At 60.9% G+C, this 55,353-nt stretch carries 59 protein-coding genes and 2 pseudogenes (2 of these 61 only partly in view); 35 read left to right on the top strand and 26 right to left on the bottom strand.

The annotated features are described in order from the left end of the window. Positions 1-35, bottom strand: partial view of an LLM class flavin-dependent oxidoreductase gene (locus tag CO657_RS34820; protein WP_054185137.1) — the start only. 958 nt of this gene lie to the left of the window's left edge; 35 of the gene's 993 nt are visible here — the first part of the coding sequence; it begins with the start codon at positions 33-35; its stop codon lies beyond the left edge, outside the window. Positions 36-151: 116 nt separating this feature from the next. Here CO657_RS34820 and CO657_RS38165 point away from each other — a divergent pair, with 116 nt between their 5' ends. Next, entirely contained in the window at positions 152-427 is a 276-nt protein-coding gene (locus CO657_RS38165; protein WP_063856455.1) for a hypothetical protein, read from the top strand. Continuing rightward, positions 427-704, top strand: a pseudogene (locus CO657_RS34810) (type II toxin-antitoxin system RelE/ParE family toxin). The gene CO657_RS38165 and the pseudogene CO657_RS34810 overlap by 1 nt, the downstream one beginning before the upstream one ends. A 42-nt stretch (positions 705-746) precedes the next feature. On the opposite strand, the gene repC reads toward CO657_RS34810, so the two are convergent. From repC to CO657_RS34780, 6 genes are all read right to left on the bottom strand, one after another. Continuing rightward, complete coding sequence (gene repC, locus CO657_RS34805) at positions 747-2,051, bottom strand: plasmid replication protein RepC (RefSeq protein WP_054185135.1); 1,305 nt, start codon at positions 2,049-2,051, stop codon at positions 747-749. Between the two features lie 198 nt (positions 2,052-2,249). After that, positions 2,250-3,239, bottom strand: coding sequence for a plasmid partitioning protein RepB (repB, locus tag CO657_RS34800; protein ID WP_054185134.1), 990 nt, complete (start codon positions 3,237-3,239; stop codon positions 2,250-2,252). Further along, positions 3,236-4,453 carry a plasmid partitioning protein RepA gene (repA, locus tag CO657_RS34795; protein WP_054185133.1) on the bottom strand — a complete coding sequence of 406 codons (1,218 nt, stop codon included), beginning with the start codon at positions 4,451-4,453 and terminating at the stop codon, positions 3,236-3,238. The genes repB and repA overlap by 4 nt, the downstream gene beginning before the upstream one ends. Positions 4,454-4,745: 292 nt before the next feature. Then, positions 4,746-4,922 (bottom strand): hypothetical protein, encoded by a 177-nt coding sequence (locus CO657_RS37000; protein WP_164918704.1) that lies wholly within the window; start codon positions 4,920-4,922, stop codon positions 4,746-4,748. A 541-nt stretch (positions 4,923-5,463) separates the two neighbouring features. Beyond that, positions 5,464-7,137 carry an IS66 family transposase gene (locus CO657_RS34785; protein ID WP_128715652.1) on the bottom strand — a complete coding sequence of 558 codons (1,674 nt, stop codon included), beginning with the start codon at positions 7,135-7,137 and terminating at the stop codon, positions 5,464-5,466. 110 nt (positions 7,138-7,247) lie between these two features. Then, positions 7,248-8,333 (bottom strand): ROK family protein, encoded by a 1,086-nt coding sequence (locus CO657_RS34780; RefSeq protein ID WP_054183674.1) that lies wholly within the window; start codon positions 8,331-8,333, stop codon positions 7,248-7,250. 123 nt (positions 8,334-8,456) lie between these two features. Here CO657_RS34780 and otsB point away from each other — a divergent pair, with 123 nt between their 5' ends. From otsB to CO657_RS34745, 7 genes are all read left to right on the top strand, one after another. Continuing rightward, positions 8,457-9,236, top strand: a complete 780-nt coding sequence (otsB, locus tag CO657_RS34775; RefSeq protein WP_183779926.1) for a trehalose-phosphatase — start codon at positions 8,457-8,459, stop codon at positions 9,234-9,236. Positions 9,237-9,438: 202 nt separating this feature from the next. Beyond that, on the top strand, positions 9,439-10,323 hold the full coding sequence (locus CO657_RS34770) for a helix-turn-helix domain-containing protein (protein WP_054183673.1): 885 nt from the start codon (positions 9,439-9,441) through the stop codon (positions 10,321-10,323). A gap of 250 nt (positions 10,324-10,573) precedes the next feature. Then, complete coding sequence (locus CO657_RS34765; RefSeq protein WP_197283895.1) at positions 10,574-11,647, top strand: ABC transporter substrate-binding protein; 1,074 nt, start codon at positions 10,574-10,576, stop codon at positions 11,645-11,647. A 68-nt stretch (positions 11,648-11,715) separates the two neighbouring features. Beyond that, positions 11,716-12,537 carry an ATP-binding cassette domain-containing protein gene (locus tag CO657_RS34760; protein ID WP_054183672.1) on the top strand — a complete coding sequence of 274 codons (822 nt, stop codon included), beginning with the start codon at positions 11,716-11,718 and terminating at the stop codon, positions 12,535-12,537. Continuing rightward, positions 12,534-13,793, top strand: coding sequence for a sugar ABC transporter permease (locus CO657_RS34755; protein ID WP_054183671.1), 1,260 nt, complete (start codon positions 12,534-12,536; stop codon positions 13,791-13,793). The genes CO657_RS34760 and CO657_RS34755 overlap by 4 nt, the downstream gene beginning before the upstream one ends. Positions 13,794-13,819: 26 nt before the next feature. Then, positions 13,820-14,548: an SDR family oxidoreductase gene (locus tag CO657_RS34750; protein ID WP_054183670.1), complete on the top strand. Its 729-nt coding sequence runs from the start codon at positions 13,820-13,822 to the stop codon at positions 14,546-14,548. Positions 14,549-14,588: 40 nt separating this feature from the next. Continuing rightward, positions 14,589-15,353 (top strand): SDR family NAD(P)-dependent oxidoreductase, encoded by a 765-nt coding sequence (locus CO657_RS34745; protein WP_054183669.1) that lies wholly within the window; start codon positions 14,589-14,591, stop codon positions 15,351-15,353. Positions 15,354-15,395: 42 nt separating this feature from the next. Here the strand turns inward: CO657_RS34745 and CO657_RS34740 are convergent, their stop codons facing one another. Both CO657_RS34740 and CO657_RS34735 read right to left on the bottom strand, forming a co-directional pair. Continuing rightward, a complete protein-coding gene (locus CO657_RS34740) occupies positions 15,396-15,791 on the bottom strand; it encodes a VOC family protein (RefSeq protein WP_054183668.1) in 396 nt (131 codons plus the stop codon). A 77-nt stretch (positions 15,792-15,868) separates the two neighbouring features. Continuing rightward, complete coding sequence (locus tag CO657_RS34735; protein WP_054183667.1) at positions 15,869-16,297, bottom strand: tautomerase family protein; 429 nt, start codon at positions 16,295-16,297, stop codon at positions 15,869-15,871. Between the two features lie 119 nt (positions 16,298-16,416). On the opposite strand from CO657_RS34735, the gene CO657_RS34730 reads away from it, so the two are divergent. After that, positions 16,417-17,016, top strand: coding sequence for a TetR/AcrR family transcriptional regulator (locus CO657_RS34730; protein WP_054183666.1), 600 nt, complete (start codon positions 16,417-16,419; stop codon positions 17,014-17,016). An 80-nt stretch (positions 17,017-17,096) separates the two neighbouring features. Here the strand turns inward: CO657_RS34730 and CO657_RS38345 are convergent. The 5 genes and pseudogenes from CO657_RS38345 to rapA2 all read right to left on the bottom strand — a co-directional run bounded on the left by CO657_RS38345 (position 17,097) and on the right by rapA2 (position 21,453). Then, positions 17,097-17,714 (bottom strand): annotated as a pseudogene (locus tag CO657_RS38345) (ATP-binding protein). Then, on the bottom strand, positions 17,714-18,418 hold the full coding sequence (locus CO657_RS34715) for a response regulator (RefSeq protein WP_054183663.1): 705 nt from the start codon (positions 18,416-18,418) through the stop codon (positions 17,714-17,716). The pseudogene CO657_RS38345 and the gene CO657_RS34715 overlap by 1 nt, the downstream one beginning before the upstream one ends. After that, positions 18,418-19,962 (bottom strand): DUF4153 domain-containing protein, encoded by a 1,545-nt coding sequence (locus tag CO657_RS34710; RefSeq protein WP_054183662.1) that lies wholly within the window; start codon positions 19,960-19,962, stop codon positions 18,418-18,420. The genes CO657_RS34715 and CO657_RS34710 overlap by 1 nt, the downstream gene beginning before the upstream one ends. 445 nt (positions 19,963-20,407) lie before the next feature. Then, on the bottom strand, positions 20,408-20,596 hold the full coding sequence (locus tag CO657_RS34700; protein ID WP_003572146.1) for a hypothetical protein: 189 nt from the start codon (positions 20,594-20,596) through the stop codon (positions 20,408-20,410). A gap of 149 nt (positions 20,597-20,745) precedes the next feature. Next, positions 20,746-21,453: a calcium-binding lectin RapA2 gene (gene rapA2, locus CO657_RS34695; RefSeq protein ID WP_054183661.1), complete on the bottom strand. Its 708-nt coding sequence runs from the start codon at positions 21,451-21,453 to the stop codon at positions 20,746-20,748. 447 nt (positions 21,454-21,900) lie between these two features. On the opposite strand from rapA2, the gene CO657_RS36995 reads away from it, so the two are divergent. The 4 genes from CO657_RS36995 (at position 21,901) to CO657_RS34680 (ending at position 23,213) form a co-directional block, all read left to right on the top strand. Continuing rightward, on the top strand, positions 21,901-22,053 hold the full coding sequence (locus CO657_RS36995; RefSeq protein WP_164918703.1) for a hypothetical protein: 153 nt from the start codon (positions 21,901-21,903) through the stop codon (positions 22,051-22,053). Between the two features lie 41 nt (positions 22,054-22,094). Further along, the gene (gene rpsU / locus CO657_RS34690) at positions 22,095-22,328 is read left to right on the top strand and encodes a 30S ribosomal protein S21 (RefSeq protein WP_054183660.1); all 234 of its coding nucleotides are present in this window, start codon (positions 22,095-22,097) and stop codon (positions 22,326-22,328) included. A gap of 119 nt (positions 22,329-22,447) precedes the next feature. Continuing rightward, entirely contained in the window at positions 22,448-22,642 is a 195-nt protein-coding gene (locus tag CO657_RS34685; RefSeq protein WP_054183659.1) for a hypothetical protein, read from the top strand. Between the two features lie 91 nt (positions 22,643-22,733). Next, a complete protein-coding gene (locus CO657_RS34680) occupies positions 22,734-23,213 on the top strand; it encodes a pyridoxamine 5'-phosphate oxidase family protein (protein WP_054183658.1) in 480 nt (159 codons plus the stop codon). A 15-nt stretch (positions 23,214-23,228) separates the two neighbouring features. Here the strand turns inward: CO657_RS34680 and CO657_RS34675 are convergent, their stop codons facing one another. Beyond that, entirely contained in the window at positions 23,229-24,140 is a 912-nt protein-coding gene (locus tag CO657_RS34675; protein ID WP_054183657.1) for a LysR family transcriptional regulator, read from the bottom strand. A 96-nt stretch (positions 24,141-24,236) separates the two neighbouring features. Between CO657_RS34675 and CO657_RS34670 the strand changes: the two genes are divergently transcribed. After that, positions 24,237-25,112 carry an aldo/keto reductase family oxidoreductase gene (locus tag CO657_RS34670; protein ID WP_054183656.1) on the top strand — a complete coding sequence of 292 codons (876 nt, stop codon included), beginning with the start codon at positions 24,237-24,239 and terminating at the stop codon, positions 25,110-25,112. A gap of 112 nt (positions 25,113-25,224) precedes the next feature. On the opposite strand, the gene ppk2 is transcribed toward CO657_RS34670, so the two are convergent. From ppk2 to CO657_RS34635, 7 genes are all read right to left on the bottom strand, one after another. Further along, positions 25,225-26,139, bottom strand: a complete 915-nt coding sequence (gene ppk2 / locus CO657_RS34665) for a polyphosphate kinase 2 (RefSeq protein WP_054183655.1) — start codon at positions 26,137-26,139, stop codon at positions 25,225-25,227. A 109-nt stretch (positions 26,140-26,248) separates the two neighbouring features. Then, positions 26,249-27,901, bottom strand: coding sequence for a GMC oxidoreductase (locus tag CO657_RS34660; protein WP_054183654.1), 1,653 nt, complete (start codon positions 27,899-27,901; stop codon positions 26,249-26,251). A gap of 84 nt (positions 27,902-27,985) precedes the next feature. Further along, positions 27,986-29,068: an ABC transporter ATP-binding protein gene (locus CO657_RS34655; protein ID WP_054183653.1), complete on the bottom strand. Its 1,083-nt coding sequence runs from the start codon at positions 29,066-29,068 to the stop codon at positions 27,986-27,988. A gap of 7 nt (positions 29,069-29,075) precedes the next feature. Next, positions 29,076-29,960, bottom strand: coding sequence for a carbohydrate ABC transporter permease (locus tag CO657_RS34650; protein WP_054183652.1), 885 nt, complete (start codon positions 29,958-29,960; stop codon positions 29,076-29,078). After that, positions 29,960-30,847, bottom strand: coding sequence for a carbohydrate ABC transporter permease (locus CO657_RS34645; protein WP_054183651.1), 888 nt, complete (start codon positions 30,845-30,847; stop codon positions 29,960-29,962). Before CO657_RS34645 ends, CO657_RS34650 begins: the two co-directional genes overlap by 1 nt. A 92-nt stretch (positions 30,848-30,939) precedes the next feature. Next, positions 30,940-32,172, bottom strand: coding sequence for an ABC transporter substrate-binding protein (locus tag CO657_RS34640; protein WP_054183650.1), 1,233 nt, complete (start codon positions 32,170-32,172; stop codon positions 30,940-30,942). A gap of 57 nt (positions 32,173-32,229) precedes the next feature. Beyond that, positions 32,230-33,183: a sugar phosphate isomerase/epimerase family protein gene (locus CO657_RS34635; protein WP_054183649.1), complete on the bottom strand. Its 954-nt coding sequence runs from the start codon at positions 33,181-33,183 to the stop codon at positions 32,230-32,232. 222 nt (positions 33,184-33,405) lie between these two features. Between CO657_RS34635 and CO657_RS34630 the strand changes: the two genes are divergently transcribed. Next, the gene (locus CO657_RS34630; RefSeq protein ID WP_054183648.1) at positions 33,406-34,476 is read left to right on the top strand and encodes a LacI family DNA-binding transcriptional regulator; all 1,071 of its coding nucleotides are present in this window, start codon (positions 33,406-33,408) and stop codon (positions 34,474-34,476) included. A gap of 20 nt (positions 34,477-34,496) precedes the next feature. Here CO657_RS34630 and CO657_RS34625 read toward each other — a convergent pair whose 3' ends face one another. Next, the gene (locus CO657_RS34625; protein WP_054183647.1) at positions 34,497-34,919 is read right to left on the bottom strand and encodes a type II toxin-antitoxin system VapC family toxin; all 423 of its coding nucleotides are present in this window, start codon (positions 34,917-34,919) and stop codon (positions 34,497-34,499) included. Then, positions 34,916-35,170, bottom strand: coding sequence for a type II toxin-antitoxin system Phd/YefM family antitoxin (locus CO657_RS34620; protein WP_054183646.1), 255 nt, complete (start codon positions 35,168-35,170; stop codon positions 34,916-34,918). The genes CO657_RS34625 and CO657_RS34620 overlap by 4 nt, the downstream gene beginning before the upstream one ends. A 274-nt stretch (positions 35,171-35,444) precedes the next feature. On the opposite strand from CO657_RS34620, the gene CO657_RS34615 reads away from it, so the two are divergent. The 10 genes from CO657_RS34615 (at position 35,445) to CO657_RS34570 (ending at position 46,046) form a co-directional block, all read left to right on the top strand. After that, complete coding sequence (locus CO657_RS34615; RefSeq protein WP_054183645.1) at positions 35,445-37,319, top strand: adenylate/guanylate cyclase domain-containing protein; 1,875 nt, start codon at positions 35,445-35,447, stop codon at positions 37,317-37,319. Positions 37,320-37,435: 116 nt separating this feature from the next. Further along, on the top strand, positions 37,436-38,767 hold the full coding sequence (locus CO657_RS34610) for a gluzincin family metallopeptidase (RefSeq protein WP_054183644.1): 1,332 nt from the start codon (positions 37,436-37,438) through the stop codon (positions 38,765-38,767). A 9-nt stretch (positions 38,768-38,776) separates the two neighbouring features. Then, positions 38,777-39,367, top strand: coding sequence for a hypothetical protein (locus tag CO657_RS34605; RefSeq protein ID WP_082366294.1), 591 nt, complete (start codon positions 38,777-38,779; stop codon positions 39,365-39,367). A 681-nt stretch (positions 39,368-40,048) separates the two neighbouring features. Continuing rightward, entirely contained in the window at positions 40,049-40,480 is a 432-nt protein-coding gene (locus tag CO657_RS34600) for an acetyl-CoA carboxylase biotin carboxyl carrier protein (RefSeq protein ID WP_054183642.1), read from the top strand. Then, on the top strand, positions 40,480-41,874 hold the full coding sequence (gene accC, locus CO657_RS34595) for an acetyl-CoA carboxylase biotin carboxylase subunit (RefSeq protein ID WP_054183641.1): 1,395 nt from the start codon (positions 40,480-40,482) through the stop codon (positions 41,872-41,874). The genes CO657_RS34600 and accC overlap by 1 nt, the downstream gene beginning before the upstream one ends. Next, complete coding sequence (locus CO657_RS34590; protein WP_054183640.1) at positions 41,871-42,296, top strand: acetyl-CoA carboxylase biotin carboxyl carrier protein; 426 nt, start codon at positions 41,871-41,873, stop codon at positions 42,294-42,296. Before accC ends, CO657_RS34590 begins: the two co-directional genes overlap by 4 nt. Continuing rightward, positions 42,293-43,000, top strand: coding sequence for a 5-oxoprolinase subunit PxpB (gene pxpB / locus CO657_RS34585; RefSeq protein ID WP_054183639.1), 708 nt, complete (start codon positions 42,293-42,295; stop codon positions 42,998-43,000). The genes CO657_RS34590 and pxpB overlap by 4 nt, the downstream gene beginning before the upstream one ends. Next, positions 42,997-43,992: a 5-oxoprolinase subunit C family protein gene (locus CO657_RS34580; RefSeq protein ID WP_054183638.1), complete on the top strand. Its 996-nt coding sequence runs from the start codon at positions 42,997-42,999 to the stop codon at positions 43,990-43,992. The genes pxpB and CO657_RS34580 overlap by 4 nt, the downstream gene beginning before the upstream one ends. A 21-nt stretch (positions 43,993-44,013) precedes the next feature. Then, a complete protein-coding gene (locus tag CO657_RS34575) occupies positions 44,014-44,781 on the top strand; it encodes a 5-oxoprolinase subunit PxpA (RefSeq protein ID WP_054183637.1) in 768 nt (255 codons plus the stop codon). A 62-nt stretch (positions 44,782-44,843) separates the two neighbouring features. Further along, positions 44,844-46,046 (top strand): pyridoxal phosphate-dependent aminotransferase, encoded by a 1,203-nt coding sequence (locus CO657_RS34570; protein WP_054183682.1) that lies wholly within the window; start codon positions 44,844-44,846, stop codon positions 46,044-46,046. A gap of 6 nt (positions 46,047-46,052) precedes the next feature. Here CO657_RS34570 and nac read toward each other — a convergent pair whose 3' ends face one another. Beyond that, a complete protein-coding gene (gene nac / locus CO657_RS34565) occupies positions 46,053-46,958 on the bottom strand; it encodes a nitrogen assimilation transcriptional regulator NAC (RefSeq protein ID WP_054183681.1) in 906 nt (301 codons plus the stop codon). A 232-nt stretch (positions 46,959-47,190) separates the two neighbouring features. Here nac and CO657_RS34560 point away from each other — a divergent pair, with 232 nt between their 5' ends. The 6 genes from CO657_RS34560 (at position 47,191) to CO657_RS34535 (ending at position 51,812) form a co-directional block, all read left to right on the top strand. Further along, positions 47,191-47,964, top strand: coding sequence for an SDR family oxidoreductase (locus CO657_RS34560; protein ID WP_054183636.1), 774 nt, complete (start codon positions 47,191-47,193; stop codon positions 47,962-47,964). Further along, positions 47,961-48,668, top strand: a complete 708-nt coding sequence (locus tag CO657_RS34555) for an amino acid ABC transporter permease (RefSeq protein ID WP_054183635.1) — start codon at positions 47,961-47,963, stop codon at positions 48,666-48,668. Before CO657_RS34560 ends, CO657_RS34555 begins: the two co-directional genes overlap by 4 nt. Continuing rightward, a complete protein-coding gene (locus tag CO657_RS34550) occupies positions 48,665-49,420 on the top strand; it encodes an amino acid ABC transporter permease (protein WP_054183634.1) in 756 nt (251 codons plus the stop codon). The genes CO657_RS34555 and CO657_RS34550 overlap by 4 nt, the downstream gene beginning before the upstream one ends. Beyond that, positions 49,417-50,181, top strand: a complete 765-nt coding sequence (locus tag CO657_RS34545) for an amino acid ABC transporter ATP-binding protein (protein ID WP_054183633.1) — start codon at positions 49,417-49,419, stop codon at positions 50,179-50,181. Before CO657_RS34550 ends, CO657_RS34545 begins: the two co-directional genes overlap by 4 nt. A 31-nt stretch (positions 50,182-50,212) precedes the next feature. After that, the gene (locus CO657_RS34540) at positions 50,213-51,049 is read left to right on the top strand and encodes an ABC transporter substrate-binding protein (RefSeq protein ID WP_054183632.1); all 837 of its coding nucleotides are present in this window, start codon (positions 50,213-50,215) and stop codon (positions 51,047-51,049) included. An 88-nt stretch (positions 51,050-51,137) separates the two neighbouring features. After that, entirely contained in the window at positions 51,138-51,812 is a 675-nt protein-coding gene (locus CO657_RS34535) for a 4-carboxy-4-hydroxy-2-oxoadipate aldolase/oxaloacetate decarboxylase (RefSeq protein WP_054183631.1), read from the top strand. Positions 51,813-51,887: 75 nt separating this feature from the next. Here the strand turns inward: CO657_RS34535 and CO657_RS34530 are convergent, their stop codons facing one another. After that, on the bottom strand, positions 51,888-52,922 hold the full coding sequence (locus CO657_RS34530) for a LacI family DNA-binding transcriptional regulator (RefSeq protein WP_054183630.1): 1,035 nt from the start codon (positions 52,920-52,922) through the stop codon (positions 51,888-51,890). A gap of 159 nt (positions 52,923-53,081) precedes the next feature. Here CO657_RS34530 and CO657_RS34525 point away from each other — a divergent pair, with 159 nt between their 5' ends. From CO657_RS34525 to CO657_RS34515, 3 genes are all read left to right on the top strand, one after another. Beyond that, complete coding sequence (locus tag CO657_RS34525) at positions 53,082-54,056, top strand: sugar ABC transporter substrate-binding protein (protein ID WP_054183629.1); 975 nt, start codon at positions 53,082-53,084, stop codon at positions 54,054-54,056. A gap of 106 nt (positions 54,057-54,162) precedes the next feature. After that, positions 54,163-55,209 (top strand): ABC transporter permease, encoded by a 1,047-nt coding sequence (locus tag CO657_RS34520; protein ID WP_082366293.1) that lies wholly within the window; start codon positions 54,163-54,165, stop codon positions 55,207-55,209. 10 nt (positions 55,210-55,219) lie between these two features. Beyond that, positions 55,220-55,353, top strand: the start of a protein-coding gene (locus CO657_RS34515) for an ABC transporter permease (protein WP_054183628.1). Its footprint extends 865 nt past the window's final position; the window shows 134 of its 999 coding nt (coding positions 1-134); its start codon is at positions 55,220-55,222; its stop codon lies off the right edge, out of view.

Here is a 55,353-nt window from a genome sequence, read left to right as displayed (position 1 = left end):
GGGCTTTTGTCGAGAAGGCTGAGGAGATAGGTCATGAGATCACGATCCGATCGCTGGTTGCAAATCTTAGTCTATAAAATCAGTAGACAAACTTCATTATAAGAAATGGCATTCTCTTTCGTGAGAGTTGCGTGAAAAAAAGCGACCGCGCATGAAAGGGAAATTGGAGGCTCGAGTTGCACCCGGCGGTGTTCGAAAAGCTTCTTCAATCGACCATTTGCTGATCTATATTCTGGTTGAAAGGGAGCAACCGCATGACGCTGTCAGAACAGGTGAAGCCATCAGCTATCTCAAGGCGCATCAGGAGACCCTGGCGCTTTTGAAAGTGCTGGCGCTGACCAACCGGCAAGTCGAGGAGGGCAAGCTGCGCCCTGCTGCTCAATGCTTCGCACGCATCCGCAAACGTCTGGCCGACAGCCAATTCTGATGCCGTACCCTGTTCTTTCGCCGAGAATGCGGAACACGACATCGAGGATCTCTATCGTTTCATCGCTCGTCGCGACCGCGCCGAAACAGCTGAATTCCCCGCCCGGGGACATATCCCGAAAGAGCTCACGAGTATCGGCATGACCGAATATCGGGAGTTGCACCACAAGCCCTGGCGCATGATCTATCGCATCATTGGCACCAAGGTCGTCGTTTATTGCGTCGTCGATGGACGCCGCGACATGCAGGCCTTCCTGGAGCGAAGGCTGATCCGCTGATCATTCGACATATCGACCTTCAGCGTCTCCCAGCCCTGCCCCTTATCCAGCTTTTTGGCCGGCCGGCGCGTTTACCCGCAGGAGCGCCATGAGCATCGGGCCGATCGCGAACTCTCCCTTTTCGCTTCGCCTCGTCAGGTCGCGGAGATAACCACCGGCCGAATTGATATGGCCGCCGCGTTCCAGGATGCATGCCATCACCGTCGCGGCATTTTCGGGCCCCATTGCATTTGCAGCCTCCTCGTAGGCTGACGGACTGACGCCGAGCATCGATCGAACGGTCACGGCCGCGGCCATCAGGTCGCGCCAGTTGCGAATTTCGCCATTCGCCCCGTAGGCGAGAATTTCAGGGCAGGCCTGCAGAACCAGGCCGAGCGGGAAGGATTTCAGCCCGCCGGCATGATCGCGCGCCCCGGACCGTCGACCTTGCCTCTCCTCCTGCCTAGTCGGATGGGCCATTTCACCCCTCCCCTCTTCCAGCGTCACGGCCCCTCGCCCATTGTCTTGCTCCGGCGTCGCGCCCTGCTTCGTGTCGAAGCTTGGTTCAAGTTCAGAGATGGATTCGGGGTTTGAATTCTGTATGTGACGCTCGATATAATCGGCATTGCCGCGCTGTTTTGTGGATTTCATTCGCATTTCCAGCTGCTTAAGGATCTCTGTCCGAAGCGCGGTCAACTCGTCCAGCAAAAGTTCGAGCTGTGCGGTCGTCGGCGACCGGGGCACTCCCTCGACCAGATCCCGAAATTCCAGGTACAGGCCCTGCCAATCCCCTTGAACGTCTTCTTCGACGGCGGCCTCGATCAGCTTGGCGATATCGCGGCGGCAAAGCGTGATGCGTTCGCGCAGCCGCTGGACATGCAGGCGCTCGGCCATCACTTCGGCCGCCAGCTGTTCGATCTCCTCGGCGCGGGCAAGCAGCGGCGCCAGCGAGAAGCCGAAGGCCTCATTGACTTCCCCTGCCCTGTCCCTGCGGACATACCGCTTGCCGTTGGGGCTGTCCTTGCGCAGCAGAAGCCCTGCATCAACGAGTGCCGCAAGGTGGCGCCGGACAGTCTGTTCGGCCATGCCATGCGTCCTCAGCGAAAGCTGGATATTCGACGGGAAGACGATCAAGCCGTTTTCCTGCGCCAGCTCGTTCTTCGGATAAAAGCTCAAGAGCGCGTTGAGCACGGCAAGCGCCCGATCGCTGATGCCAAGCAGCGGCTTTGCTTCGCACAGCGCACGAAACAGTTTCCATTTGTCGACCGACTGATCAGGCTTGATCTCACCTGCCATAACCTGGCTTGCGAGCATGCCAAGCGTCATCGACCGCCGCCCGAAGGGCGTCGTTATACTTCCGGTTTCCATCTCTTCCACCTCAACGAGGCAAAAAAATCCGCTCACCAAAACGGCGCCAAAAACTCTTGACAGCGATTCTCGGAAGTGCGATTCTCGGAGGTGTTCAAGACTACGAGGAAAGCTTCCGTGACGGTGACGTTCGGGGGCTTTTTTCTTTTGCGCGTTATCTCCTATCCGAATTGTCAGCTGACAATCGGTCTAACTGCCTCATTTTCCCACATTTTCCTCTTCGAACTCGGCGGCGAGGCCAACCAACCGCTGAGCCAGGAATTCTGAAAACGCCGCCGATTTGACGGTGATGCGAAAGGTCTTCCCGGAGCGGGTCACCGAAGCAAGCTGTGCGCCGCCTTGGGTCCGAAGCGTCTGCTCGTCCCGCTGGGGCGCGCTCTTTTCGTCAAGCGCCTTCCAGATGGCATCGAAGCGGCCATTGCTCTCCAACGCTTGGAAAGCTGCGGCGGCGATTGCGGCCCGCGCCTTCTTCTGCCCGCCGGCCTCCCTGAATTTCTCGGCAAAGGCCAACCAGCGCGGCCGCCCGACTTTGGGCGCCGGTCCGATGGCAAGAATGATCTCGGGATCGATCGTCTGCGCCACCTGCAGCAGTCTTGACGTTTCCGGCTTATCCGTCGCCAGGGCCTGGGCAATCATGTCGCGGTTGAAGCCATGTTCATCCATGCGTCGGGCAAACAGTGCCCGTTCGATGAAGCTCAAATCGACCCGCGGACCGTTTTCCTGACCCTGTGCGAGGATCAGTTCTTCATCCGTAAGCTTGCGCACCACAGCCTTGATCGGAACTCCAATCTCCGCTGCCGCGCGCAGCCGCCTGTGGCCGTAGGCGGCCTGGTAATGCCCGGCCTTTTCAGGATCCGGCCGCACCAGGATCGGAACCTGCTGCCCGCTTTCCTGGATCGACTGCTTCAGCCGCTCGAACTCGGGATCCTGGTCGACGGGGATACGGTCGCGGATAAAGGACATTTCGACGGCAGCCGGATCGATCTCCAGCACCTTGTCACCGGAGGCGAGCGATTCGCGCAGCGCCTTGGCGGCCGCCGCTTCCTCACCCAGTCGCCCGAGCGACAGATTCATCGCCTTAACCGCGCCCGAGGGCCGATGCGGCGGCGGCGCGCTCTGCGCATCCGGCCGTGCCGGCTCCACGGCGCCGACCATGCTTTTCAGGATATCGCGACCTTTTGGGCTCATGTCCTGCTCCATGCACTGCGAATGAGTTGCTCGACTTCGGCATTGACGTTGTCGACGGATTCGACGCCGCGATCATAGGTCTGGCGATGCATCGTCTCGCGCCCCGCCTCGTAGATCGTCTGCTTGGACAGGCCCGCATCCGAAACCGCCGTCGACTTGACCATCATCGAGGTCAGCACGCGCTCTCCGAACAGGCTGCGCAGAAAGGCGACGATCTGCGCCTGGGGACCATCATTGGCCTCATAACGGGTGACGAGATAGCGCATCCAGTCGTAAGCTAGATTGCCGCCAGCCTCCTTGACCACGGACAGAAGGTCGGAGGTCATCGTCAGGAACTGGTTCATCGAGGCAACGTCGAGCATCTGCGGATGAACGGTAATGAGCACGGCGGTGGCGGCGCAGAGAGCAGACAGCGTCAGGAAGCCGAGGGTAGGCGGGCAATCGATGATGACGACGTCGTAACTCTCTTCCAGCGAATGCAGCGCATTGCCGACCCGCATGAAGAACATGTCCTTGTCGTCGCGGTTGGTGTCGGCCAGCGCCTTTGGGGTATCGTGCTCGAACTCGTGCAGTTCGAGATTGCCGGGGATGAGATCAAGGCCAGGGAAATAGGTCTGGCGGACGATGTCGGCGACGTCGCGGCGCGTCTCGTCATATTTGATGGCACCATAGAGCGTCTCGTTTTCACCGACGTCGAATTCCGGCTGGTAGCCGAGCATCGCCGACATCGATGCCTGCGGGTCGAGATCGACGGCAAGCACGCGATAGCCGCGAAGCGCCAGGAACTGCGCCAGATGGATGGATGTCGTCGTCTTGCCGGAGCCGCCTTTGAAATTGGTGACGGCGATCACCTGGAGATGGTCGCCCGGCCGGCGCATCGGCAGATAAGAGGGTTTGGTGCGCCCGAGATGCTGGCGCATCGCATGGATTTCCTCAAGCGAGAACACCCGCCGTCCGGACGCCGTCTTTTCGGGATTGATGGTTTCCACCTGGGCGGCGAGGTGGCGGACATAGCTGTCGGTGACGCCGAGCAGTTTGGCGGCCTCGGTGCTGCTAAAGCGCCGCAGCGATTTGCGAGCGTCGGGCGAAAACAATCGCTCGAACAACACCTGGAGCTGGCTGCTGAGCATTGTCGAGTCCTGGGCAATCGTCTCGTCGATCGAGACCTGACTCGCTCTCTTAGCTTTCTCAACAATCGCGGCCTTGGTCGGCATTCACGCAAATCCTGATAAATCGGGTAATTTTGCGCAAATGATCGTGAGTCTGGCAGTGGCGTCAAGCGATTTCTTGGTTAGCGAATGGATAACAAACCGGATTCGACAAAAAAATCATGTGCAATTCCGGAATCTTAGCGCTGTTGTCAGCTGACAACAGCGGCCGTCTCACATCCGCCGGAAGCCAGGCTTTAAAATATCGCGACATACTCGATGCGACTCAGCCTCGGCGCCGACTCACCGAAGACCGATTTCGCCGGGGAGCGCAAACCGGATCGGCAGCCTATCTCTCTTATTTATAGGCGGACGCATGGTACAGGTTTTCGGCTTCCGGCCCGCGCACCGGTCCGTTGCCGGAAGACTTGTCGTTTACGTCCTGGGTTTCAGGATCGCGGCGTGACGGGGCAAGGCCGAGCATTTGTTCGAGACGACCGGCATTGAGCGGAGCGCTTATTCCCTTGAAGTTCATAATCCATCTTTCGTCTGCGCATGGCTTGTGTAACGCTGCAGAGATAAGCGCAATTTGAACCCGCCGAGAACAACCCGTCAGCGTTATCACCATCTTTTCCGAAGCGAAGGAGGAGGGGAGGTGGGCTTCATCTCTCTGATGCGGCCCGCGTGCAGCCTCCGAGGGTGACGCCGGCGGTCGGCGATCAGTGTCATCCCTACATGCCGGCAGTTGAGCGTGAGGCGATACGCGGCAGCGTCATGATCACATCAACTGCAAGATCACAACGGCGCATGCTAGGCGAATCAGGTCTCGGTGGGTATGCTCGGCAGCGTTGGCAGGATTGCGGTGTCGCAGAGTTGCGGCTGGCCCCATTTAACCTAATTCCCAGCTTCAGTCGGCACCTTCCTAACGGAACTTATTAGGGAATTCGCTTCCGCCTGGGGAATTCCCTCTTGTTTACCTGCTATTTACCATAAATGGTCCGCAACGGCGGAAGAGCCGCATTCGTAAGCGGGGCAAATCCGGTGGCAATGCCAGCACAATGAGCAGGGACAAGCCTTCAGGCGCGTGCCGCAACCATGGAAGGGAGTGGCGGAACACGATGATCGTCGTCGCCGATGCCCAACCGGTCGCCAAGGTAGTGCCAGAACGACAGGCCAAGCTTCTGGCAGGTCTTCATCAGACCGAGCATGCTGTCACGCGCCTGCCGGCCGTTGCGACTGACCGTGCCGCCGGAAATCTTTCGCTTGATGACAAAGCCGCGCAGATCTCTTTCCGAGGCGTTCGTATGCAGCGGCGTCTCAGGCCGCTCCAGAACCCGCAGCAGCTCGGCCTTGCGGCGCTTCAACCGAGACAAGAGTTTGTCGAGGTCGCCATAGCCGGTGCGGATGGAGAATATCCGATCGAACCGGACCTGAAGGCCTTGGGCCGCTCGCCTACTAGGTCTTCGCTGGTAGTCTTTCAGAAGTTTGTAAAAAAGCCAGATCAGCTCGCGCAGCGTCTCGACATGCTTCACTTGGCCGGGTGTTGCCGGCATCAGCTTGTGCAGCAAACGTTCGGCGTGAACCCAACACAGCGCATGGGTGCCGACACGGAATTGTCCGGCATCGTCGGAGACAATCACCGCATTGCCGACCAGGCCATGATGGCGGATGGAGCCCCAGATGCCGGCCTCGGCAAACGGGCGAAGAGCGTCACTGTCAAAGATATCGACGCCATGTTCGGCCAGGTACGCGAGAAACGGAACCTGATTGGCAAACCGCCGCGGTTCACATGTATTCAAATGCGCCAGAAGGGCGGGGTCGACCTGACGATCTTCCAGAAAGGTGAAGGCGGCATCGTTGAGAACATAGTCCTGATAGTTGCCGCGCAGCAGGGCCAGAAAGTTCAGCCGCGACTTCGACGGCGCCGTGCGGAAGGCGGTGAAATACTCGCCTCCGATCTGTGTCGTATGGAAATTGCGGTTGGCATGACGGGCGCCAGTGTCGTCAACTGTGACAAAGGGAGCCGAGACCAGGCCCGCATGCAGCACGGCAGCATCCTCGGCATGAAAGCCATCCAGCCGCTCTGTCAAAAACCGGATGACCTGGCGTTTGGAAATCTCGACGCCGACATCGTTCAGCAAGGTCGTCAATCGCTGCGTCGTCACCTGCCCATGGCTATGAAGCATCAGGCAGAAGCGACGCAGCCTGGCGCCGTAGCCGCCCTTTATCCCCGCAGGCAGCGGCGCGACGATCGTGCGTCCATCCGGAGTCACCCAGCATTCGCGGCGATAGCGCACCACTTCGGCCCGCACGACCAGATCCCGCACCACGCAATCCTTGTAGCCCTTGAAGCGCGATCCGGGTGGTGCGTTGGCAGGCAGCACCTCTTCGCGCGTGACGCTGCCCTTGTCGCCTTTCGGCCCGCGACGCCGCGCAGGCTTTCGGCTGCCGGCAACCGTTTTGTCACTCGTTGCCTGTTCCATGCCCGATGGCCTGAAGGGTGGGCGCGGCGGCAGGTTTTTGAGCCGCGCAATCTCGTCGCGCAGAAGCTGGTTGTCGACCTTCAGCCGCGTGTTCTCTACCCTGAGCAGGTCGTTTTCTTCACGAAGCTTTCGGTTGTCAGCCTCAAGCTTCTCGATCCGGATTTCTGCCCGATCAGCCCGCTCCACCAGACCAGTCACCAACTCCCGCAGCGCCTTCAGCGACAGCGTGTCGGCATGCTCGACCATGGGGAGGCGGCGCTTCGTCATAAAGGAAGTGAATCATGATTCACAAAAAACAGGAATCCCTTCTGCCACCAGATCTGCTCCAGTTACCCGCATTCGGTGTTCGTGGGCGTAGCGTGGGGCGGGGCTTGAGCCTATCGCACCTTCGTTGTCTCGCGATTGGTAAAATGCGCATTGCCCAAACCCGTACCGATCGTCAGCACGGCCCATCGCGATACGTCGGTCATAAAAGGGATCTGCGACAATCCCTGCACGACGGCATCGTTGTGCATCATCACGAATGTACTGTCGTCGCCGATCTCGGGAATGGCCTTCATCAGCGCGGCGGGAAGGTTGAAGCTGTCGCTCTCCCAGTTTCCCCCCGGCAGGTTCTGCCCGCCGCGTTCGATGGAGCCATCGGCTTTGATGATGCCGGGACAAGCGATCCCAATGATCGGCGCGGGCTTGAGATTGGCCTTTTCGGCCTTGCCGATCAACTCGAGCAACATCGCGGCCAACCGCTCGATGGTTGCGGTGCGACTTGGTTCGTCGTCGGCATGACGCCAGATCGTTGATTCCCAGACGCTCGCATCCGCGAAGTTCGGCACGTCGTCCTTTCCGAATTTAACGACGCCGGCGCGAACATTGGTGCCGCCGATATCGACGGCCAGGATCGCCTCGTGGCCTTTGAACATCCAGCGCGGCATCAGGTGGACCGCACCGATCAGTCCGGCCTCGTCAGGGTGATGAACGATCGGCACGATCTCGACGTCGATGCCGGCCGCCTTGAGGATAACCATGGTCCTGGCGATCGTCAGCTCGCCAAAACGGCTCTGCCGAAAGCCCCCGCCGACGACGATACGTTCCGTCTTGAACCAGCGCTTGTCCTTCAGGAACTTTCCAATCACGTCGGCAAAATCCTGAGCGAAGTCCTCCACCGCCCCCATGACCAATGCTGCGGCCTCCATATCGTCGCCCTTCAGAAAGGCATCGATCTTTTTCTTGGAAAGCTTCGCCGTCGCGGTCTTGCCAATCGGGTCGTCCCCGACCTTGCGGACACGTTTTCTCCAGTCGTCGAGCTTCATTTGAAACGTCTTCTTGTTGGCGTTGTCGCCCACGAAACCATCCTTGTCACGCAGTTCGTTGTTGTAATCGTCGATCGTCACCAATGGCAGGGTTAACGCGCCATGTGCCAACGGGGCATTGACCTCATCACGGGGCTCGGAACTGCTTTTGGCCATCAAAATACCTTCTGCGGGGCGAGGGCTCGAACGGGCCGCGAGATACAACGCGGACTAGCCCCGGATGTTCCGGTGTCCGAAACCTCACCTTGTCCTCGTCGACCCGTGACCTAGCTTCAATCATTGCAGAGTTTGGAGAATGCCGTGCAGGACGACGCCGCTACCCAGGAAATGCTTTCACTGGTCTTGGAAGAACCGGAACGCTGGGCGATGTTTCTCGACATCGACGGAACGCTGCTCAATCTCGCGCCCACGCCGGATGCGATCGAAGTCCCGGAGGCTCTTCCCGCACAGCTTCACCGCCTGTCGAACAAGCTCGGCGGTGCCTTGGCGCTGGTCACCGGGCGATCGCTTGCCTATGCGGACGCGCTGTTCAAACCCTTTGCATTTCCGACGGCAGGCCTTCACGGCGCGGAAATCAGAAGTGCCGCCGGCATGCACACGCTCGAGGCCAGTCCCGAATTTCAGGCGCTGAAGCACGCCCTGACCGAGGAAGCCGAACACTATCCAGGTGTGCTGATCGAGGATAAGGGCGCGGCCGTTGCCGCTCATTACCGGCTCGCGCCCGAATATGAAAAGGTGCTCGAAGAGCGCATGCACCACTATGCCAAGGTCGCCGGGCCGAACTGGGCGCTGCAACTCGGCAAGATGGTCTTCGAGTTGCGGCCGGCGCGCTCAAGCAAGGGCGATGCGCTGGAGCGGTTTTTTCAGTCAGACCCATTCAAGGACCGCTGCCCGATCACCATCGGCGATGACCTGACCGACGAGTCGATGTTTGCGATCGCCAATGCGCGCGGCGGCGTTTCCGTGCGTGTCGGGGCGATCGGCGCCCCGAGCTGCGCCACCAGCCGGTTGTCTTCGGCGGCGTTGGTCAGAAATGTCATTGCCGCTCTGGCTGCCTGATATCCGCCTTGCACGATACCCGACGCGGGTGGCGGTTGTCTTTTGCATCGACTGCGCAGCATCAATCATCAAAAAAGTATCAGTTTTGACCGGGAATCGTGGTGGCGGGCTTGAAACGAGCCCACTACACTCCCCTTCAACGATAAAGCCAAAAAGGGAATTTGGCGTGCGGGCTTGGAACCCGTCCTCGGAGGAGGAAACAATGGAACCTGACTTGGAAGTCGTTCAGATCAGGCCGGGCGAATCCTTCGCAACGAAGGCGCATGGCTATCCCTATCACACGGTTCGCTGGCATTTTCATCCGGAATACGAACTGCATCTCGTCGTGGCGACAACCGGACGCTATTTCGTCGGCGACTTCATCGGCGAGTTCGAACCGGGCAATCTTGTGCTTGCCGGTCCCAATCTTCCCCACAACTGGATCAGCGACGTCCCGAAGGGGTCGAGCATTCCGCTGCGATGCCAGCTCATCCAGTTCAGCGAGAATTTTATCAGCGACACGATGAAGGTGCTGGCCGAGCTCGGCCCCTTCGAGCCGGTGCTCGAAGCGTCCCGCCGCGGCGTGCTTTTCGGCACTGACACCAGCCGGCAGGTCGCGCCGCTGATGACCGAGGTGCAGCAGGCGCAGGGCGTGCGCCGCATCGAGCTCTTCATGATGATCGTCGGTCTGCTCAGCCGGGCGCAGGATGCCCAGCTTCTCGCCAGCCCAAGCTATCTGCCCGATCCGTCCGGCTACATGTCGGCCGGCATCAACAAGGCGCTCGCCTATATCCGGGAGAACCTGACGAAATCCTTCGACGAAGCCGATCTCGCCGGCATTGCCGAGCAGTCCACAGGCGCCTTTTCGCGCGCCTTCCGCCGGCATACCGGCATGTCGCTCGTGCAATATGTGAAACGCCTGCGCATCAATCTCGCCTGTCAGATCCTGATGAGCGACGATCACGCATCGATCACCGATATCTGCTTCGAGGTCGGCTTCAACAATCTGTCCAACTTCAACCGCCAATTTCTCGCGGAAAAGGGTATGACGCCTTCCCGTTTCCGGCGGTTGCTGGGTGACAATATCAACGTGGCGAAGGCGGCTTGAGGAAGCCGCACAAGCACGGTTCCAGGAAGTACGAAGCAAAGGTCCGCCGAAGACGGCGATAGGGAGGACGAGGAGGAGGAACCAAAACCGACGTTGATTTGAACGCGAGCGCGCACCGAGAGCGGTTCGCGAGTGGAGACGCTTGTCCTCAGAAAACGGCAACCGCCGGGACAGGCGGCGGTTCGTTCAGCCGAACGGCCGCAACAGACACTGCAACGACGAAGCTACACAATTTTTCCAATGGGAGGAGATGGAAATGATGAAATTCTCGACAAAAGCGGCAGGCGCCGCGGCACTTGCCCTTTCCCTGCTTGGCGGGACGTCAGCCTTTGCGCAAAACGCCGTTGCCGATGCGACGGTCGCATTCCTCATGCCCGACCAGGGCTCGACCCGATACGAAGAGCACGACCATCCGGGATTCGTCGCGGAAATGAAGAAGCTCTGCGCATCCTGCAAGGTCCTCTATCAGAATGCCGATGCCGATATCGCCAAGCAGCAGCAGCAGTTCAACTCGGCCATCACCCAGGGCGCCAAGGTCATCGTGCTCGATCCGGTGGATTCGGCAGCGGCCGCCTCTCTCGTTCAGCTCGCCCAGAGCCAGGGGGTCAAGGTCATCGCCTATGACCGCCCGATCCCGAAGGGGAAGGCCGATTTCTACGTCTCCTTCGACAACAAGGCGATCGGCAAGGCGATCGCGGAATCGCTCGTCCAGCATCTGAAGGCGAAGAACGTGCCGGCCGATGACGGCGGCATTCTGCAGATCAACGGTTCACCCACCGATGCGGCCGCCGGGCTGATCAAGGACGGTATTCACGAGGGGCTCGCCAGCGGCGGATACAAGACGCTTGCCGAATTCGACACGCCGAACTGGCAGCCGGCGAATGCCCAGCAATGGGCGGCCGGCCAGATCACCCGCTTCGGCAAACAGATCGTCGGCGTCGTCGCCGCCAATGACGGCACCGGCGGCGGCGCCATCGCCGCCTTCAAGGCAGCCGGCGTCGATCCCGTGCCGCCGGTGACCGGCAATGATGCGACGATCGCCGCGCTGCAGCTGATCATATCGGGGGATCAGTACAATACGATCTCCAAGCCGAGCGAAATCGTCGCCGCGGCTGCCGCCGACGTCGCCGTCAAACTTCTGGCCGGAGAAACGATCAAGGCCGAAATGACGCTTTACGACACGCCGGCGCAGCTCTTCGTCCCTGCCGTCGTCACCGCCGAAAACCTCAAGGCCGAGATCATCGACAAGAAGATCAACACCGCCGAGGAACTCTGCACCGGCCGTTATGCCGACGGCTGCAAGAAGCTCGGCATCACCAAGTAATCGTACCAAGGCAAGCGCGGCCGGATCGCCGGCCGCGCTTCCGGTTTTCACTTCGGAAAGGCCAGGCGATGTCTGAAACCTCTCATATTCTTGACGGCTCCCGTCAGCCTGTCCTCAGCCTGCGCGGAATATCGAAGCACTTCGGGGCCGTGTCGGCGCTCACCGATATCGAACTCGACGTACATGCCGGCGAGGTCGTGGCGCTCGTCGGCGACAATGGCGCCGGCAAATCGACGCTGGTCAAGATCCTGGCCGGCGTTCACCAGCCGAGCTCGGGCACGATCCTGTTCGAGGGAAAGCAGGCAGATCTGTCGAGCCCGAGTGCTGCCCTCGACCTCGGCATTGCGACCGTCTTCCAGGATTTGGCACTGTGCGAAAATCTCGACGTCGTCGCCAATATTTTTCTCGGCAAGGAGCTCAATCCCTTCCAGCTCGACGAGGTCGCCATGGAGATCCGCGCCTGGAAGCTGCTGAACGAGCTTTCGGCCCGAATCCCTAGCGTGCGCGAGCCCGTCGCCTCGCTCTCCGGCGGACAGCGCCAGACGGTAGCGATCGCCAGGTCGCTGCTGCTCGAGCCGAAACTGATCATGCTCGACGAACCAACGGCAGCTCTTGGTGTCGCCCAGACCGCCGAGGTGCTTGATCTGATCGAGCGCGTGCGTGAACGCGGCCTCGCCGTCATCATGATCAGCCACAATATGGAAGATGTGCGTGCGGTCGCCGACCGCATCGTCGTGCTTCGGCTCGGGCGCAACAACGGCACCTTCATGCCCGACGCCTCCAATGAAGAGCTCGTCAGCGCGATCACCGGCGCATCCAACAATTCCGTCTCCCGCCGCGCCACGCGCCGCAAGGCGCAAGGCCGAGAGAATGAGGAGGGCAGGGCATGATGAAGACCTTGCAGAATGAACCGGCGGCACCCGCGCTCCTCGACCGACGCGACGAAAGAGTGCGCCATGACGATAGCCTTGCCGGCTCGATCCGCGCCTTTTGGGATCGCATCCGCTCCGGCGACCTCGGCTCGCTGCCGGTCATTGTCGGCCTGGCGATCATCTGGACGGTGTTCCAGGCGCTTAATCCTGTGTTTCTCTCCAGCGCCAATCTCGTCAACATGCTATTCGACTGCTCGACGGTCGGCGTCATCTCGCTCGGCATCGTCTGCATCTTGATGGTGGGCGAGATCGATCTTTCCGTCGGCTCGGTCAGCGGCTTCGCCTCGGCGCTGGTCGGCGTCTTCTGGGTCAACCAGGGCTGGCCGGTGGTGCTCGCGGTTCTCGCCGCAATGATCGTCGGCGCCCTGATCGGCTCGCTCTACGCCTTCCTGTTCAACCGCTTCGGCATGCCGAGCTTCGTCTCCACCCTGTCGGGCCTGCTCGCGGTTCTCGGCCTGCAGCTCTATATTCTGGGAGCCACCGGCTCGATCAATCTCCCCTATGGCTCCTGGCTGGTGAAATTCGGGCAGATCATGGTCATGCCGGATCCGGTCGCCTATCTGCTGGTGGCGCTTGCCGGCATTGCCTTCTTCTTCGCGAGCTACCGCACGTCGGCGCGCCGGCGGGCAGCCGGACTGTCGGCGAAATCGACGGGCGGATTGCTGTTGCGCGCCGTCGTCATCACGGTCGCCCTGGAAGCGGTTGCTTTCTACCTCAACCAGTCGCGCGGCATTCCCTGGATGTTCGGCCTCTTCGTTGGGCTCGTCGCCGCCATGAACTATGCGCTGACGCGCACCAAATGGGGACGCTCCATGCAAGCCGTCGGCGGCAACAGAGAGGCCGCCCGCCGCTCGGGCATCAATGTGTCGCGCATCTATGCGAGCGCCTTCGTCACCTGCGCCCTGCTCGCGGCGACCGGCGGCGTGCTTTCGGCTGCGCGGCTGGCAACCGCAAGCCAGCAGGCCGGCACCGGCGACGTCAATCTCAACGCCATCGCCGCAGCCGTCATCGGCGGCACCAGCCTGTTCGGCGGGCGGGGCAGCGCCTATTCGGCTCTTCTCGGCATCATCGTCATCCAGTCGATCGCCAGCGGGCTGACGCTTCTCGATCTGTCGTCGTCGCTTCGATACATGATCACCGGCGCCGTCCTTGCTGTCGCGGTCATCGTCGACTCGCTGGCACGCCGATCGCGGATCTCGCACGGCCGCGCCTAAACCACTTGAGAAAACAGAGGAAGAAAATGGGACAGGATCTGTCTGGAAAAGTCGCGGCCGTCACCGGAGCGGCATCGGGTATCGGTCTGGAATGCGCCAAGGCCCTGCTTGCTGCCGGCGCCCGGGTGGTGCTGGTCGATCGCAATGAGGAAGCCTTGAAGGAAATCTGCTCAACGCTTGGCGCCAATGCCATTCCGCTGGTCATCAATCTCACGGATCCGGAAAGCGTGGCGCGGATGATGCCTGAGATCCTGGCGAAGGCAGGCCAGCTGGATATTTTCCACGCCAATGCCGGCTCCTATATCGGCGGTGAGGTGCTTGGCGGCGACCCCGACGCCTGGGACCGGATGCTCAATCTGAACGTCAACGCCGCATTCCGTTCGGTGCATGCCGTCTTGCCGCATATGGTCGAGCGCAAGACCGGGGATATCATCCTGACGAGCTCCGTCGCCGGTCTGGTTCCCGTGGTATGGGAGCCGATCTATACGGCCTCCAAACATGCGGTGCAGGCCTTCGTCCATACGCTGCGGCGACAGGTGGCAAAGCATGGCCTCCGCGTCGGTGCGGTCGCGCCAGGCCCCGTGGTCACCGCTCTTCTGAGTGATTGGCCGCAGGAGAAGCTGGATGAGGCACTTGCCGCCGGCGGCTTGATGGAACCGAAGGAAGTGGCCGAAGCGGTGCTCTTCATGCTGACACGCCCGCGCAGCGTCACGATCCGCGATCTCGTCATCCTGCCGCAAAGTACCGACATCTGATGAGCGCTGGCCGCTTTCGCAAAACCAGAAAGGAACCGCCATGATCTTCGATAGATTTCGCCTGGACGGGCAGGTGGCGCTGGTAACCGGCGGCACGCGCGGCATCGGGCTTGCGATCGCCGAAGCGCTCGGCGAGGCCGGCGCCAAAGTTGTCATCACGGGAAGGACCCGCAATGCGGCGGCGGAAGACCGGCTCGCCAAGGCCGGTGTCGATTGCGATTTCATCGCCGCCGACCTGACGAAAGACGATGCCGCCGACGCGCTCGTCAAAGAGACGCTGTCACGGGCGGGCCGGCTCAATATCCTGGTTAACAATGCCGGCATCGCCATTCATGGCGACAGCGGCGAATTCTCCGATGCGATCTGGCGCGAGATCATGACCGTCAATGTCGACGCCGTCTTCCGCGCCTGCCGCGCGGCACTCGCTCCCATGCGGCGCGAGGGCAGGGGCGTGATCCTCAATATCGGCTCGATTTCGGGCATCGTCTCCAACATTCCGCAGAACCAGGTCGCCTACAACTCCTCCAAGGCGGCGGTTCATATGATGACCAAGAGCCTGGCGAGCGAAGTCGCCGCCGAGAATATCCGCGTCAACGCCATCGCCCCCGGCTATATCGAGACCGATCTGTCGCGCGGCGGCATCGATAATCCCGACTGGTTCCCGATCTGGCGCGGCATGACCCCGATGGGACGCGTCGGGCAGCCGGAGGAGGTGGCCAGTGCTGCCCTGTTTCTCTGCTCGGCGGCGGCAAGCTACGTGACCGGTGAAGTGCTTGTCACCGATGGCGGCTATACCACGCGGTGATGAGCGGACACTGAGCGCGAGGGCGCCCGCCGCTGCCTATGCTCACGCGAGACAATCGAGCATCCACTGGACGCCAAAACGATCGGTGAGCTTGCCGTAATAGCTCCCCCATGGCTGGACCGCCAGCGGCGTCGTTATCCTCCCGCCTTCAGCCAGTCGGGCGAAAAGCCCCTCGGTCCTGTCGCGGTCATCCATGATCAGCATATGGGCGGAGCCTCGCATCGGCTCGGCATCGTGATTGTCGGAGGCGAAGAACAGAATGCCGGGTCCTTCGAAACGCGCATGCATCACCTTGCCCCGCATGGCTTTACTGGCAACGGGCATTCCATCTGCGCCATGGCGCTTCAATAGCGTGACGCGGCCAAGCCCGCATTCGGCATAAAAGGCGAGCGCCTCCTCGCAGCCGTTGGAAAAGAACAGATAGTTGGCAAGCTGCATGGGCTGGCTCCGTCGCGCCGCCGGATGGCGGCGCATTGCTGTGTCAGGTCTGAGGTTTCGCAGATACGCCGCAATCGTTACGACGCGGCGGCCGCGCCCTGGATGGCGCCGACGAAGTCGGCATTGCTGTAGCTGTCGCCGGCTATTCCCCAGGCACCCTCGGGGGCATAGACGATGTTCGACCATATATGCTCGCGCTTGAGCCGGCCTTCGGCAGCCTGCTCGACGACATCGGCCGCTTTTTCGATGAAGGCCTGCTTCGCTTCAGCGCTCGCCAGCGCGACCTCCGGCAATTTAAGTTCGACGAACGCCGCTGCGATCGGCTTTCCGGCCGCCAGCACGTGCTCGCGCGGCAGCACGTTGATGGTGCCGATGACATTGGCGGTCATGAAAGCGTTGCCGGTCAACCCGGCGACATCAAGCAAGGCGTCCGTCAATCCGGCAAAGGCTCGCGCCTGGGCCTCCGGCGAGAGCAGGCCTTCCGGCACGGTGAGTGTGATAGGCATCGAATATCTCCCTCTTTGAATCGTGACCGCTTCTGATATACCGATCACTCTTTATGGATACACACCGGTCACTCTCTTAGCAAGCAATAAAGAGCGATCACTCTCTAAATGAGGTTTTCATGCGTTACAGCGCCGAACACAAACTGGAAACCCGGGCTCGCGTCATTACGGCCGCGGGCCAGATCTTCCGCAAGGACGGTTATGGCGGCGCCGGAATCGACGCGCTGACGAAGGCCGCCGGCGTGACGAACGGCGCCTTCTACGGACATTTCAAATCGAAGGCCGAAGCCTTTCGTACAGCCGTGCTGGAGGGGCTCGAAGAACTGCGGCAAGGAATCGCCGCGCTGAAGACCAATCAGCCGAAAGACTGGCTGCCGACGTTCGTCGGCTACTATCTCGGCTATAAAAGAACCTGCGATTTAGGCGAGAGCTGTGCACTGCCGAGCCTTTCGCCCGACGTGATGCGCGCGGATGATGAAACGCGAAGCGCCTACACGGCTGAGATCAAACGCCTCGTCGAAGAAGTCGCCGCCGGCCTGCCGGAGCACAAGATGGAGGGCCGATCCGAAGCAAGCCGGGAAGATCAGGCGATCCTGCTTCTCGCCATGCTGAGCGGCGGCGTCACCCTTGCGCGCGCCGTGTCCGACCCGGCGCTGTCCGCACGCATTGCAGATATCATCGCGCAGGCGGCGTTGACGGCAATAAAACCGCACGACTGATCCGCTTGCTTACGAGCCTGCGTCAGCATCAGACCCGGAAGGTCTCTAACTCGACGTGGGATTCCCCAATCATAAGAGAATTACACGGGTATGGTGATTTCGAACTCGGCGCCTGCGCCGGCCGTCTGCAGCAGGCGGATCGTAGCGCCATGGGCGCTCAGCATGGCGCGAACGATGCCGAGACCCATGCCGGTGCCGCCTTGTTCGCGGCGGGTTGAAAAGAACGGCTGAAAGATACGTTGCCGATTTGCCTCGGGGTTTTCCGGCGAGATCAAGGAAGCTTTGCGACAACACGGCGATCTCGCGCGTTCCATAGCTTTCAAGCGGCCGGATTGCTCCCTTGCCGCCGCGGGCGATCTCTTCCGTGCGGGCGATCAAGGCGTCGATCGGGCCGGTGATGGTACGCGTCAGCACATAGGCAATAGCGAGCGTCAGCATGGCGACAACCGCGAGAGCGACGATTTCCGCCGGCGCCATCCGGTTCGAATTCACTTCCACGGCGCGAAACCAGATGACGATCAGGATCGGCAGCGCCATGACGGCGAGAAGTAGGTCGATCGCACAGAATATGTCGGCTCATTCGCCGCCCATGTCTCCCACGAACTGAAATCGCCGCTGACGGCCATTCGGGGTGCAACGACATAGACGATCAGCGCCAGCGTCGGGCGCCATTTCGTCCTGACTTTCGGTGCCGGCATCAGGCCTTCCTCCCGCTTTCACTGCCGAGTTTGAAGCCGATGCCGTGAACCGTCGCGATGATCCCCTGGCCGCCGGCCGCCAGGAACTTGGCCCTGATGTTGCGGATATGGCTGTCGATCGTGCGGTCGGCGACATAGGTTCCGGCGCCATAGTCCGCCTCCATCAGCCGTTCGCGGCTGAAGACCATGTCGGGGCGTGACAACAGCGCGTCCAGGATGGCGAACTCGAGCACCGTCATCGAAATGGCGCTGTCGCCGAACATGACCGTCCTGCCTTGGCGATCCAGGCTGAGTTCGCCGGCGACAAAGATGGCGCGGCGCCTCTCAGGCTCCGCTTCGTTGCCGCTGCGCTTCAGGATCGCCTTGACCCTGGCGACGAGTTCGCGCGGGCTGAACGGCTTGGTGACATAATCATCCCCGCCGATTTCCAAACCCAGCACCTTGTCGATCTCCTCATCGCGCGCGGAAAGAAACAGGATCGGCAATCCCGATGTCTTGCGGATCTGGCGGCAGACATCGAGACCATCCATATCAGGCATGCCGATATCGAGAATGATCAGATCGATGTTGCCGCGGCGGAAGGCCGCCATCGCCTCGGTGCCATTGCGAACGGCCGTCGATATCAGACCGGCACGCTCAAGAGCGAAACAGATCACGTCGCGGATGTGAGGTTCGTCATCGACGACAAGAATGCGGGGCGCCATCAGCGGTCCTGTGTTAGTTGGTCCTGCTTGTTGTCATCGTTCTCGTTCTCTCTTGCAATGGCTGCAGGAGACAGAAGATAGGTCTCCAGCCGTGCAGACCGAAAGGTCCAGCTCCGCCAGTCGCGCGGCTGCATCTCAAAATCCCTGACGAGGTAAAAGCGAGCTGTCACCGCTTTGCTCCTTTGGTCGATCAGGTCGCTCGGCAGCATCTGGAGATAGAGATCGAACGCCGGAATGACGGAGGGACCGAGCGAGGAGAGATAAGAAAGGTCGAGCGGCGGACCTTCCTGGCTGATCTCCTGACTGTGGGCGACATTGAAACGAGCGATGAAAGCCGGGAAATCGACGAAGGAACTGATGTAGAGAACCGTAAGGAGGGAGACGAGGTTCGCAGCGACCAGCCACTCATTGGATCGGTTGAGCAGAATGCGCAGCAGGATCAAGACAAGGCCGATGGCGACGATACCCATCCAGAGACCGGCGGCGACACGCAGTTCGGTCAGCGAATAGACCTCCACATAAAGCCCAAGCCGCAGCATCGAGGAAAGGCAGAGCAGGACATTCTGGCCGATCCAGGCATGAACGAGGCCGCGGATCAGCGCGCTATGATCACCAGGCCCGCCGCGCCGCATGGCGACGAGGACGAAAGCTGCGGCAAGAAGCGCTGTGACAATCAGCGGATAGGCGCCGCGATGGGCATATTCGGCATGGCTCATGTGCTCGGGCAGATCTGCGCCGCCCCAGAGATAGACGAGATCGAGAAGCGTCTGCACGGCAAAGATCGCGTTGAACAGGATGAGCGACCGCAGCAGCGAGGCATGACCGAACGGCGCATTCCTGGTGGGCACGATCATGAACGGCCGGCCGGTCGGCGGCCTCTTGGCGCGACGCTTCAGGCGCGGTCGCAACATCGCCCAGACGACAACGGCTGTTATCATCCAGAAGCCGATCCGCCAAAGATCGAGAAACTGCAGCAGAACGGCAAAATCAATACTGCGCAGCGCGATTTCGATAAGCGGGTTTGCCGTTGCAAAAAGGGATACGAAGACCGCCGCAAGGATGAGCGGCATGATCCAGAGGCCGACGCCCTGTCGGACCATAGTGAAAGAGAAACGTTTCCCCGGCGTCGCAAGAGACTTCCTGATATCTTCGGCAAGCCGCAGGGGAATGACGAGGGCGAAACGGAAGAATACGAGGGGCAGGGCGGACAGGCGGCGGGGGAAGAGCCTGGCGCTGATGAGCGCAACCGACATTAGCGCGCCGAGGCAAAGGCCAACGCCCGTCAGCGAAGGCGATTCGACCAGGGGCGCCGACGCCAGAATCGAAAGGCTGAGCAGGAACGCCGCCCTCGAAAGCCGAGGTCTCCTCCTCGCCGAAAGCAGAATGCCCGCGAAGACGGCGAGCGCAAAAAGGAAGAGGTTTATCCCGAGTTCCTGGCCAAAAACCAGAAAATCAGCAAATCCCACCAGCGCAAGCAGCGCGATAGTTCGGCCGCTGCCGCGTCTGATTGGCATCGGTTCTGTCAAAGTATTGGCTGTATCCATTGCTGCTCCTCTTGCGAATGCTGCGTTTCGATCACGATGAGCCTGGTTCTCAACCTCGCCGCGGCAGGCGAGTCTTGAGGCTCCTGTACAAGCCACCACCCGTCATTGCGCAGGCGTTCCGGCAAAGTTGGGGATGGGTCGCGGGGCTGGATGTCGTTCGTGCTCATGGCGGAAACATGCCGCGCCGGATTGCAGATTTTGTGCAGAGGGTGAGCAGCAATTCAGGAATCTTCGGCGACGTGAAGATACGGAAAGGCTCACGGCCGATCATGAAGACGGCTTGTCAATCACGCTTCTCGCGGCAGGCGCTACCCATTCGCGTGGAATGGCGCCGCGCTTTTTTCAGCAGCCGGAGTGGCCGGGCGTCACCCAGTCACGCGATGTCTGGCAGCCTCGTTCGCCGACGAGTTGGCTGTGCCAGAAGATCAAAGGGAATAGACAAGGCTCATCTGAATCGTGGTGCGCGCTTGGCATTGTGAAGCAGTTCGCAGGCTGTCGCGAATGGCCCGAAAAGTTTGAGCAACAGCGCCTGTTCCTCGGCGTCTATCCGATGGCGCGCGCAGTACTCGGTTACCGACCAGACTTTCGTCAGATCATCGGTCTCAATTTGCTTGGGTTCGATGTGTTCGGTCAAGGGCGTGTCCTCCGAACTTCGAGACTACGCTTCCCCGGCATATATAAGAACTAGCTAAAAAGAATTATGTTCGGCCGAATAAGCCAGGAATACGAAAACGCCCGCCGATTGCGCGGCGGGCGTCATGTCTCACAGATCTATCGCACTTATCAGGCGATATGAGCGTCGGTGCCGGTGATGTTGAGCGTCACCTTGGCAGTGTCCGTGTGGCCTTCGCCGTCGGAGATCTTGTAGTAACGGAGAACTTCCGTGTAGGTCTGACCGTCATTCAGATCCGTGTTCAAGTCGTAGGTGAACGTGCCGTCCGACTTGACATGGAACGTGCCGTAGGTGCCGGCAACGTCGGTTACAGCGTCGGCAGTGCCGTCTACCTTGGTGGTCAGGAACTGGCGGAGGAACATCTTGCCGTTGTCGCCGGCAATGTCGTTGTCCAGAACGTTGCCGCCGATGGCATGGCCTTCGGTGAAGTTGTAGACATCATCAACCGCGATCGGCTTGACCTGGGTTACGCCCTGAATGTTCAGGGTGAACAGGCCGACGTCGGTATGACCGCTGCCGTCGGAGATCTTGTAGGAGACCTTTTCCTGGTACGATTCGCCGTTGGCGAAGCCGATCTTGGCGGCATCGCTCAGGACATAGGTGTAGCTGCCGTCCGGCTTGACGAAGAACGTGCCGTAGTCGCCGTGGATCTCGGTGATCTGGCTGTTGCCGCTCTTGGCGCCAACGGTCTCGCCGTCAAAGGCGCGCAGGAACAGGTGGCCATTATCGGATGTATCGTTGGAAAGCAGGTTTCCGGAAATAACGTCAGTTTCTAGAAATGTTGCACTATCATCAGTTGCGTGTATCGGCGAAGCCATTGCTCTCTCTCCAAATTGTTATAAGCGGGTCAGTTTCCGACCTCAGCGAGCGGCTCCTTTAACAACCTATTAATACTGCAAGTCAATGGCTTATTTAATGAAAGGTTAATGTCGTCTCCGATTTCCCCGTTGCTTCATTCCCGGCGGAATAATGTCATTTTCAAGCAAAATTGAAGAAAACTTGCCGAAAACTATACCCGGCTAACTTGAAGATCGACGCCTAATATATCTGAAGGTGATTGGTGACGCCGGTGGCGTGCCATCCGAGCCATCGTTGCAATCACGTCCCGAGACGACTATTTTAGGGCTATAACCGATCCAAGCAGGGCCGTGACCGGCTTATCAACGAGACGCTTTTATCGGCTGAACCGCTGCGCGCCCTTGAGGCTGCGACAGGCAATCCCACAAACAATCAATGACGCCGGCGATTGCCGGTAGAGGATTTTTTTGAACGATACCATCACAGCCACCGCCATTGGGGCGGCGAACCCGCGTGAGCGTGACGAGGCCGCCCGCCGTGCTGCCAGAACCTGGAAGCCGTGCCCCTGCCTTCTCACCCGCCGCGAATTGCAGGCCCTGATCGCCGAGCAGCTCGGCTGAACCGCGATCGGCGCATCATCCAGACAAGGAGAACTTAAAAAATGCAGGTACTCGTCAGAGACAACAACGTCGATCAAGCGCTGAGGGTTTTGAAAAAGAAAATGCAGCGCGAGGGCCTCTTCCGCGAAATGAAGGAACGGCGCGCCTACGAGAAGCCCTCCGAACGGCGCGTCAGGGAAAAGGCACAGGCGATCAGCCGGCAGCGCAAGGCGGCACGCAAAAAGATGCAGCGTGAAGGCCTGATCGCCAGACCGAAGCGGACGGCGGCCGGTTAGAGAATACCAGCAGTGCTTAGCGGTTTTGTGTCCGGAAGTGCGTGAAGCCAAAAGAAGGGCTCTGGCGGCCATCTTGCCCGGCCTTGCCGAGCTTCGACGGTTACAGGAAAGGACAGACAATGGACGAATTGAATAGCCTCACCGTTTCAGAAGAACGCCCCGAGGATTGCCGCGATGTCGTGGAGCCGGATCTGCAGGATCTGATTCAACGCGCATTGATTTCGGGCTTTTCCCGCGAGGAAATCCTAATCGCCGTCAGCGAACTGGTCGCTGAAGACTTCGCAATGGTCATGGAAACCCCAAGCGTGCACTGAGGAACAAGCGCAGGGACGGTGTCAGTGGTCGCGGGAACATTGGCCACGGCAAATGGTTACCTCGTCTCCTCTTGCACAAACGGAGATGACGATGGCCGAGCATAATGATGCGACACGGGTATGGGAACTGATCGACAGAATAGGGTTTTGCATGCTGACGACCCGCAGCGGCGACGATCTGCGCGCCCGCCCGATGTCCGCCTATACCGCGCAGCTTGAGAACGCGGTCTATTTTCTGACCGATGTGGCCAGCCACAAAGATGACGAGATTGCCCGCTGGCCGAATGTGGGCCTCGCCTTTGCCGATACCAAGGGGCAGAAATACGTTTCCGTGTCGGGCACGGCCGAGGTGCAGAACGACCGCGAGAAGATTAGGGAGTTATGGGCAACGCCGGCCAAAGCGTGGTGGGACAATCCCGACGATCCCTCCATCCGCATCCTGAAAATTACCCCATCCTCAGCTGAATATTGGGACAGCCCGGGCACGATCATCAGCTATATCAAGATGGCCGCCGCAGCGGTCTCGAACAGCAAGCCCGATATGGGCGACAATGCCGAGGTCAAGCTTTGACGCATCAAGCGCTGTTCAAGCCTGCCTGGTCGAGGCCTTGACGAAATCGATAAATGCCCTGAGCGGCGCCGGCACCAGCCGGCGTCCAGGGTAGTAGAGGAACGGCCCAGAAAAGCGCTGCCACCATGGTTCGAGGATAGGCTCGAGAGCGCCGCTCTCGAAATGCGGGCGCAGCCAGTCCTCGAAAACGCAGATGATCCCCGTGCCCGAGATCGCTGCGTCGACGGTCAGATCGGTCGCCCCGCCCACCCTGACGATCAATGGTCCTGACGGTTCGACCCGCACCACCTCGCCGTCTCGCTCGAACTCCCATGGCGTCGTCAGCGCGCCGCTGGCAAAGCGGCCCAGCAGACAAGCATGGCCGAGCAGCTCGCTCGGATGCTGCGGCCGGCCATGGCGGTCAAGATAGACAGGGGAGGCGGCGGTGGCGAAGCGCTGCACACGCGGCCCGATCGGCACGGCAATCATATCCTGCTCCAGCCGCTCGTCGTAGCGGATGCCTGCATCGCACCCGGCAGCAAGCACGTCGACGAAACTCTCCTCGGTGATCACCTCGAGGCGAATGTCGGGATAGGCTTCGAGGAACGGCGGAACGATGACGGGCAGTACCAGCCGCGCCGCGCTGACCGGCACATTGAGCCGCAACGAGCCGGCCGGCCTGTCGCGAAATCCGTTGACCACATCAAGCGCAGACTCCACCTCGGTCAGCGCAGGGCCGAGCCGCTCCAGCAAGCCTTTGCCCGCTTCCGTCGGAACGACGCTGCGTGTCGTGCGGTTGAAGAGCCTGACGCCGAGCTCAGCCTCCAGGCGGCGAACCGCCTCGCTGAGAAAGGAGGCGCTGCTGCCGCTTGCGCGCGCGCCCTCGCGAAAGCCACCGGCCCGCGCCACCGCAAGGAAGGCATTCAGATCACCCAAATCGACTTTCACTGTTCGCCACTCCGCACAGCCTGTGCGGATTGTAGCGAATTATCAGGCACGCCGACAACGCCTATCTTGGCGTCATCTCTTGAAAGGAGTGAGGTCATGTCCATCATCGATCAATCCGGAACCTTCAAACCCGGCGACCGCAACGTGAAGCGGCTTGGCTACGGCGCCATGCAGCTTGCCGGGCCCGGCGTCTTTGGCCCGCCCAAAGATCATGGCGCGGCCTTGGCCGTATTGCGCGAGGCGGTTGCGAGCGGCGTAAATCACATCGACACCAGCGATTTCTATGGTCCGCACGTCACCAACCGGATCATCCGTGAAGCGCTCCATCCCTATCGTGACGATCTCGTCATCGTCACCAAGCTCGGCGCACGGCGCGGTGCGGACGGATCATGGAACCCTGCCTTCTCGCCGGAAGAACTGACGGCGGCGGTCCATGACAATCTTCGTAATTTAGGGCTTGAGGTGCTCGACGTCGTCAACCTCAGGATCATGTTCGACGTTCATGGCCCTGCCGAAGGCTCGATAGAAGCACCCCTGACGGTGCTTGCCGATCTCCAGCGGCAGGGATTGGTCCGTCACGTGGGCTTAAGCAACGCCACATCGAAGCAGATCGCCGAAGGGCGCGAGATCACCGAGATCGTCTGCGTGCAGAACCAGTATAATCTTGCGCATCGGGCCGACGATCGCCTGATCGACGAACTCGCCCGCGATGGCACCGCTTATGTGCCATTCTTCCCGCTCGGCGGCTTTACCCCGCTGCAATCGTCCACCCTGTCCGATGTCGCCGCGCGCCTTGATGCCACGCCCATGCAGGTGGCCCTTGCCTGGCTGCTACGCCGCGCGCCGAACATCCTGCTGATCCCCGGCACCTCATCCGTCGGCCATCTGAGGGAGAACCTCGCCGCTGCCGCACTCGTCCTGCCGGATGAGGCTATCGACGAACTCGACCAAATCGGCAATATCGCCGCCTGATCGCATTCAAAGGCCGCGGCCATCGCTACACGTGGTGTAGCGATGGCCGAAGCATCGGTGAAGCTGAAGCCCGCTCGTCATCTGCGACCGTGATGGCCGGTAGAGCTATGACTCAATATCGCTCCGGCACGTGCATTTCAGGCGGAACCGGCGCCCTGTTGTAGTCGGCGTGGCGGATACGGTCCGGCAGCTCGATATCCGGTTTCGGAACATCCTCGTAAGGGATCTGCTCGAGAAGATGGGCGATGCAGTTCAGCCGCGCCCGTTTCTTGTCCACCGCCTGCACGACCCACCAGGGTGCATCCTTGGTGTGCGTCCGCGCCAGCATTTCTTCCTTGGCCTTGGTATATTCCTCCCAATGGACACGGCTTTCCATATCCATCGGTGAAAGCTTCCACTGCTTCAGCGGATCATGGATGCGCATCTTGAAGCGGAATTCCTGCTCCTCATCGGTGATCGAAAACCAATATTTGATCAGCACGATTCCGGAACGGACCAGCATCCGCTCGAATTCAGGCACCGAGCGGAAAAACTCCTCGAGTTCATCAGGAGTGCAGAACCCCATCACCCGCTCGACGCCGGCGCGATTGTACCAGCTTCGGTCGAAGAGCACGATTTCGCCGGCTGTGGGAAGGTGCGGGACATAGCGCTGGAAATACCATTGATGGCGCTCCCGCTCGGTCGGGGCGGGCAGAGCGACGGTCCGGCAGACGCGCGGGTTGAGCCTCTGAGTGACGCGCTTGATCGCGCCGCCCTTGCCGGCCGAATCCCGGCCCTCGAAAAGCACGACGACCTTGAGCTTCTTGTGCTGGACCCAATCCTGCAGCCGCACCAGTTCGTGCTGCAGCCGGAAGAGCTCGCGGAAATAGATCTTTCGCTCGAGCGTCTGCTCTGCCGGTTCCGACATTCCCTCGGCGACCAGATCGTCCAGCCGGTCCTCCTCCATCTGCATTTCCAGCTCCTCATCGAAGCTGTCGGCGATTTCGGCCTTAATCCGGCTGAGCTGGTCCTGATGTGATTGCGACATGGGTTTTTCCTTCCTGCTTTTGTTGACAGGAGCATGCCAGTGCGAAGGTTATATGACGACCACTGATCGAAGCTGAAACGGTTACCCCCGTCTGTCGTTCCAAGCGCGCCTACAGCTGCCCCGCCCGATACCGATCGACAAGGTTTCGGCAGGCGCGGATCGTCAGGGCCATGACAGTCAGCGTCGTGCCGGCGATGCCGCTGCCGGGGAAGGCGCCGGCGTCGGTGACGATGAGGTTCGGGGCATCCCAGACCTGGTTGAAGGGGTTGAGCACCGACGCCTCCGGGCTTTCGCCCATGCGCGCACCGCCGGTTTCATGGATTGCCGCACCCATGCACATGGTCTTGCGGAACCATGTGCGGAACATGAAGCGGCTGAAGGCATCGGCGTCGGGAAAGGCGCCTTTGCCCATCTCCTTGAGGCCGGTGGGCGAGCCGATGAATTCGAGTTCGCCGCCGACCTCCCTGATCATGGCGATCAGTGTTTCCTCCTGCCGGCGAAGCAGCGCCTGCTCCTCCGCCTGCATAACGCAGCGGATATGCGGCACGGGAATGTTCCAGGCGTCCTTGCGCCTGCCATCGAGGGTGATGCGATTGTCGGCATAGGGCAGCATTCGGCCGAAGCCGAAGAAAGCGAGACGCGCATCGGCATTATCGGAGACCGGTGCGCGGCCGACGCTGCCCTGGTAGTCGAAATCGCCGCGGGCGGCATCGCTTTCGCCGAAGCGGGGGATGAAGATCCCGCCCGACGGATTGTAGAACGGGTCGATCGGAGCGGATTCATCGTGCGCCCAGCCCTTCGCCTTCGAAAAGGAACCGAAGGCGAGGCAGGGAAGCTGGTCCATGAAGTAGCGGCCGAGGACGCCCGAGCTGTTGCCGAGGCCGTCAGGATGTCTAGCCGAAGCAGAATTCAGCAGCAGCCGGACGCTCTCGATCGGCGAGGCGGAAAGAACCACCGTCGCGGCACGGGCCGTCGATATTTCTCCCGTATTGCGGTCGATGAATTCGGCGCCGGTGGCGCGGCCGGTTTTCCCATCGGTGGTGATGCGGCGAACCACGGCGTCGTAGCGGACCGTCAGCCGGCCGGTGGCCTTGGCGTCCCGGAGCGGCCGCGGCATGCGTTCGGCGTGCGGGGCGATGTAGCGCCAGGAGACGACGTGCCTCTGCGGCCAACGGCTTTCGACCGCCTGCTTGAAGACCTGCTCGGCGGGCGTCAGGCCAGCCGGTCTGGCATAGATGCCATCCGGCAGGCTCGGCACATCATCCTTGTTGCCGTAAAGCCCGAGATAGGTTTCCACTTCGTCGTAAAAAGGCGTCAGCTCGTCATAGGAGACCGGCCAGTCCACGCCCTTTCCCATGCGCGACCGGATCTTGAAATCGTCGTCGGTCCAGCGCAGCAGCACACGGCCGAAACTGTGCAGGCGCCCGCCGCCCTGGCGGCCACGGATCCACAGGAAGGGCTCGCCCTTCGGCGTCGTATAGGGGTTCTTGCGGTCGTTGACGAAGAAGTGGCTGAAGCGCTCGGTAAAAAAAGCCGCCCGCGCCTGGATCGGCTGGCCCTTGATGGTGGCGCGCGCGCGCTCCCAGATATTGATGCTGCTGGCGGGCGCCTTCTTGCGCGCGGGGTCGAAATCTTGAGGTCCGACGGTAGGACCGGCCTCCAGAAGCAGCACCGACAGTCCTTGCGCCGTCAGTTCTTTGACCGCGAAGGAACCCGCCGCGCCGGAGCCGATCACCAGCGCATCATAAACGATCTCAGACATGTCTTTCCAAATCCTGTCCTGGAGCAATTGCTCAAAACGGCGCGCAGCTCGGCGGCAATTGCGAGAAAACAAAGGGGCGGCGCATCAGAGCCGCGATCCGTCGGCGCCGAAGAGCGACGCCTTGGCGATATCGAGCCCGGGCGCCACGGCGTCGCCCGGCTGCAGGTCCACGTCGCCCATCAGCCTGAGCGAGAGGCTTTGATCGGCCCAGTCGAACCAGACGACGGCGTCCGAACCCATCGGCTCGACGACCGAAACGCGGCCGGGAATGGTGGGCAGGCGGCTTACCGCCCCGTCGAGCACGAGGTGCTCGGGACGAAAGCCGAGCGTTGCCGGTCCTTCCGCCGCTCCCGCACTAAAGGCATAGGCGGAGAGCTCGACGGCGAGCCCCTTGCTCCGGAAGACTGGCGAGGCGCCGCTGCGCTCGATCCGACCCTCGACGAAATTCATCGCCGGCGCACCGATGAAACCGGCGACGAAGAGATTGGCCGGGCGGCGGTAGATCTCGGCCGGCGAAGCAAGCTGCTGGATCAGACCGTCGCGCATAATGGCGATGCGATCGGCAAGCGTCAGCGCCTCGACCTGGTCATGGGTCACGTAGATCATGGTGTTGCCGAGGCGCTGATGCAGCTTCTTGATCTCGACGCGCAATTCGTTGCGCAGCTTGGCGTCGAGGTTCGACAGCGGTTCGTCGAAGAGGAAGACATCGACTTCCCGCACCAGCGCCCGGCCGATGGCGACGCGCTGGCGCTGGCCGCCGGAGAGCTCTGCAGGTCGCCTGTCGAGCAGCGTGTCGAGATGGAGGAGGGCGGCGGTGCGGGCGACACGCGCTTCGATCTCGGCTTTCGGCAGACCGGCGACACGAAGCCCGAATGAGAGGTTCTTGCGGACCGACATGCGTGGGTAAAGCGCATAGGACTGAAAGACCATGCCGATGCCGCGGTCCTTCGGTTCCTCCCAGCTGACGTTCTTGCCTGAGATCCACACCTCGCCCGATGAAATGTCCTGGAGGCCGGCAATGGCGCTCAGAAGCGTTGACTTGCCGCAGCCGGAAGGGCCGAGCAGCACCAGGAATTCCTGCGGGGTGATATCGATCGACAGCTTTTCGATCACCGTATGGTCGCCATAGGCGATCTTCAGGTCCTTGACGGAGACGGCAGACTGCATGGAAGCGTTACCCCTTGACTGCGCCGGCGGCGATGCCGCGCACGAACCAGCGGCCGGACAGGAAATAAATGGCGAGCGGAACGAGGGCGGTGAGGATCGTCGCCGCCATGTTCACGTTGTAGGTCCGCTCGCCCATCGTGGTGTTGACGATATTGTTGAGCTGCACGGTCATCGGCAGGTTGTCGCGCCCGGCAAAAACCAGACCGAGCAGGAAGTCGTTCCAGATGCCGGTGAACTGCAGCATGGAGACCACCACAACCATCGGCACGGCGATCGGCAGCATGATCTCGAAAAAGATGCGCCAGAAGCCGGCGCCGTCGACGCGCGCCGCCTTGCAGAGCTCCTCCGGCACGCTGACGAAATAGTTGCGGAACAGCAGCGTCACCAGCGGCAGGCCGAAGATGACATGCACGAGAATGATGCCGGCGAGCGAATTGTAGAGCTCGATATTCGCCATCACCCGGACCATGGGATAAAGGAAGATCTGATAGGGGATGAGACCGCCGGCCATCAGCAGGCCGAAGAGCAGATTTGCCCCGCGAGGGCGCCAGAGCGACAGCGCATAGCCGTTGACGGCGCCGATGAAGACCGAGAGCACGACCGCGGGAACGGTTATCGCCACCGAATTCCAGAAGCCGCTGCGAATGCCGACGCAGACGGTTCCCATGCAGGCGCCCGACCAGGCGGTCGCCCAGGCGGAGAAATCGAGCCTCGCCGGCAGGGCAAAGATCTGACCGAGCCGGATTTCGTCCATCGACTTCAGCGAGGTGACGACCATCGTATAGAGCGGCAGAAGAAAGAAAAGCGCGGCAACGACCAGGAAGGCATAGAGGCCGATGCGTCCGGCCGTCAGGCGCGCCGGTTTCGGGCCGTTCGGATGGGGACCGGTCATCACGCGGCTCCCTTCGCTCTGGCGCGCATATGCATCGCGTAGCGGAACGGAGCGACGGCGATGATGACGCCGAGGACAAGAACCGTGGCGCCGGCTGTGGCGAGGCCGAGGTTCTGGCGCCCGAACAGATTGTCCATGATGAATTTTGCCGGCACCTCCGTCGCATTGCCGGGACCGCCATTCGTCATGGCGACGACGATGTCGTAGGTCTTGATCACCCCCATGGCGAGCAGCATGCCGGCTGCCGCCAGCGCCGGCCCGAGCTGCGGCAGGATAATCGAGATGTAGATGCGCCAGACGGGAATGCCGTCGATGCGCGCCGCCTTCCAATGCTCGGCCTCGATGCCGCGCATGCCGGCAAGCGCGATGACCATCACCAGCCCCGCACCCTGCCAGACGCCGGCAAGCACCAGCGCATAGATCGCCATGTCGCGGTTGACCACCCAGTCGAGGACGAAGCTTTCCCAGCCGAGCGACCGCACACTCGCCTGGATGCCGAGCGTCGGATTGAGCATCCACTGCCAGATCAGCCCGGTCACCACGAAGGACATGGCGTAGGGATAGAGGAAGATGGTTCTGAAGGCGCTCTCGAAGCGGATCTTGCGATCCAGCGCCGCGGCCAGCAGAAAGCCGAGCAAAAGGCAGCCTGCGACGTAAAGCACGCCGAAGATTAACACGTTTTGCAGCGATGCGAGCCACTTGGCGGAAGAGAACAGCTTCGAATACTGGGCAAATCCGACATAGGTCGAGGATGGAAAAAGCGTCGAGTTGGTGAAGGACAGTCGGATCGACCAGGCCATGGTGCCAATGAAGACCGCGACCGCGGCGAACCAAGTCGGCAGCAGGGCGATGGTGGCGGCAAGATTGGGTTTGCGTTTGATGGGCATCGGCCAGCTCGTTGACGGAAAGCGGGGCACACCGCGCGAGGCAGCGGCGGCTGCCGCGGCGCCGGGATCAGGCCGACGCCGCAGGCACTATTCTATTCGAAGACGGCGAAGAAATTCTCAGCCGCAGAGGCCGTATCGTTCGAGCTACCGCTCCAATATTCGTCGACGAAATCGTCGAGCGCGCCGACCTGCTGGGGTGTCAGCACGATTGCCTGATCCGGGACGATCGCACCGGAAGCCATCAACTCGACACCCTTCTGGGCGCAGACATCAAGCTTCGACTTGTCGACATCGGTGCGCATCGGAACCGAGCCCTTCTTCAAAGCGAATTCGACCTGCACCGCGGGATCCATGACGACTTCGGCGAGAAGTTTCTGCGCCTTGTCGGTCGCGGCATTGCCGGTCTTCGGGAACCAGAGGGAGTCGGCGATATAGACCATGCCCTTGGACTCCGGCACGATCATGCAGCCATAATCCTTGCCCGGTTGCTTGCCGGCAACGGTGAATTCGCCCTTTGCCCAGTCGCCCATGAACTGCACGCCGGCCTTGGCGGTGATCAGCATCGCCGTTGCGTCGTTCCAATTGCGGCCGGCAGCGCCCGCATCGACATAGCCGCGCAGCTTGCCGAGGATTTCCAGGGTCTTCTTCACGCCGTCGATGGAAGCCTGGCTCTTGTCCTTGTCGACATAGATCTTCAGGAAGCCGTCGATCCCGACCTGCGAGAGCAGGATCATGTTGAAGACCTTGGTCTGCTGCCAGGGCTGGCCGCCCCAGGCAACGGGAACGATGCCGGCAGCCTTCAGCTTGTCGAAATCGGCGAAGAACTCGTCCCAGCTCTTGGGCTCCTCGGCGATGCCGGCCTTGGCGAAGGCTTCCTTGGAATAAAAGACCCAGCTTTCGCCATGGGCGCCGGTTGGCGAGAGATAGACCTTGCCGTCATAAGAGATGAGATCATGGATCGATTTCGGCAGGACGTCGGCCCATTTGCCGGCAGCGGCGACGTCGTCGATCGGATTGAACAGTCCCTGGCTGACGAAATCCGCAGCGGCGAGACCGATGACGCCCTGTTTCGCGCCGGGCGCGTCACCGGCGACGATACGGTTCTGGAAGGCGGCATCGGCGGCGCCGAAGCCGGCGATCGAAGAATCCTTCCAGACGCCGCCGCGCTTTTCGAATTCGGTCTTGACGACATTGAGGGCTGCCGCTTCGCCGCCCGACGTCCAGGACGACATGATCTCGATTGTCGGCTTGTCCTCAGCATGCGCCGAAGCGAAGAAACCGGCGAATGCCACACCGGCAAGAAAAAGCTTCATCATTGTCTTCATTGTTCCACCTCTTGAAATACCCTCTTTGCGGGGCGTTCGTTGTCTTGGAAATAGTCGTCAGCGATAGATCGGCAGGAGCGCCTGCCGGACGAGCGTGAGCCCGTTGGCGATGTCGCGGACGGGGTCCGGCGCGGCATCGAGTTCGAGAATTGCCCAGCCTTCATAGGCACGGTCGCGCAGCAGCCGGATCCAGGCCGGCCAGTCGACCCGACCGAGGCCGAAGCCGCAGAAATAGGGACGGTGGCGATCGTGGATATGTTTGTCGATCGCCGTATCGGCGGGCATGGGGCCGATCGCATCCTTCCAATGGGCGATGATCATCCGCTCGTGATGGCGATCGACGAGTTGGACGGGATCGGAGCCCGCAACGATGATATGGGCCGTGTCCGGGCACATATGCACATAGGCCGGGTCGGTCAGAAGCATCATCAGGTCGACGTCACGCGCGGCCGCAAAGATCGAATGCGCCTCGGTATGCAGCGCCAGCCGCACGCCCCTGGCGTAGAGGGTCGCGCCGAGCCGGTTCAGAAAATCGGCAATCACCTTGGCGCGGTCGAAATCATGAAACTGCACTGGCTGAGCGCCGAGCGTCTGGCGAAGCGGGGCGCCGATCACCATGATGTCGCTGCCGCAGGCTTTGAGGAAATCGGCATAGCGTTTCGCCTTGTCGATCAGCGCGCGCTGAGCCTCGGGGTCGGCAAAATCGCCCGCCGCCTCCAGCTCCGCGAAGAAGCCGCTGCAGAGCGTCAAGCCGCGTTTTGCCAGCTCGGCTGCGAAAGCGTCGACCGAACCATAGGTCTTGATCGCATCCTGCCAGTTGAAGGGAGAAAAAGTCAGCTCGACGCCGGTAACGCCGGAGGCCTGGACGCTGTCGAGGATCTTGTCCCAGAATGCCCGTGGTTCGGCGCGCGCATAGGCAACGATCGCATCATCGCTATCGACGCCCCAGAAGCCGGCATGAAAGAACGTCACGAGATCGACGCCGAAACGCAGCCTGTCGCCAGTAGCCATAATTTATCCACTTCTCGAGGCACGACCCATCGGCGTGCGGAACAGCAGTCCCACATCCAATAAGTCATGGATTTTCAACGCATTAAGAAATGGCAATCGTTTGCCATTTAGAGATGATAGCCAAGCTGGTTTTTTTGGCAAGCGATTTTTGGCAAACGTTTGCTATCAACCGCTGCCTGTCTTAAAGTTGCAAATCGAAGCATCCGAGGGAATGAAATAAACGTGAATAAAAACAAGGATGTGGTCGGCGAGGATCAATCGGGCGCGTTGATGGCCGATGTCGCGCGGCTCGCCGGCGTTGCGATCTCGACGGTCAGCCGTGCGCTCGCCAATCCCGGGCGGGTCAACGAAAAGACCCGCGCCAAGATCAACGCGGCGGCCAAGCAGCTCGGCTATACGCCGAATGCGATGGCGCGCGGCCTCAGGGTCGGCAAATCCAACATCATCATGATCATCCTACCGGGATCGCTCTATTACGGCGTCTCGCAGATCATTCCCCAGGTCCTGCAGAGCATCAACAAATCGCTGATCCAGGGCGGCTACAATCTGATGATCGCCAACCTCGATCGCGACGAGATTTCCGAGCGGCACATTCTCGACCTCGCCTTCGGCGGCAGCGTCCGCGGCGCCATCATTCTGTCGTCGAAGCTTCCGGAGGTCGACGGGCGCTCGCTGGCAAATTCCGGCCTGCCGATCGTTTCGATGCTGCTCGACATGAGCGATGCGGGCCTGCAGAGCGTCGTGACCAACGACCGCGAGGCTGTGCGCGACGTCACCGCCGAACTGATACGGCTAGGCCATCGGCGGTTCTTCTATCTTGCCGGACCTGAAGGCAATTATCACGACGTCGAGCGTTATGGCGGCGTGCTCGAGGCGCTTCAGGCAGCCGGCTTACCGAAGGAGTCCGTTCATCGCTCGGGCGGCCGTCTCGATTATCAGCACGGTTTCGATATCGGCGTACAGGCGGCAGATGATTTCGCGGAGTTGACCGAAAAGCCGACGGCGGTCATCGCCACCAGCGACGACATGGCCATTTCATTCGTCAGCCGCATCAAGCGCGCGGGCCTGAGCATTCCCGATGATCTATCCGTCGTCTCTTTCGACGGCTCCCCGGTCTGCGAATTCTCCGCGCCGCCGCTCTCGACGATCGAACAGCCGGTGGAAGAGATGGGCCGCGCCGCCGTGGAACTGCTGCTCGACGCCATTGGCCAGAGGCAAAACGTAGAAACGCTGCGGACTGTCGTCCGCAGCCAGCTTATCCTGCGGGAAAGCATCGCCCCTCCGAAGGATTGACATAAGGGTGTCCACATTGCTCAACCCTGCCAGGGATCGACAATGACGACGCCGGTGCCGTCGAAATCTCTCACGTTTCGCGTGACCACGGTAAGATTGTGAACGAGTGCGGTCGCAGCAATCAACGCATCGGCCTCGTTGCGCCGGTCGGGAATATGCAGATGCGCGCAACGCGTTGCAATGGCATCGTCGATCGGCAGGATCCGGCCGGCGAATTCCGGGCGCACATGGTCGTCCAGCCATGTACGCAGGCGTGAACCTTGGCGCGCATCTCGTCGCTGGATGGCAAGCACGCCGCGTTCCAATTCGAGAATGGTGATTGCAGAGAGATAAAAGTCTGAAGCGTTCGCCGTTTCGATCCACGCCACGACTTGAGGATCAGCCTTGCCATCACCGACCTTGCGCAGCTCCGAGATGACATTCGTATCCAGCAGATAGCTCAAGACAGGTCGACTCCGCGGGTTTTGATCTCGACCCGCGATGGCATGAAATCGATTTCCGACAGGCCCGGCATGGAAAGCCCATCGACCAGGCTTTGGCGGCTGCCGGAAAGGCGTTGAAATTCTTCATATGTCAGAAGGACATGGGAAGGCTTGCCGCGGTCAGTGATGATGACCGGCCCCTTTTTTGCAGCTTTTTTCGCACTGCTGACATCGTGATTGAGCTCGCGGCTGGAAAGCGTGGTAACGGTCATGACATGCCTCATGTAGGTATTTACCTACATATAACACTGCCGGCCGTCAGAACAAGCATTGTGTCGTCGTTGAATTCATTTGCAGACAGCGTCAGCCATATCTCTGACCAAGGAGGCCCTGCGGCATTGCCGACCTTGCCGTCACCTTGCGACTCCGGGAGTTCTTACGGCCGGGAGGGAGATTTTAGTTGTCAGTAATACAATCGTCCGGCAACATTACCGGCTAGCTTCTAGAATTGCATAGTATTGCCACCAGCACGTTGGGGAGACGGGCATGTGTGCAGAGCTTCTTGAACGTCGGCTGGCGGCTATCCTGGCTGCCGATGTGGTGGGCTACAGCCGTCTTCTGGAGGCAAACGAAGAGGAGACGCTCAACGCCCTTCGTCAACATCGCCGGGAGCTCTTCGATCCTGCCGTCACAACCCATGGCGGGCATATCATCAAGATAATGGGCGACGGCTTCCTGGTCGAGTTCGGCAGCGTGCTGAGCGCTGCACGTTGTGCGGTCGAAATCCAGCGCGGCATGCTGGAGCGCAACATCGGCATTCCTGCGGACAGGCATTTTGCGTTCCGAATAGGCTTGAATCTGGGCGACATCGTCTTCGACGAGGACGACTTTCATGGGGACGGCATCAATGTGGCGGTCCGGCTGCAAGCCCTTGCGGCGCCTGGGGGTATCGCCTGTTCGGCAGCCGTGCGCCACGAAGTCGCAAACAAGCTCGGTCTCGACTTCGCAGACCAGGGCGAAAAGACCGTCAAGAACATCTCCCGTCCGGTGCACGTCTATTTCGCCGATTGGGGCAATGTTGCCTCCGGTGAAGGCGTGCCGCTTGCCGCAAACGGCCACACGCAGGCACCCGTCAACAAGCCATCCGTAGCAATCCTGCCCTTTGCCAACATCAGCGACGATCCCGCCCAGGAATTTTTCAGCGATGGCATCACCGAGGACATCATCACTGATCTATCGAATGTTTCAGGCCTATTTGTCCTGAGCCGCAACACCGTCTTCACATGGAAAGGCCGGAGCGAGAACCTGCAGCGCATCGCCAGGGAGCTCGGCGTTGCCTACGTCGTGGAGGGAAGTGTCCGCAAAGCCGGCAACCATGTGAGGATCAATGCCGAATTGATCGACGCAGCTAGCGACGGTCACGTTTGGGCCGCGCGTTACGACCGCGACCTTACCGATATCTTCGAAGTGCAGGACGAGATCACGAAGGCAATTGTCGAGCAACTAAGGGTCAAGCTGCTCCCGGAGGAAAAGGAGGCAATCGAGCAAGCGCCGACAGAGAGTGTCGAAGCCTATACGCATTTCCTCAGAGGGCGGGAATACTACCATATTGCCTCGCGCTCGAACCATCTGATGGCCAGGCAAAGCTTCGCCCGAGCCATCGAATTGGATCCGAATTATGCCCGCGCCTATGCGGGAATCGCGGTTTGCGATGCGCGTCTGCGGTCCCAGTTCGGCACCGAGATTCCGGTAGAGGACATTCTCGCGAATACGACGATGGCGCTCGTTATCGATCCCAATCTGGCGGAAGCCCATGCGGCGAAAGGATTTGCGTTGGCGGTGGCCGGCAATCGCACCGAGGCAGTTTCTGCATTCGAGCAGGCTTTGTCCCTCGACGCCAATTGCCACGAGGCAAATCGGTACTATGCCGAATTCTGCGTCACCGAAGGTCAATTCGAACTCGCGGCTACGCACTTCCAGCGTGCGATGGAAATCAAGCCTGCCGATTATGGTGCGCCGATCATGCTTGTGAACGTCCTTCGTTCGCTCGGGCAAATAGACAAGGCCAGCAGCTATGCGCGGATCGCGTTGAAAAAGGCTGAGGAAGAACTGCGGCTACATCCGGAGAATGCCAATGTTGCCTGCCTGGGAGCGACGGCGCTGGCCTTTCTCGGTATCCGCGATCAGGCTCTGGAGTGGTTGGCCCGTTCTCTGGCGACGGATCCGGACGATATCAACATTCAGTACAATGCTGCTTGCACTTATGCACTGCTTGGCGAGATTGAGCGAGCGATAGACTTGCTCGAGGTCTGGATGCCTCAGGTCGGCATCGAGATGCGGCTGTGGTTCAAGAACGATTCCGACCTCGATCCGATCCGCAGTCACCCTCGCTATTCAGGCTTGGTTGAACTGTCAGAATAACGCCCAGTACATTTTGCAGGCTAGTTCTAATTCTATTTTACTACTTGCTAAAATTCTTGCGAGCGCCGATCGTCAACTTAAACTGGCAGCATAAAAGTCTTTTGAGGGGGGAGCGGATGGGCACCCGGTTCAGACTTTTTGTACAGCCTCCATTTGAAGACCCTCGGTCTAGTCCCGAGATCGTCGAAGTTTCGTCTCCGTTGGGTCGCGTGACAGCCGGCCCGGCCGATGATCGCATGTTCGTTGTGAAGCCGGTCGGCAAGACCGGTCCTTACGGCTTGAACCGCGGGCCGCTCGGTACGCCATACATGTATCTGCCGCCTTGGACCGGGAAAATCCTTGAGCCCGCCACCCCCGACGCGTGCGGCAATTTCGACTATCTCCGACCTTCGATGGCTGGCTTCGAAGCCGCGCATGTTTTTGGGTGCGTGCGGTTCACACTGGATGTGTGGGAGCGCTATCTCGGCCAACCGCTCACCTGGCATTTTCGTGATCATTATGACCGTCTGGAGATCTCGATACTGCGGCGCTGGGACAACGCACAGTATGGCTATGGTTTCCTCGAAGTCGGCAGCCAGTTCGAGAGCGACGGCCGCGTCCTTCCTTTCAGCCTGGATTTCGACGTCATCGCGCACGAGGTGGGGCACGCGATCATCTTCAGCGTTTTGGGCGTGCCGCACCCCGAAGCTGAGTATCCCGAATATCTTGGTTTTCAGGAGGCCTTCTCCGACTGCGTGTCGCTGATCGCGGCCATGCATTTTCCGTCGGTAATCGACAATGTTCTCGCGGAGACGCGCGGGAACCTCTACCGGGCAAACCGCCTGTCACGCTTTTCGGAATTTTCGCCGCATCGCCAGATACGGTCGGCAAACAACAAACGGACGATGGCCGAGTTTGCGCGTGGGTGGAAGGACGAGCACGAGCTTTCGCAGCCGCTGACCGGTGCGATATTCGACATCCTCGTCGACATCTTTCATGAGAGCTTAGTGGCGCGCGGCCTGATCTCCCATGCGGTTGAAGATCTGGCGGATGTTGCCGAGTTCGATCCAGCCGCCGAGGCGCCTGTGCAGCATGCTTTCGACTGTGCTTTCGCGCGGAATTCGGATGGGTTTGTCGAAGCATTGATCGACGCCCGCGATATCGTCGGGACGTATCTGGCGGAAACCTTGTGGGCTCTCGCTCCCGACTTTCTCGACTACGGCGACGTCGCGAGAACGATGCTTGCGATTGATCAGGACGAAAGTGGCGGTCAGTTCACACGGATCATCAGTAGGAACTTCAGGCGACGGGCGATTGGTGAAATGCACGCTGGCCCGCACCTCAAAGGCGGCGAGCATCACAGTCACGTCCACTCTGCGCGAACGTTGCTGCCGATAGATTATCTAGAGCTTCCGAAAATGACCTTTCGCGAGAAAGTTCTGTTGTCGAGATCAATGGGCAGTCAATAATCAGGGTAGATGGAGGGGGAAGTGGCAGACAATGAAACCTTATTAGGCGTATCAGCAGTATATCTGTTTGGGCGCCCACTTAGTGATCTAATTCTTAGGGGCAGCGTTTATGGGCCCTTGGGCATACCTAAAGTCGGAAAGAATAATTTTCTGAGGCGTCAACTTGGTGCGGACAATGCGGTTCTAGCGCGAATCTATGCATTCTCTTTCGAGGGCGCTTTCATGGAACTGGGTCGGCCAGCAATCTTCGTTGTCCATGGCGCCGGTGCGGATCCCGACGATCCCGCGCCAAGCGATCTCGGCTACGACAGATTGTCTCGATCCCCTGGTTCGAGTGCCCGAACGGGCCTCGGTTCCCAAATTGGAGCTCTCGCCAAGGATATGAGGGTTTGGACCTATGACAAGGGCGATCTCTCGATGAGGCTGGATGCCGAAACGGGAACCTTTGAGCAAATCCTGATCTCGGCCGAGGTTTCGGCTGATCCCAGAGGAATGGCGAGCGGCGGAATGTCCAGATCGGGCGGCGCCTTGTCCCGCTCCGGTGGCGTGATGTCAAGATCAGGCGGATTCATACCTCGCAGACCGGGCGACAATGATTGATCTACGCACAGGATGGACAGGGAGGCAAATATGTCCGATTGCAGACCGGAAGTTGAAATTGACAGTTTCGACACGAGGAAGGTGCTTGCTCCGTTACTTGTTGATACGCCTTTCAGACTAATAGGCCGTGGCTTTAGTAAAGAAACGATCGAGGTATACGTATCTACCGACGAACACGGCGGCGATGAGGTCTTCAAAATAGCTATCACTGACTCTTCTACGAGTACCGATGAGGTATTGTCGGTGGTAGCTAAGCCTCCCATTAGCGCTCCGACCGGAACAGACTTGTGGGTTGCCATAAGATTGAACGGCAAGTTTCAAGATGCTCAACCGGGATTCAAGGTCGTATAGCTTACGAGAGATTGATCAGTTGCGGGCTGATGGTCAACGACTTACCAATCACTCGACGGCGCTGCCACGGAAAGGCGGCGGCGACAAAATGTGAACCATCTCGGAGGGCGGTTTCCAAAACCGCTTTGCTCTGCCACGGTTTCTATTTCATCTCGACGGCTCCGGGTGCCATTAAGGGCATTCGGCGATATCTCCCCATAAGCGCGGTTTGCGCTCCATCAAAACTTCGTCTGACCCCATCAGCCCATACGTCGTGCTACGAAAATCACGACACCGGGCGACGTGAGACTTCAGGTCTGCGCGGTGGAATTTGAAATTCCGAGCACGCACATGGACCTCTCGAAGATCAAGACGCTGATCGACTTTGTCGGACGATCGAATATTACCGAGCTGACCGTGACCGAAAAGGACGTGACGGTTCGGATCTTTCGCACGTCGCCGGCAGAGGCCGACGTTGCCGAGTCCTCGCAAAAGCCCGAATCGGCGATAGACCTCGTCTCCGCTGCGCCTTCGAACGTCGAGAAAACCTCGCATGCGGTGAAGGCGCCCGTCTTCGGCGTGTTGCACCGGGCGCCGGCGCCCGGCGAGCCACCATTCGTCGCGATCGGTGATGCGGTGGAAGAGGGGCAGACGCTTTTCATCATCGAGGCGATGAAGGTCTTCAATACGATCGCCGCGCCGCGATCCGGCCGCATCACGCACGTGACCGATATCGACAATGGCGAGGTCGAGACCGGCGACCTGCTGGCGGAGATCGCCTGATGCCGAAAACCTCGGAACAATCCGCTGCCTCGGGACGCCGCTTCGATACGGTCCTCATCGCCAATCGCGGCGAGATCGCCGCCCGGGTTCAGCGTGCCTGCCGCGAACTCGGCCTGAAGACGGTCGCCATCTGCTCCGAGGCGGATAGGCAAGCGCCTTATATCAAGACCGCAGATCATTTTCTCTGCATCGGCCCGTCGGCTGCAGGCAGGAGCTATCTCAATCAGGATGCCATCCTTCTCGCCGCACGCCTGACCGGAGCGGGCGCCATCCATCCCGGTTACGGTTTTCTGTCTGAGAACGCCGCATTCGCCGACGCCATCGAAAAGGCCGGACTGACCTTCATCGGCCCGACGGCCGCATCGATCGCGACCATGGGCGACAAGATCGCGGCGAAGCGGGCGATGATGGCGGCCGGCGTTCCCTGCGTTCCCGGTCCCGATAGTGCGCTGCCCGACGAACCCGAAGCAATTGAGCGCATAGCGCTGGAGATCGGCTATCCCGTCATCGTCAAGGCGTCCGGCGGGGGCGGCGGGCGCGGCATGCGCGTCGTGCTGAAGGCCGATCAGCTGCATGAAGCGATCGCGCTGACCCGGGAAGAGGCGCGCAAGGCCTTCGGCTCGCCCGCCCTCTACATGGAGAAATTCCTGGAGCATCCGCGCCACATCGAGATCCAGGTTCTTTGCGACGACCACGGCAATGCCGTGTGGCTGGGACATCGGGATTGCTCGATGCAGCGCCGCCATCAGAAAGTGGTGGAGGAGGCGCCGGCGCCCGGGATCGCGCCTGAGATCATCCAGCCGGTCGGCATGGCCTGCGTCCAGGCCTGCCGCCAGATCGGCTACCGCGGCGTCGGCACTTTCGAATTCCTCTATGAGGACGGCGCTTTCTATTTCATCGAGATGAACACGCGGCTTCAGGTCGAGCATCCCGTCACCGAGCTGTCGAGCGGGGTCGATATCGTCCAGGCGCAGATAAAGGCGGCCCAGGGTGACGTTCTGGATCTCGCCCAGAGCGATATCACCTGCGAGGGCCACTCTTTCGAATGCCGCATCAACGCCGAGGATCCCGACACCTTCCTGCCGTCGGCCGGCGTCGTCACGCATCTCACTTTGCCGCAGGGGCCGGGCATCCGGGTCGATACGCATATTCATCCCGGCTACAGGGTCTCGCCCTATTACGACTCACTGATCGCTAAGCTGATCGTTCACGCACCGACGCGGGCGAAAGCGATGGCCAGAATGTGCGAAGCGCTTGCCGGCACCGAGATCGAAGGCATCGCCACCAATATCCCCTTCCTGCGCGCCCTGTTCCAGGACCACGCATTCGCCCGCGGTGAGACCGATATCCACTATCTCGAGCACTGGCTGAAGCTGCGGAGGACGGCGGCATGAGCGCCATCGACTTCGGCGATCCCGCAACCATTGCATTCCTCACCGACGCGCTGACGGCCGCCGGCGTGGAGGGCCTCGAAATCTCCCGGCCGGATGGGCAGATTCGCATCGTCATTTCGGGGGAGGGCGCCGCCCGCATCAGCGTGCCGGCAGCCACACCCCGCGCCTCGGACTCTGCAGCTGTCGTCGTCAAGGCGCCGCTGGCGGGGCATTTCTGCGCCGAACATCCGGGCACCGCCGTCGCGCCTCAAACTCTGCCGCGCTCCATATCCGATGCCGATGTCCTCGGCTTCATCAGGGTAGGGCATATGCTGCTTCCCCTTCGCGCCGGCCATTCCGGTGTCTTGACCAGGCTCCTCGCCGAGCCCGACACCCTGGTCGGCTTCGGTGACCCTCTGTTCGAAATCGAGCTGCCATCATGATCGCCACGACGAACAGACATGCCTCCCCACGCGAAATCATCCCGGCCACCCAAAGCCGGGCGCGGGTTTCCTCGATCGGGGCCAGATCCTTCCTGCTCGAGGCGCCGGGCGATTTCGATCTCATCGCGCAGCGGCGGATCTGGGCCCTGTCTCAGACGGTGAGACGCTGGGCGGACCTTGCCGAAAATATTCCCGGGATGACCAACCTGCTGGTAATCTTCAAGGAGACGCCCGAGGATCCCGATGCGGTGGTCGTCCGGCTGCTGGAGGCATGGGAGCATGCGCAGAGCATCGATCTCAACGGCAAGACCATCGAAATTCCCGTCCGTTACGGCGGCGAACATGCGACCGATCTTCCCGCCCTTTGCGATCTCTCGGGCTTAAGCGACCGCGAGGTCGTCCGCATCCATCATGAAGCGACCTACCGTGTCTTCGCCTTGGGCAGTGCTCCCGGTTTCGGCTATCTGCACGGCCTCGATCCACGCATCTACATGCCGCGAAAGACCGTGCCGTCGCTGAAGATGCCGAAGGGCTGCGTGACGATCGGCGGCATGCAGACCGGCGTCGCCATGCTGACCGGCCCCAATGGCTGGAACTCCATCGGCTTTGCGACACTCGAGATGTTCGACCCGACCGCCCAGAACCCCGCCGTGATGGCGCCTGGTGATACGGTGCGGTTCCTGCCGGCAAGGATCGAGCTATGATCGAGATCTTGGAAAGCGGCCTGTTCAACACCGTGCAGGATCTCGGACGCCCCGGCTATCGTGACATTGGCGTGTCGGCGAGCGGCGCGATGGATCCGCTGGCGGTCAGGATCGGCAATAGTCTCGTCGGCAATGACGAGAATGCGGCTGTGATCGAGGTGCAGACCTTCCCGTTCAGCCTGCGTTTCGAGCGGCGCACCGTCTTTGCCGTGACCGGCACCGACGGTCATCCTCACCTCGACGGATCGGAACTCATTCCTTGGTGCGCCTATATGGCGGAGCTCGGACAGGTTCTCGAACTGAAGCAGCCCCCGCGGCTGGCGCGCGCCTATATTTCGGTCGGCGGCGGGCTGGATATTCCAGTTGTCATGGGGTCGCGCAGCACGTCGCTGCGCGGCGGTTTCGGCGGCAATGCCGGCCGGCCGCTGGCGAAGGGCGATCGGATCGCGGTCGGCGAGGACTTGGAGATTGCCATGCTGCCGGCCACGGGCCTCGCCGTCATCGAGCCGGCGGTGGCACTGCGTGAGGTCTTCCCGGCGCCCGTCGATGGCGTGCTGCCGATCCGCGCTCTGCCTGCCGGCGAGCATGGTCTTTTCGCCGGAGACGGCGAAGCCTTCTGGAGCCAGATCTGGCGAATTTCCTCGCGCAGCGACCGCACGGGCTACCGCCTGTCCGGCGAGCCGATCACGCCGACCGCCACCATCGAGATGCGCTCTCATGGCGTCGTGCCCGGCGTGATCCAGGTTCCGCCCGGCGGCGAACCGATCGTGCAGATGAGCGATGCGAATACTGCCGGCGGCTATCCGAAGATCGCCGGCGTGATCGAATGCGACCTCTGGCGGCTCGGTCAGGCCCGCATCGGCGCCCGCCTGAAATTCGTCCGGTCGACGCATGCGGAAGCACGTGCGGTCGAACAGGCCGTCGCCCGTTACGTCGAGGATGTCAGGCTGACATCCGGGATGGTCAAGCGTGCCCTGAAGGCGATGGCCTAAGGGAGACGAAAGGAGGAACGGATGAAGATCGATCTGAATTCCGACATGGGCGAAGGATTTGGTCCCTATCGGCTGTGCGATGACGAAGCGATGATGAAGATCGTCTCCTCGGCCAATATCGCCTGCGGTTTCCACGGCGGCGACCCCGATACGATGGGGCGCATGGTGCGGCTGGCAAAGCAGAATGGCGTCGGCATCGGCGCCCATCCCGGCCTGCCTGACCGGCTGGGTTTCGGCCGGCGCGAAATACCCTTCCAGGCGGACGAGCTTCGCCAGCAGATGCTCTACCAACTCGGTGCGCTGATGGCGATCGCCGGAGCCGAGCAGGTGACCGTCTCCCATATCAGCTTCCATGCGGCCATGGGTAACATGGTCAACCGCGATCCGGTGCTTGCCGACCTGATGATGAATGCGATCGCCACCGTCGACGCCAATCTCGTCGTTTTCGTCACGTCAGGCAGCGAGATCGAGCAGGCGGCGAAACGCGCGCGCCTGAAAACGCTAGCGCTTTTCCTCGCGGATCGGGCCTATGACGCCGGCGGCAAGCTTGTCACGCGTAGGCTGCCCGGAGCCGTCATCAAGGACGAAGCCGCCGTACGCGCCCGTGTGCGGAAATTCCTCGTCGACGGCAGCGTCGAGTCGATCGACGGTGCGGTGATCGCCATGCCAGCACGCTCCATTCTCGTCCACAGCGACACACCGGGCGCCCTCGAGCTTGCCGGCATCGTGCGCGGCGAGATCGAAGCCACGGGCGCCACCCTCGCACCTGCCGCCGAACTCGGCGACTAACGCAATCCCGATCGCCTGCGGGCGGTCTCTCGTTTTCAATCCCTCATCGAAGGATCATGTCGATGTCCCTTATCGCCGACCGCCTGAAAAACGTCTCCATTTCAGCATCCGCCGCCATGACCCAGCGCGCCCGGGAATTGGCCGCCAAGGGGATCAAAGTCGTCAGCCTCTCCTCCGGCGAGCCGGATTTCCCCACCCCGGCGCATGCGATCGAGGCGGCCCATGCGGCTGCACTTGCAGGCGATACGAAATATCCGCCGATGGACGGCACGCCGGCGCTCAAATCCGCCATCATCAAAAAGTTCAAGCGCGACAACAATCTCGACTACGATGCCAGCCAGATCGTCGTCTCCGGCGGCGGCAAGCAGGTGATCTTCAATGCCATGCTGGCGACCTGCAATCCGGGCGACGAGGTCGTCATCCCGACGCCCTCCTGGGTCAGCTATGCCGACATCGTCAAATTCGCCGGCGGCGTGCCGGTCGCCGTCCCTTGCCACGAGCAGACCGGCTTCAAGCTGCGCCCGGAGGATCTGGAAGCGGCGATCACGCCGCGGACCAAATGGCTCTTCCTGAATTTCCCGAACAATCCCACCGGCGCTGCCTGCTCGCGGGCGGAGATGGCGGCTATCGCCGAGGTCATGCTGCGCCATCCCAACGTCTGGATCATGACCGACGATATCTACGAACATCTGGTCTATGACGACTTCCAGTTCTGCACGATTGCGGAAGCCGAGCCGAGACTATACGACCGCGTCCTGACGATGAACGGCGTCTCCAAGGCTTACGCCATGACCGGCTGGCGGCTCGGCTTCTGCGCCGGCCCGAAAGAGTTGATCTCGGCTATCAGCAACGTCAACGGCCAGAATGGCGGCGGCATTGCGACGCTGACACAGGCGGCAGCGACCGCGGCGCTGGACGGGCCCCAAGACCTGCTGAAGGAGCGGGCGGCGATCTACAAGACGCGACGCGACTTCGTCCTCGACAAATTATCCGAGGTGGAAGGGCTGCGCTGCCATCGGCCCGAAGGCGCCTTTTATATCTATCCCAACATATCGGGGCTGATCGGCAAGACCAGCAAGGGCGGGCGAAAGATCGAGACCGACGTCGATTTTGTCATGGGCCTGGTTGAGGAGCATCATGTCGCGACTGTGCAAGGCGCGGCTTACGGAATGAGCCCCTTCTTCCGCATTTCCTATGCGACAAGCATGGAAAAACTCGGCGAGGGCTGCGCGCGGATCGCCCAGTTCTGCACGGAGATGCGCTGACCGCTTTTAATCCTTGAGCCGCGCCGTCAATTCGAGAAGGATGTCGCGGACGGCGAGGGCCGGTTCCGACAGGGGGTTCTGGTCGGAAACGCAAAGCGACAGGGTTTCTTCGATCCGCGGCGAGACGAGCCGGCAGATCAGCGGCTCGCTCGATTCCGAGACGATGCGATCGGCAATCGCCTTCGGCATGATCGTCGCGCCGAGACCGCTGCCGACCGCGCGGGCGAGCGTGCGCACAATCTCGACCTCCGCCACGACCTTCAAATTGGTGCGCGTGCGGGTGAAGGCGGTGTCGACCGCACGGCGGACGAAATTATAGGCGGGCGGCAGGAGCAGCGGTATGCCGTCGAGAGTGTTGACCGCAACGGGTTTCGCACTGGCTTCGATGGCAAAGTCGCGGTGGGCGACCAGGAAAAACTCTTCGCTGAGGATCGGTTCGAAGCGCACGCCCTTGATCGGCCCGGTTCCATGCAGAAGCGCCATCTCCAGCCGGCCGTTCATGATCATCTGGCTGTAGGTCTGGCCGACGCTTTCAGTCAGGTGCAACAGGATGCCGGGATGCCGCTTCCGGGTTTCCGCCAGCAGATCGACGGAGAGCGTCGCCGCGCTGCTGAACGGCACCAGGCCGACCGAGACACGCCCGGCAAGCGAATTGCCGGCTGCCGATGCATCGGCTTGCGCCTGCTCCATCTGCCGGAGGATAATCTGCGCATGGCGATATACCGCGTGTCCGGCATCGGTCATGCTGACGCCCTGCTGGCTGCGGATCAGCAGCTTATGGCCGAAATGCTCCTCCAGCGCTGCAAGCTGCTGGCTGAGGGCCGGCTGGGCGATATGCAAAAGATCCGCCGCTCGCGTGATGCTGCCGCTGTCGACGATCACGATGAAAGATTTGAGGCGTCTGATGTCCATGGGGATCGGGGTACCATTCTGATCTGCGGATGGCATGTTTGCAGAGGCGCATTGCTTTTGCAACGCGAGGCGGCCTGAGACGAGGCTGCGAGAGAATGCCAGCATCGCCGCTTTCTCTTCTTCGGCAGACCGCGCCGGCTCCATAACCGTTGCTTATTGCTCCAGAGATAATCGGTCTTAGGCAAGGGGTTAAAGCTTCGCTACTGTCTCAATCAACCACAAGGGAACGACAATGCCATTCTCCGACTACAAGACCGCATTGGTGACCGGCGCATCCTCCGGGATCGGCGCAGCCGTGGTTGAGCGGCTTCGCCGGGAGAATATCGAGGTCCATGCCGTTGCCCGCAGCGCTGCAGCGCTGCAGCGGCTGGCCGAGCGTACGGGCTGTATTGCCCATGCCATCGATGTGACCGACCGTCCGGCGATCGCCGAGCTCGCCGGCCGGGTGGAGTTCGACATTCTCGTCAACAATGCCGGCGTCGACCGGCCGAAGAAGTTCCTCGAAGCCGACGAGAGCGATATCGACCTCCTCGTCGACGTCAATCTCCGCGCGGTTCTGCACATCTGCCGCCTCATCGTGCCGGGCATGGTGGCGCGCGACCGCGGCCATGTCATCAATATCTCGTCGATCGCCGGCGCCTATAATTTCGGAGGCAACTCCTCCTATCACGCCACCAAGGCCGGCGTGAGCATGCTGTCCAACCAGCTGCGCATCGACGCGTTCGGCAAACGGGTGCGGGTCACCGAAATCTGCCCCGGCCGCGTCGCCACCGATATTTTCAATCACGTCCACGGCGATGATCCGAGCATCCGGGAAAAGTTCATCGACGGTTTCGAATTGCCTGAAGCGGCCGATATCGCCGACGCGATCGCCTTCGCCATATCGGCTCCCGTCGCCGTCAACATCGGACACATGGAGATCACGCCGACGCTGCAGGTCATGGGCGGCCTGCAGACCGCAAGGCCGCAACCGAAGACGGATCCATCCGGGGAGCCAGGCTCGTGAGCGGCTTCGACCTTTCGGCAATCCTGGGGAATCCCGAATATGCGACCATGCTGCTGCATGGCATCGAGATGACCTTCATCATCTATGCCGGGTCCTGGTCGCTGGCGATGGCGCTCGCAATTATGCTGCTGGCTATTCGCCTGTCGCCCTTCCGCTTCGGCGATCCGTTGGTCGCCGCTTACGTATCTTACCACCGTAACGTCCCCACCCTGGTTCAGCTGATGCTGTGGTATTTCGGGATTTTCACCCTGATGCCGAATGGGGTGGCGACTTGGCTCGCAAGCCACAATGCCGAGGCGATCTTCGCGGTGATTGGGCTCGGGCTCTGCCAGGCAGCCTATTTCAGCGAAGACCTTCGTTCGGGCGTGCGCTCGGTCGGTCCCGGCCAGATGGAGGCAGCCCGCGCTCTCGGCCACGGTTACGTCTCGGCGATGCGTTTCGTCATCATGCCGCAGGGCGTGCGCAACGCGCTGCCGCCGCTCATCAATCACAGTGTCTCCCTATTCAAGAACAGCAGCCTCGCCGTCGTCATCGGCGCGTCGGAACTGACCCATGCGGTCAAGGAAATTGAAAACCTCAGCTTCCGCACCTTCGAGATCTACCTGATCGGCACGGTTCTCTACCTCTTCTTCTCGCTCGTGATCATGAGCATCGGCGCCTATCTGTCGATGCGCGCCGATCCTGCCAGGAGTGCGCGCGCATGATCCAGGACATGATCGCCATCGTCCGCGACTACTGGCTGCTGCTCCTGATCGGCCAATATCCGAACGGACCGCTCGGCGGGCTCGCCAATACGCTGATCCTGTCGGCGCTCAGCATCGCTCTCGCCTTTCCGGCCAGCATCCTGTTTGCATTGGCGCGGCTATCCAAATCGCCGCTGCTGCGCTGGCCGGTCACCGCTCTTGTCTATTTCACCAGGGGCGTGCCGCTCTTGATGCTCATCCTGTGGAGCTATTTCCTGGTTCCGCTGCTGACCGGCGCCGACGTGCCGAGCTTCGTCACCATGCTGACGACGCTCGTGGTCTATCAGAGCGCGTTTTTGAGCGAAGTCGTCCGTGCCGGCATCGTCGCGCTCGGTCCCGGCCAGATGGATGCGGCGCGGGCGCTTGGCCACGGCTATATCGGCGCAATGCGCTACATCATCCTGCCGCAGGCGCTCTACAACATGATCCCGAGCATCCTCTCCACCTTCGTCTCGACGATCAAGGATACGACGCTCGGTTACGTGATCAACGTGCCGGACCTGACCTTTGCCGCAAGCCAGGTCAACAACCAGCTGCTGACGCAGCCCTTCCAGGTCTTCCTCATCCTGGCGATCGTCTACTTCGCCATCTGCTGGACGCTGACCTACTTCGCCAATCGCCTGGAGCGTCGCATCACGCGGCGGCGTGCGGGACTTCTCAACGTCCCCGCCGCCCTGGTCACGCCGTCGAAAATCGTATCGGAGCAGCTATGACCATGTCCGTTTCAACGCAGGAATCGCAGACGATCCGGCTTTCACGGGTCTGCAAGAGCTATGGCGACTATCCGGTTCTGAAGGATATCGACGCTGAGGTGGCGCGCGGCGAGGTCGTGGTCATCTGCGGACCGTCCGGTTCGGGAAAATCGACGCTGATCCGCACGATCAATCGTCTTGAGGAGATCAACAGCGGATCGATCACGCTGGACGGACAAGATATTCATGCCTCGATGCGGGCAAAGGCGCTCAATGCGATGCGCAGCCGGATCGGCTTCGTCTTTCAGAACTTCAACCTGTTTCCGCATCTTTCGGTCGCCGAGAACGTATCGATGTCGCCGATCCGGGTGAAGGGCGTGGCGCCCGGTATCGCGCATGAAAAGGCCCTCAAGCTACTCGATCGGGTCGGCCTCGCCGACAAGGCCCGCGCCTATCCCGGGCAGCTGTCTGGCGGTCAGCAGCAGCGGGTGGCGATCGCCCGTGCGCTTGCCATGGAACCGCCGGTGATGCTGTTCGACGAACCGACGAGCGCGCTCGATCCCGAAATGGTCGGCGAAGTGCTCGCGGTCATGAAGAGCCTGGCATCCGAAGGCATGACCATGCTCTGCGTCACCCACGAAATGGGTTTCGCGCGCGATGTCGCCGACCGGATCTGGTTCATCGATGCCGGCCAGATCATCGAAACGGCAACTCCCGAGAACTTCTTCAAAAATCCGACCCATCCCCGGGCTCAGCGTTTCCTCGCTGATCTCAGGCATTGATACCAACCACCAAAAACAAAGGAGAACAGCAATGAACTGGAAATACTTAAGCCTCACCGTCGCATTTGCCGGCCTGGCAGCCGCCTTGCCCGCGAAAGCCGATCAGCTCGACACCATCATGTCGGCCAAGACCCTGCGCTGCGCGACGTTTGCCGACGTTCCTCCCTTCGCTTCGCCGGATCCGAAGACCCGCGAGATGGCCGGTTTCGACGTCGATCTCTGCGGCGCCATCGCCAAGGAATTGGGCGTCAAGGCCGAGATCAAGCCGGTTTCGGTCGAAGCCCGCGTGCCCGAGGTCAAGCTCGGCCGCGTCGACATCACCGTTGCCAACCTTGCCTATACGCTGAGCCGCGCCGAACAGATCCAGTTCAGCGACCCTTATTATCTCGCCAAGGAAATGCTGATCGTGCCGGCCGACGATGCCGGCAAGACGAAGGCCGATTACGCCGGCCAGCGCATCGCCTCGACCAAGGGCTCGACATCGGAGATGTCGATCAAGCTCAACAAATCCGACCCGCTGACCTTCCAGGATACCGCCTCGGCCTATCTCGCCGTCCAGCAGGGCAAGGCGCGCGGCATGGTCGCCAACACCATGACGACGACCAAGTTCGTCAACGAATCGAAGAGCAAGGGCAAGGAAATGCGGATGATTGAGGAGCCGATGCTCTACCAGCCGATCGGCATCGGCATGGCCAAGGATCAGCCGGCGCTGACCGCCAAGGTCAACGAAATCCTGCACAAGCTCGACGAGTCCGGTGAAATCAACAAGATTTGGGACAAGTGGCTCGGCCCGACCACCGAATACAAGATGACCCGCACCGATAAGGTCGTGCCGCTTTCCGAGCTGAAGTTCGACCCGATCCCGTAGACCGACCGGTCTCGGAACCTCCCGAAGACATTCAACCGAGACAAGACGGCGGGATTTGCCCGCCGTCTACCAACGATGTGAGGCACCCATGATTCATATAAAAGACATCGCTGAACGGCCCAGCAAAGCTGACATCGAGGCCGTTTCGAAATTTTCGCCGGCGACCATCCACGAAGCCCAGGGCCGCCGCGGCGCGCTGTCCTCCCGCCTCAAGCCCGTCGACTACCGCATGAAACTGTGCGGTCCGGCATTCACGGTCAAATGCGCGCCGCGCGACAACATCATGCTGCAGCTCGCCATCAACTATGCAAAGCCCGGCGACATCATCGTCGTCTCCGCCGGCGAATACGAAGAGGCCGGCTCCTTCGGCGACGTGCTTGCCAATGCCTGCCTTGCCAAGGGCATCGGCGGTCTCGTGACCGATACCGGCGTGCGCGACACACTGCAGTTGCGGGAACTCGGTTTCCCCGTCTTCTCCCTCAGCGTCTGCATCAAGGGCACGGTGAAGGAAACCATTGCGGCGGTGAACGACCGGATCATCGTCGGCGGCGAAACCATCAATCCCGGCGACATCATCGTCGGCGATGCCGACGGCCTGGTGGTCGTGCGCAGGCAGGAAGCGCAGGAAGCCGCGAGGCTTTCGCAGGCCCGCGAAGATGCCGAAGCCGGCTATATCGCCGCCTACAAGGCAGGAAAATCGGTCATCGAGGTCAGCAATCTGGCGCCGGTGCTGAAAGCCAAGGGCCTTGTCGTCAACATCTGAGACGATACACGAATGACCTCTTGCTAAGCCCGCGCCGCTATTCCGTCGCGGGCTTTGCCGCCGCGACTGGGCACCTCAGATATTCTCGGGCGTCACGATTTCGAAGGTAATGGTGCGCTGGATTGTACCGCCCGAAGCGCCCTGCGTGATCGTTTCGATCATCGTCTCGACCAGAGCCGTGGACGTCTGTTCCAGCGGATGACAGAGGGCTGCGGTAATCATCCCCTCTGACAGGCCTTTTCGGGTCTCCGGGCCGATGTCCCGGCAGACGAGGCGGATGCTTCGGCGCCGCTCCTGCGGCACTTCCCTCAGCGCCCGCAAGACCCCGGAGATGCCGCCGCCGACAATCAGGATGCCGGTGAGGTCATCCGTCGTCGCTAAAAGTTCCTTGACCATCCGGTAGGCCTCGTTCGGCTCTTCATGCGTGGGGCGGCTGTCCTCGATGATCAGATGCGGCGCATGTTCGCGCACATAGGAGCGGAAGCTCGCATCGGAGACATCCTGACACTGGTAACGGTGGTTGCCGATGAAGACGGCAATCCGCCCCGGTCCGTGGGTCATATTCGAGATCAGCCATGCCGCCGTCCGCCCCATTTTCCAATTGTCGGCGCCGACATAAGCGGCCCGTTCGCGGGCGGACTGGTCGGTAATATAGGCGATGACCGGCTTGCCCTTCTCGTGCAGCTCGCGGATGGCCTGGGCGATCACCGGGTGATCGGCGGCGACCACGGCGACGGCGTCGCAGTTTGCACCGAGCGCCTTGAGTCGGTCGGCAATGTTCTCCGGCGTCAGCAGATCCACAAAGTCGACCACCGGGTCGATGACCTCATCACGCCTGGCGCGGCATGCCTCGACGATCTTCTTGCCGAAGAGCTGGTAGAGCTCGCGGCTGGATTGCTGCAGCAGAAAGCCAAGCCGGTATTTCGGCGCCGACTTCCGCAGCCGGTCCTCGATTGCCCCGGCGCCGTAAAAGCCGATCCGCTCCGCGGCGGCCTGGACGCGCTGCACGGTCGTGCCTTTGACGGAGGCGGTGCCGGCCAGAATCCGATTGATGGTCGCAATGGAGACATCGGCCTCCTTGGCAAGATCGGAGATGGTCGGCCGCCGCATGATATTCCCTCCATCGTCAGAGTCCTCGTATCATTATGATTGATACTCTGTGATACTTTATGCATGTTTAGTATGATTTCACATTTCGAGAATTTCAAGCGGTGATATGTTTCTCTTCACGGCCAAGCCAGGGAGGCGGGCCATGGGAGGAAGATTGAGATGCCTAAATTTCGCCGCTTCGCGGCAACCGTGTCGGCGGCTGCCATCATGACCTGCACTGCCACGGCCGTCATGGCCGCCAACATCTTCGTCGTGGGCGGCAAGCCGGACGATCCGTTCTGGTCGATCGTCAAGCGTGGCGCCGAGGATGCCGGCAAGGTCGCGGAAGCCCAGGGCGGCAAGGTCGTCTGGCTCGGTCCGCAGAACTACGACAATCTCGGCGTCGATGCGGCCGAACTGATCCGCCAGGCCATCGACCAGGGTGCCGATGCGATCGTCGGTCCGGACTGGGTGCCGGAAGCGATGGACCCTGCATTCAAAGCGGTCGTCGACAAGAAAATTCCACTGGTCATCTATAATGCCGGCGGCATCGAAGCTGCCGATCGCCTCGGCGCGATGAACTATGTCGGCTCCAACGACTATCTCTCCGGCAAGGCCGCGGGCACCTACTTCGCCAAGCATGACCTGAAGAACGCCGTCTGCCTCAACACGCTTCCAGGTGCGGCAAACATCGAAGCTTTCTGCAAAGGCATGACCGACGGCGTGACCGAAGGAGGCGGCACCGGTTCGTCGCTGCCTCTGCCCGCAACGTCATTCGGTTCGGCAACCGCCGTGGCGCAGGCGCTGAAGGCGCATCTGCTGCAGCATCCGGAGATCAACGCGGTCTTCGCGATCGGCAATGTCGATACCAATTCGGCGGTCAACGGCGTGACGCAGGCCGGCAAAGCCGGACAGGTGAAGGTCTGCGGCATGAACATGGATGAAACGGTTCTGAACAACATCAAGAGCGGCAGCCAGCTTTGTGCCATCGACCAGCAGGGTTACCTGCAGGGCTACCTGGCGGTTTCGATACTGAACGGCAACGTCAATTACGGGCTCACCGTCCCGACCCGGGAAATCCTGACCGGCCCCGGCGTCATCGACGCGTCCAACGTCGACGCCACCTTGGCAGGCGTGAAGGCCGGCGCCCGGTAAGGGATCGGCCGACCGTGGTGAAGCTGCCTGCCCCTCACGCGGGCAGCTTCCATTCTTTCAGAAGCGCCGGCCCCTACGGGTCATGCAGCTTTATTGGTGGTGTCAAATGAACGCGAGAAACGATGTCCTTGCCCCGTCGATTCCCTGGGGCGGCCATGCCAAAGCGACCATCGGTCAGCTTTCCCGGCGCCCCGAAGCGGGCTCGTTGCTGGGCCTGGTTACGGTGTTCGTCTTCTTCGCCCTGCTGGGTGGCAAGGTCTTCCTGTCCGCTGCGGGCTATGCGAGCTGGCTGAATGTCGCGGCCGAGATCGGCATCGTCGCGCTGCCGATCGGGCTCCTGATGATCGCAGGCGAAATGGACCTCTCGATCGGCGCGGTGATCCCGGCATCATCGCTGACGGTGGCGATCGTTTCCGGCCATTACGGCCTTCCCGATATCGTCGGGATTTCCGCCGGCCTGGGCGTCGGGCTCCTCGTCGGTGTTTTCAACGGTTATCTCGTCAACCGCACCCGCGTCCCGTCCCTGATCGTCACCATCGGCTCGATGTTCGCCGTCATGGGGCTGACGCTCGGCTTCACCGTGCTGATCGCCGGCAGCACCGGCGTATCGCTGGTGCCAAGTGCGACCGTCAAGGCGATCCTCGGCGATTTCATCGGCGGCATGTTCCAGGTGACGATCTTCTGGTGGGTCTTGTTTGCGGCGGCCTTCTTCTGCCTGCTGCACATCTCCCCGGTGGGCAACTGGATCTTTGCTCTCGGCGGCGACAAGGTCTCGGCCCGCAACGCCGGCATTCCGACAGAAAAACTGACCATCGCTCTCTATATGCTATCGGGCTTTTCCGCCGCCTTCGTCGGCGTCAGCCAAGTGCTCGTCTATCAAAGCGCGCAGGTGCTCGGCGGGCAATCCTTCATCTTCAATTCGATCATGTGCGTGGTCATCGGCGGCGTTCTGCTGACCGGCGGCGCCGGATCGGTGGTGGGCATCGTCCTCGGCACGCTCACCTTTGCAATCGTCAATCAGGGCATTTATTTCACCGGCATAGACCCGAACCTCGGCAGCGTCATCATCGGCGCGCTCCTGCTGCTCGCCGTGATGATGAACGACAAGTTCCGGCTGATGGCAATGTCCTACGCCGCGAAAAAGAAGAAGTGAGGGCGGGAAGATGAACGGCTTTTCCATTGGACACTTCGTACGCCGCCCGGAATTCGGCGCTGTGTTGAGCTTCGTCGCGGTGATCGCCTTCTATGTCGCCTTCGGCGGGGTCAGCCTCTCTGCGCTCTTCGGCGCGGCCAGCTG

The sequence above is a fragment of the Rhizobium acidisoli genome (genome assembly GCF_002531755.2).
Classification (GTDB): Bacteria; Pseudomonadota; Alphaproteobacteria; order Rhizobiales; family Rhizobiaceae; genus Rhizobium; species Rhizobium acidisoli.
This window is presented reverse-complemented; position numbering and strand designations above follow the sequence as displayed.

What these genes read in the sequence shown, in the direction of transcription:
- CO657_RS38165 (WP_063856455.1), top strand. Translation starts at nt 152, where the DNA reads ATGAAAGGGAAATTGGAGGCTCGAGTTGCACCCGGCGGTGTTCGAAAA.
- repC (WP_054185135.1), bottom strand. Translation starts at nt 2,051, where the DNA reads ATGGAAACCGGAAGTATAACGACGCCCTTCGGGCGGCGGTCGATGACG.
- repB (WP_054185134.1), bottom strand. Translation starts at nt 3,239, where the DNA reads ATGAGCCCAAAAGGTCGCGATATCCTGAAAAGCATGGTCGGCGCCGTG.
- repA (WP_054185133.1), bottom strand. Translation starts at nt 4,453, where the DNA reads ATGCCGACCAAGGCCGCGATTGTTGAGAAAGCTAAGAGAGCGAGTCAG.
- CO657_RS37000 (WP_164918704.1), bottom strand. Translation starts at nt 4,922, where the DNA reads ATGAACTTCAAGGGAATAAGCGCTCCGCTCAATGCCGGTCGTCTCGAA.
- CO657_RS34785 (WP_128715652.1), bottom strand. Translation starts at nt 7,137, where the DNA reads ATGACGAAGCGCCGCCTCCCCATGGTCGAGCATGCCGACACGCTGTCG.
- CO657_RS34780 (WP_054183674.1), bottom strand. Translation starts at nt 8,333, where the DNA reads ATGGCCAAAAGCAGTTCCGAGCCCCGTGATGAGGTCAATGCCCCGTTG.
- CO657_RS34770 (WP_054183673.1), top strand. Translation starts at nt 9,439, where the DNA reads ATGGAACCTGACTTGGAAGTCGTTCAGATCAGGCCGGGCGAATCCTTC.
- CO657_RS34765 (WP_197283895.1), top strand. Translation starts at nt 10,574, where the DNA reads ATGGAAATGATGAAATTCTCGACAAAAGCGGCAGGCGCCGCGGCACTT.
- CO657_RS34760 (WP_054183672.1), top strand. Translation starts at nt 11,716, where the DNA reads ATGTCTGAAACCTCTCATATTCTTGACGGCTCCCGTCAGCCTGTCCTC.
- CO657_RS34755 (WP_054183671.1), top strand. Translation starts at nt 12,534, where the DNA reads ATGATGAAGACCTTGCAGAATGAACCGGCGGCACCCGCGCTCCTCGAC.
- CO657_RS34750 (WP_054183670.1), top strand. Translation starts at nt 13,820, where the DNA reads ATGGGACAGGATCTGTCTGGAAAAGTCGCGGCCGTCACCGGAGCGGCA.
- CO657_RS34745 (WP_054183669.1), top strand. Translation starts at nt 14,589, where the DNA reads ATGATCTTCGATAGATTTCGCCTGGACGGGCAGGTGGCGCTGGTAACC.
- CO657_RS34740 (WP_054183668.1), bottom strand. Translation starts at nt 15,791, where the DNA reads ATGCAGCTTGCCAACTATCTGTTCTTTTCCAACGGCTGCGAGGAGGCG.
- CO657_RS34735 (WP_054183667.1), bottom strand. Translation starts at nt 16,297, where the DNA reads ATGCCTATCACACTCACCGTGCCGGAAGGCCTGCTCTCGCCGGAGGCC.
- CO657_RS34730 (WP_054183666.1), top strand. Translation starts at nt 16,417, where the DNA reads ATGCGTTACAGCGCCGAACACAAACTGGAAACCCGGGCTCGCGTCATT.
- CO657_RS34715 (WP_054183663.1), bottom strand. Translation starts at nt 18,418, where the DNA reads ATGGCGCCCCGCATTCTTGTCGTCGATGACGAACCTCACATCCGCGAC.
- CO657_RS34710 (WP_054183662.1), bottom strand. Translation starts at nt 19,962, where the DNA reads ATGGATACAGCCAATACTTTGACAGAACCGATGCCAATCAGACGCGGC.
- rapA2 (WP_054183661.1), bottom strand. Translation starts at nt 21,453, where the DNA reads ATGGCTTCGCCGATACACGCAACTGATGATAGTGCAACATTTCTAGAA.
- rpsU (WP_054183660.1), top strand. Translation starts at nt 22,095, where the DNA reads ATGCAGGTACTCGTCAGAGACAACAACGTCGATCAAGCGCTGAGGGTT.
- CO657_RS34685 (WP_054183659.1), top strand. Translation starts at nt 22,448, where the DNA reads ATGGACGAATTGAATAGCCTCACCGTTTCAGAAGAACGCCCCGAGGAT.
- CO657_RS34680 (WP_054183658.1), top strand. Translation starts at nt 22,734, where the DNA reads ATGGCCGAGCATAATGATGCGACACGGGTATGGGAACTGATCGACAGA.
- CO657_RS34670 (WP_054183656.1), top strand. Translation starts at nt 24,237, where the DNA reads ATGTCCATCATCGATCAATCCGGAACCTTCAAACCCGGCGACCGCAAC.
- ppk2 (WP_054183655.1), bottom strand. Translation starts at nt 26,139, where the DNA reads ATGTCGCAATCACATCAGGACCAGCTCAGCCGGATTAAGGCCGAAATC.
- CO657_RS34660 (WP_054183654.1), bottom strand. Translation starts at nt 27,901, where the DNA reads ATGTCTGAGATCGTTTATGATGCGCTGGTGATCGGCTCCGGCGCGGCG.
- CO657_RS34655 (WP_054183653.1), bottom strand. Translation starts at nt 29,068, where the DNA reads ATGCAGTCTGCCGTCTCCGTCAAGGACCTGAAGATCGCCTATGGCGAC.
- CO657_RS34650 (WP_054183652.1), bottom strand. Translation starts at nt 29,960, where the DNA reads ATGACCGGTCCCCATCCGAACGGCCCGAAACCGGCGCGCCTGACGGCC.
- CO657_RS34645 (WP_054183651.1), bottom strand. Translation starts at nt 30,847, where the DNA reads ATGCCCATCAAACGCAAACCCAATCTTGCCGCCACCATCGCCCTGCTG.
- CO657_RS34640 (WP_054183650.1), bottom strand. Translation starts at nt 32,172, where the DNA reads ATGAAGACAATGATGAAGCTTTTTCTTGCCGGTGTGGCATTCGCCGGT.
- CO657_RS34635 (WP_054183649.1), bottom strand. Translation starts at nt 33,183, where the DNA reads ATGGCTACTGGCGACAGGCTGCGTTTCGGCGTCGATCTCGTGACGTTC.
- CO657_RS34620 (WP_054183646.1), bottom strand. Translation starts at nt 35,170, where the DNA reads ATGACCGTTACCACGCTTTCCAGCCGCGAGCTCAATCACGATGTCAGC.
- CO657_RS34615 (WP_054183645.1), top strand. Translation starts at nt 35,445, where the DNA reads ATGTGTGCAGAGCTTCTTGAACGTCGGCTGGCGGCTATCCTGGCTGCC.
- CO657_RS34610 (WP_054183644.1), top strand. Translation starts at nt 37,436, where the DNA reads ATGGGCACCCGGTTCAGACTTTTTGTACAGCCTCCATTTGAAGACCCT.
- CO657_RS34605 (WP_082366294.1), top strand. Translation starts at nt 38,777, where the DNA reads ATGGAGGGGGAAGTGGCAGACAATGAAACCTTATTAGGCGTATCAGCA.
- CO657_RS34600 (WP_054183642.1), top strand. Translation starts at nt 40,049, where the DNA reads ATGGACCTCTCGAAGATCAAGACGCTGATCGACTTTGTCGGACGATCG.
- accC (WP_054183641.1), top strand. Translation starts at nt 40,480, where the DNA reads ATGCCGAAAACCTCGGAACAATCCGCTGCCTCGGGACGCCGCTTCGAT.
- CO657_RS34590 (WP_054183640.1), top strand. Translation starts at nt 41,871, where the DNA reads ATGAGCGCCATCGACTTCGGCGATCCCGCAACCATTGCATTCCTCACC.
- pxpB (WP_054183639.1), top strand. Translation starts at nt 42,293, where the DNA reads ATGATCGCCACGACGAACAGACATGCCTCCCCACGCGAAATCATCCCG.
- CO657_RS34580 (WP_054183638.1), top strand. Translation starts at nt 42,997, where the DNA reads ATGATCGAGATCTTGGAAAGCGGCCTGTTCAACACCGTGCAGGATCTC.
- CO657_RS34575 (WP_054183637.1), top strand. Translation starts at nt 44,014, where the DNA reads ATGAAGATCGATCTGAATTCCGACATGGGCGAAGGATTTGGTCCCTAT.
- CO657_RS34570 (WP_054183682.1), top strand. Translation starts at nt 44,844, where the DNA reads ATGTCCCTTATCGCCGACCGCCTGAAAAACGTCTCCATTTCAGCATCC.
- nac (WP_054183681.1), bottom strand. Translation starts at nt 46,958, where the DNA reads ATGGACATCAGACGCCTCAAATCTTTCATCGTGATCGTCGACAGCGGC.
- CO657_RS34560 (WP_054183636.1), top strand. Translation starts at nt 47,191, where the DNA reads ATGCCATTCTCCGACTACAAGACCGCATTGGTGACCGGCGCATCCTCC.
- CO657_RS34550 (WP_054183634.1), top strand. Translation starts at nt 48,665, where the DNA reads ATGATCCAGGACATGATCGCCATCGTCCGCGACTACTGGCTGCTGCTC.
- CO657_RS34545 (WP_054183633.1), top strand. Translation starts at nt 49,417, where the DNA reads ATGACCATGTCCGTTTCAACGCAGGAATCGCAGACGATCCGGCTTTCA.
- CO657_RS34540 (WP_054183632.1), top strand. Translation starts at nt 50,213, where the DNA reads ATGAACTGGAAATACTTAAGCCTCACCGTCGCATTTGCCGGCCTGGCA.
- CO657_RS34535 (WP_054183631.1), top strand. Translation starts at nt 51,138, where the DNA reads ATGATTCATATAAAAGACATCGCTGAACGGCCCAGCAAAGCTGACATC.
- CO657_RS34530 (WP_054183630.1), bottom strand. Translation starts at nt 52,922, where the DNA reads ATGCGGCGGCCGACCATCTCCGATCTTGCCAAGGAGGCCGATGTCTCC.
- CO657_RS34525 (WP_054183629.1), top strand. Translation starts at nt 53,082, where the DNA reads ATGCCTAAATTTCGCCGCTTCGCGGCAACCGTGTCGGCGGCTGCCATC.
- CO657_RS34520 (WP_082366293.1), top strand. Translation starts at nt 54,163, where the DNA reads ATGAACGCGAGAAACGATGTCCTTGCCCCGTCGATTCCCTGGGGCGGC.